General features: G+C 67.7%; 50 protein-coding genes, 1 tRNA gene and 1 riboswitch (2 of these 52 cut by a window edge). Of the genes, 18 read left to right on the top strand and 33 right to left on the bottom strand.

Translation table 11 applies throughout. From position 1 onward, the window contains the following. Window positions 1–781 carry the 5' portion of a SpoIID/LytB domain-containing protein gene (locus tag AUCHE_RS15685; RefSeq protein ID WP_006503086.1) on the bottom strand. 1,064 nt of this gene lie to the left of the window's left edge, so 781 of the gene's 1,845 nt are visible here — the first part of the coding sequence; the start codon lies at window positions 779–781; its stop codon lies beyond the left edge, outside the window. 434 nt (window positions 782–1,215) lie between these two features. On the opposite strand from AUCHE_RS15685, the gene AUCHE_RS09495 reads away from it, so the two are divergent. Then, window positions 1,216–2,730: an FG-GAP repeat domain-containing protein gene (locus AUCHE_RS09495; RefSeq protein WP_006503085.1), complete on the top strand. Its 1,515-nt coding sequence runs from the start codon at window positions 1,216–1,218 to the stop codon at window positions 2,728–2,730. Window positions 2,731–2,837: 107 nt separating this feature from the next. On the opposite strand, the gene AUCHE_RS09490 is transcribed toward AUCHE_RS09495, so the two are convergent. From AUCHE_RS09490 to AUCHE_RS09470, 5 genes are all read right to left on the bottom strand, one after another. Next, window positions 2,838–3,824, bottom strand: coding sequence for a Gfo/Idh/MocA family protein (locus AUCHE_RS09490; protein WP_006503084.1), 987 nt, complete (start codon window positions 3,822–3,824; stop codon window positions 2,838–2,840). Then, a complete protein-coding gene (locus tag AUCHE_RS09485) occupies window positions 3,824–4,912 on the bottom strand; it encodes a DegT/DnrJ/EryC1/StrS family aminotransferase (protein ID WP_006503083.1) in 1,089 nt (362 codons plus the stop codon). Before AUCHE_RS09485 ends, AUCHE_RS09490 begins: the two co-directional genes overlap by 1 nt. 355 nt (window positions 4,913–5,267) lie before the next feature. After that, window positions 5,268–6,557: a nucleotide sugar dehydrogenase gene (locus AUCHE_RS09480; RefSeq protein WP_006503082.1), complete on the bottom strand. Its 1,290-nt coding sequence runs from the start codon at window positions 6,555–6,557 to the stop codon at window positions 5,268–5,270. Window positions 6,558–6,737: 180 nt separating this feature from the next. Continuing rightward, window positions 6,738–8,054: an HD-GYP domain-containing protein gene (locus tag AUCHE_RS09475; protein WP_052024854.1), complete on the bottom strand. Its 1,317-nt coding sequence runs from the start codon at window positions 8,052–8,054 to the stop codon at window positions 6,738–6,740. Next, window positions 8,051–9,715, bottom strand: coding sequence for an HD-GYP domain-containing protein (locus AUCHE_RS09470; RefSeq protein ID WP_006503080.1), 1,665 nt, complete (start codon window positions 9,713–9,715; stop codon window positions 8,051–8,053). Before AUCHE_RS09470 ends, AUCHE_RS09475 begins: the two co-directional genes overlap by 4 nt. 547 nt (window positions 9,716–10,262) lie before the next feature. Between AUCHE_RS09470 and AUCHE_RS17900 the strand changes: the two genes are divergently transcribed. Beyond that, window positions 10,263–10,337 carry a 50S ribosomal protein bL37 gene (locus AUCHE_RS17900; protein ID WP_370626381.1) on the top strand — a complete coding sequence of 25 codons (75 nt, stop codon included), beginning with the start codon at window positions 10,263–10,265 and terminating at the stop codon, window positions 10,335–10,337. A gap of 70 nt (window positions 10,338–10,407) precedes the next feature. Here AUCHE_RS17900 and rsrA read toward each other — a convergent pair whose 3' ends face one another. Then, the gene (gene rsrA, locus AUCHE_RS09465; RefSeq protein ID WP_006503079.1) at window positions 10,408–10,716 is read right to left on the bottom strand and encodes a mycothiol system anti-sigma-R factor; all 309 of its coding nucleotides are present in this window, start codon (window positions 10,714–10,716) and stop codon (window positions 10,408–10,410) included. Next, complete coding sequence (locus tag AUCHE_RS09460) at window positions 10,713–11,474, bottom strand: sigma-70 family RNA polymerase sigma factor (protein WP_006503078.1); 762 nt, start codon at window positions 11,472–11,474, stop codon at window positions 10,713–10,715. The genes rsrA and AUCHE_RS09460 overlap by 4 nt, the downstream gene beginning before the upstream one ends. 253 nt (window positions 11,475–11,727) lie before the next feature. On the opposite strand from AUCHE_RS09460, the gene AUCHE_RS09455 reads away from it, so the two are divergent. The 4 genes from AUCHE_RS09455 to ppk2 all read left to right on the top strand — a co-directional run bounded on the left by AUCHE_RS09455 (window position 11,728) and on the right by ppk2 (window position 15,715). Further along, on the top strand, window positions 11,728–12,219 hold the full coding sequence (locus tag AUCHE_RS09455) for a DoxX family protein (RefSeq protein ID WP_006503077.1): 492 nt from the start codon (window positions 11,728–11,730) through the stop codon (window positions 12,217–12,219). A 10-nt stretch (window positions 12,220–12,229) separates the two neighbouring features. Beyond that, complete coding sequence (gene aroA, locus AUCHE_RS09450; protein ID WP_006503076.1) at window positions 12,230–13,711, top strand: 3-phosphoshikimate 1-carboxyvinyltransferase; 1,482 nt, start codon at window positions 12,230–12,232, stop codon at window positions 13,709–13,711. After that, complete coding sequence (rsgA, locus tag AUCHE_RS09445) at window positions 13,711–14,745, top strand: ribosome small subunit-dependent GTPase A (protein WP_006503075.1); 1,035 nt, start codon at window positions 13,711–13,713, stop codon at window positions 14,743–14,745. Before aroA ends, rsgA begins: the two co-directional genes overlap by 1 nt. A 76-nt stretch (window positions 14,746–14,821) precedes the next feature. After that, on the top strand, window positions 14,822–15,715 hold the full coding sequence (ppk2, locus tag AUCHE_RS09440) for a polyphosphate kinase 2 (protein WP_006503074.1): 894 nt from the start codon (window positions 14,822–14,824) through the stop codon (window positions 15,713–15,715). Between the two features lie 21 nt (window positions 15,716–15,736). Here the strand turns inward: ppk2 and AUCHE_RS09435 are convergent, their stop codons facing one another. Next, a complete protein-coding gene (locus tag AUCHE_RS09435) occupies window positions 15,737–16,246 on the bottom strand; it encodes a DUF2231 domain-containing protein (protein ID WP_006503073.1) in 510 nt (169 codons plus the stop codon). 78 nt (window positions 16,247–16,324) lie between these two features. Between AUCHE_RS09435 and hisN the strand changes: the two genes are divergently transcribed. Further along, the gene (gene hisN, locus AUCHE_RS09430) at window positions 16,325–17,116 is read left to right on the top strand and encodes a histidinol-phosphatase (RefSeq protein WP_006503072.1); all 792 of its coding nucleotides are present in this window, start codon (window positions 16,325–16,327) and stop codon (window positions 17,114–17,116) included. 22 nt (window positions 17,117–17,138) lie between these two features. Here the strand turns inward: hisN and AUCHE_RS09425 are convergent, their stop codons facing one another. The 7 genes from AUCHE_RS09425 to AUCHE_RS09395 form a co-directional block, all read right to left on the bottom strand. Beyond that, entirely contained in the window at window positions 17,139–18,359 is a 1,221-nt protein-coding gene (locus tag AUCHE_RS09425) for a pyridoxal phosphate-dependent aminotransferase (RefSeq protein WP_006503071.1), read from the bottom strand. 66 nt (window positions 18,360–18,425) lie between these two features. Beyond that, window positions 18,426–19,778, bottom strand: coding sequence for a M16 family metallopeptidase (locus AUCHE_RS09420; protein ID WP_006503070.1), 1,353 nt, complete (start codon window positions 19,776–19,778; stop codon window positions 18,426–18,428). Continuing rightward, window positions 19,775–21,052 carry a M16 family metallopeptidase gene (locus AUCHE_RS09415; RefSeq protein WP_006503069.1) on the bottom strand — a complete coding sequence of 426 codons (1,278 nt, stop codon included), beginning with the start codon at window positions 21,050–21,052 and terminating at the stop codon, window positions 19,775–19,777. Before AUCHE_RS09415 ends, AUCHE_RS09420 begins: the two co-directional genes overlap by 4 nt. Window positions 21,053–21,143: 91 nt before the next feature. Beyond that, window positions 21,144–22,637, bottom strand: coding sequence for an NAD(P)/FAD-dependent oxidoreductase (locus tag AUCHE_RS09410; RefSeq protein ID WP_006503068.1), 1,494 nt, complete (start codon window positions 22,635–22,637; stop codon window positions 21,144–21,146). A gap of 243 nt (window positions 22,638–22,880) precedes the next feature. Further along, window positions 22,881–23,669 carry an FAD:protein FMN transferase gene (locus tag AUCHE_RS09405; RefSeq protein ID WP_006503067.1) on the bottom strand — a complete coding sequence of 263 codons (789 nt, stop codon included), beginning with the start codon at window positions 23,667–23,669 and terminating at the stop codon, window positions 22,881–22,883. Beyond that, entirely contained in the window at window positions 23,666–24,172 is a 507-nt protein-coding gene (locus AUCHE_RS09400) for an FMN-binding protein (protein ID WP_006503066.1), read from the bottom strand. The genes AUCHE_RS09405 and AUCHE_RS09400 overlap by 4 nt, the downstream gene beginning before the upstream one ends. A 14-nt stretch (window positions 24,173–24,186) precedes the next feature. Then, the gene (locus AUCHE_RS09395; protein ID WP_081578184.1) at window positions 24,187–25,662 is read right to left on the bottom strand and encodes a ferredoxin reductase family protein; all 1,476 of its coding nucleotides are present in this window, start codon (window positions 25,660–25,662) and stop codon (window positions 24,187–24,189) included. Window positions 25,663–25,887: 225 nt separating this feature from the next. Here AUCHE_RS09395 and AUCHE_RS15680 point away from each other — a divergent pair, with 225 nt between their 5' ends. After that, entirely contained in the window at window positions 25,888–26,337 is a 450-nt protein-coding gene (locus AUCHE_RS15680; protein ID WP_143114827.1) for a hypothetical protein, read from the top strand. A gap of 48 nt (window positions 26,338–26,385) precedes the next feature. Here AUCHE_RS15680 and AUCHE_RS09385 read toward each other — a convergent pair whose 3' ends face one another. The 3 genes from AUCHE_RS09385 to AUCHE_RS09375 all read right to left on the bottom strand — a co-directional run bounded on the left by AUCHE_RS09385 (window position 26,386) and on the right by AUCHE_RS09375 (window position 30,402). Continuing rightward, the gene (locus tag AUCHE_RS09385) at window positions 26,386–26,934 is read right to left on the bottom strand and encodes a L,D-transpeptidase (protein WP_006503063.1); all 549 of its coding nucleotides are present in this window, start codon (window positions 26,932–26,934) and stop codon (window positions 26,386–26,388) included. A gap of 305 nt (window positions 26,935–27,239) precedes the next feature. Continuing rightward, window positions 27,240–27,313, bottom strand: a tRNA-Met gene (locus AUCHE_RS09380). A 182-nt stretch (window positions 27,314–27,495) separates the two neighbouring features. Further along, window positions 27,496–30,402: a UPF0182 family membrane protein gene (locus tag AUCHE_RS09375; protein WP_245706793.1), complete on the bottom strand. Its 2,907-nt coding sequence runs from the start codon at window positions 30,400–30,402 to the stop codon at window positions 27,496–27,498. Between the two features lie 6 nt (window positions 30,403–30,408). On the opposite strand from AUCHE_RS09375, the gene AUCHE_RS17525 reads away from it, so the two are divergent. Together AUCHE_RS17525 and AUCHE_RS09370 are read left to right on the top strand one after the other, a co-directional pair. After that, on the top strand, window positions 30,409–30,591 hold the full coding sequence (locus tag AUCHE_RS17525; RefSeq protein ID WP_245706792.1) for a hypothetical protein: 183 nt from the start codon (window positions 30,409–30,411) through the stop codon (window positions 30,589–30,591). 195 nt (window positions 30,592–30,786) lie between these two features. Beyond that, window positions 30,787–31,317, top strand: a complete 531-nt coding sequence (locus tag AUCHE_RS09370) for a PPA1309 family protein (RefSeq protein ID WP_006503061.1) — start codon at window positions 30,787–30,789, stop codon at window positions 31,315–31,317. Between the two features lie 3 nt (window positions 31,318–31,320). On the opposite strand, the gene AUCHE_RS09365 is transcribed toward AUCHE_RS09370, so the two are convergent. Together AUCHE_RS09365 and AUCHE_RS09360 are read right to left on the bottom strand one after the other, a co-directional pair. Next, complete coding sequence (locus AUCHE_RS09365) at window positions 31,321–32,481, bottom strand: YlbL family protein (protein ID WP_006503060.1); 1,161 nt, start codon at window positions 32,479–32,481, stop codon at window positions 31,321–31,323. Then, the gene (locus tag AUCHE_RS09360) at window positions 32,478–32,915 is read right to left on the bottom strand and encodes a molybdenum cofactor biosynthesis protein MoaE (RefSeq protein ID WP_040321867.1); all 438 of its coding nucleotides are present in this window, start codon (window positions 32,913–32,915) and stop codon (window positions 32,478–32,480) included. The genes AUCHE_RS09365 and AUCHE_RS09360 overlap by 4 nt, the downstream gene beginning before the upstream one ends. A gap of 101 nt (window positions 32,916–33,016) precedes the next feature. Here AUCHE_RS09360 and AUCHE_RS09355 point away from each other — a divergent pair, with 101 nt between their 5' ends. From AUCHE_RS09355 to AUCHE_RS09345, 3 genes are read left to right on the top strand one after another with little or no spacing between them, the layout of a single operon-like run. Then, window positions 33,017–34,558: a zinc-dependent metalloprotease gene (locus AUCHE_RS09355; RefSeq protein ID WP_245706791.1), complete on the top strand. Its 1,542-nt coding sequence runs from the start codon at window positions 33,017–33,019 to the stop codon at window positions 34,556–34,558. Window positions 34,559–34,573: 15 nt separating this feature from the next. Continuing rightward, window positions 34,574–35,137 carry an NUDIX hydrolase gene (locus tag AUCHE_RS09350; protein WP_006503057.1) on the top strand — a complete coding sequence of 188 codons (564 nt, stop codon included), beginning with the start codon at window positions 34,574–34,576 and terminating at the stop codon, window positions 35,135–35,137. Between the two features lie 3 nt (window positions 35,138–35,140). Beyond that, window positions 35,141–35,971 carry a YwiC-like family protein gene (locus AUCHE_RS09345; RefSeq protein ID WP_006503056.1) on the top strand — a complete coding sequence of 277 codons (831 nt, stop codon included), beginning with the start codon at window positions 35,141–35,143 and terminating at the stop codon, window positions 35,969–35,971. 40 nt (window positions 35,972–36,011) lie between these two features. Here the strand turns inward: AUCHE_RS09345 and AUCHE_RS09340 are convergent, their stop codons facing one another. From AUCHE_RS09340 to AUCHE_RS09315, 5 genes are all read right to left on the bottom strand, one after another. Further along, entirely contained in the window at window positions 36,012–37,088 is a 1,077-nt protein-coding gene (locus tag AUCHE_RS09340; RefSeq protein WP_006503055.1) for an ABC transporter substrate-binding protein, read from the bottom strand. Next, entirely contained in the window at window positions 37,085–37,987 is a 903-nt protein-coding gene (locus tag AUCHE_RS09335; RefSeq protein WP_006503054.1) for an ABC transporter ATP-binding protein, read from the bottom strand. Before AUCHE_RS09335 ends, AUCHE_RS09340 begins: the two co-directional genes overlap by 4 nt. Further along, the gene (locus AUCHE_RS09330) at window positions 37,984–39,141 is read right to left on the bottom strand and encodes a FecCD family ABC transporter permease (protein WP_006503053.1); all 1,158 of its coding nucleotides are present in this window, start codon (window positions 39,139–39,141) and stop codon (window positions 37,984–37,986) included. The genes AUCHE_RS09335 and AUCHE_RS09330 overlap by 4 nt, the downstream gene beginning before the upstream one ends. After that, the gene (locus AUCHE_RS09325) at window positions 39,138–39,992 is read right to left on the bottom strand and encodes a (2Fe-2S)-binding protein (RefSeq protein WP_006503052.1); all 855 of its coding nucleotides are present in this window, start codon (window positions 39,990–39,992) and stop codon (window positions 39,138–39,140) included. The genes AUCHE_RS09330 and AUCHE_RS09325 overlap by 4 nt, the downstream gene beginning before the upstream one ends. Before the next feature lie 42 nt (window positions 39,993–40,034). Continuing rightward, a riboswitch (cobalamin riboswitch) is annotated at window positions 40,035–40,215 on the bottom strand. Window positions 40,216–40,240: 25 nt separating this feature from the next. Continuing rightward, window positions 40,241–40,801 carry a M48 metallopeptidase family protein gene (locus AUCHE_RS09315; RefSeq protein WP_006503050.1) on the bottom strand — a complete coding sequence of 187 codons (561 nt, stop codon included), beginning with the start codon at window positions 40,799–40,801 and terminating at the stop codon, window positions 40,241–40,243. Between the two features lie 171 nt (window positions 40,802–40,972). On the opposite strand from AUCHE_RS09315, the gene AUCHE_RS09310 reads away from it, so the two are divergent. Beyond that, the gene (locus AUCHE_RS09310; protein ID WP_006503049.1) at window positions 40,973–41,626 is read left to right on the top strand and encodes a hypothetical protein; all 654 of its coding nucleotides are present in this window, start codon (window positions 40,973–40,975) and stop codon (window positions 41,624–41,626) included. 14 nt (window positions 41,627–41,640) lie between these two features. After that, window positions 41,641–43,002, top strand: a complete 1,362-nt coding sequence (locus tag AUCHE_RS09305) for an ABC1 kinase family protein (RefSeq protein WP_006503048.1) — start codon at window positions 41,641–41,643, stop codon at window positions 43,000–43,002. 71 nt (window positions 43,003–43,073) lie between these two features. Here AUCHE_RS09305 and AUCHE_RS16620 read toward each other — a convergent pair whose 3' ends face one another. The 4 genes from AUCHE_RS16620 to AUCHE_RS09295 form a co-directional block, all read right to left on the bottom strand. After that, window positions 43,074–43,226 (bottom strand): hypothetical protein, encoded by a 153-nt coding sequence (locus AUCHE_RS16620; protein ID WP_006503047.1) that lies wholly within the window; start codon window positions 43,224–43,226, stop codon window positions 43,074–43,076. 255 nt (window positions 43,227–43,481) lie between these two features. Further along, on the bottom strand, window positions 43,482–43,751 hold the full coding sequence (locus AUCHE_RS16225) for a WhiB family transcriptional regulator (RefSeq protein WP_006503046.1): 270 nt from the start codon (window positions 43,749–43,751) through the stop codon (window positions 43,482–43,484). 108 nt (window positions 43,752–43,859) lie between these two features. Further along, window positions 43,860–44,036, bottom strand: coding sequence for a hypothetical protein (locus AUCHE_RS16615; RefSeq protein WP_006503045.1), 177 nt, complete (start codon window positions 44,034–44,036; stop codon window positions 43,860–43,862). Window positions 44,037–44,156: 120 nt separating this feature from the next. Then, entirely contained in the window at window positions 44,157–46,340 is a 2,184-nt protein-coding gene (locus AUCHE_RS09295; protein WP_006503044.1) for an ATP-dependent DNA helicase UvrD2, read from the bottom strand. Window positions 46,341–46,572: 232 nt separating this feature from the next. Here AUCHE_RS09295 and AUCHE_RS15675 point away from each other — a divergent pair, with 232 nt between their 5' ends. From AUCHE_RS15675 to AUCHE_RS17750, 3 genes are all read left to right on the top strand, one after another. After that, window positions 46,573–48,279 carry an amidase family protein gene (locus AUCHE_RS15675; RefSeq protein WP_006503043.1) on the top strand — a complete coding sequence of 569 codons (1,707 nt, stop codon included), beginning with the start codon at window positions 46,573–46,575 and terminating at the stop codon, window positions 48,277–48,279. A 215-nt stretch (window positions 48,280–48,494) separates the two neighbouring features. Then, window positions 48,495–48,758, top strand: coding sequence for a mycoredoxin (locus AUCHE_RS09285; RefSeq protein WP_006503042.1), 264 nt, complete (start codon window positions 48,495–48,497; stop codon window positions 48,756–48,758). A gap of 88 nt (window positions 48,759–48,846) precedes the next feature. Further along, complete coding sequence (locus tag AUCHE_RS17750) at window positions 48,847–50,508, top strand: phosphotransferase (RefSeq protein WP_143114824.1); 1,662 nt, start codon at window positions 48,847–48,849, stop codon at window positions 50,506–50,508. A 30-nt stretch (window positions 50,509–50,538) separates the two neighbouring features. On the opposite strand, the gene AUCHE_RS09275 is transcribed toward AUCHE_RS17750, so the two are convergent. The 3 genes from AUCHE_RS09275 to moeB form a co-directional block, all read right to left on the bottom strand. Then, entirely contained in the window at window positions 50,539–54,063 is a 3,525-nt protein-coding gene (locus AUCHE_RS09275) for an ATP-dependent DNA helicase (RefSeq protein WP_006503040.1), read from the bottom strand. 1 nt (window position 54,064) lies between these two features. Continuing rightward, the gene (locus AUCHE_RS09270) at window positions 54,065–57,223 is read right to left on the bottom strand and encodes an ATP-dependent helicase (RefSeq protein WP_006503039.1); all 3,159 of its coding nucleotides are present in this window, start codon (window positions 57,221–57,223) and stop codon (window positions 54,065–54,067) included. A 115-nt stretch (window positions 57,224–57,338) separates the two neighbouring features. Further along, on the bottom strand, window positions 57,339–57,436 hold the 3' portion of the coding sequence (gene moeB / locus AUCHE_RS09265) for a molybdopterin-synthase adenylyltransferase MoeB (RefSeq protein WP_006503038.1). The gene runs 1,198 nt beyond the window's last position; the window shows 98 of its 1,296 coding nt (coding positions 1,199–1,296); the start codon falls outside the window, past its right edge; the stop codon is at window positions 57,339–57,341.

Genomic DNA, 57,436 nt, shown 5'->3' with positions numbered 1-57,436 from the left:
CGCCGTTCGAGCTGGAGAACTCGGCATGGACCAGCGGGGATGTCGGGGAGCTGCCGCTGCGGAGCACACTTCCTGCGGTCTCGGCGATGGCGGCGTCGCTGCGGGCATCCTCCTTCGGGGTACGGACGCCGTTGACATAGTGGGCTGCCCCGGAGAAGACCTGGCATGTCGTGGTGTCGCAGATGTCGTACCAGGATCCAGCGGCCCGCTGCCTCTCCCGGTAGGCAGCAGCGTAGGTTCGGGCGGCCACGGCCTGTGCCGCGAGCGCCTGCCGGTGCCAGGAGGCCGGCATCTCGTTGGGTACCACGCCGCGCAGATAGGTCTCCATGGGAGTGTGCAGAACGGTGCGGGATGCGCCGTTGACAGTGGTGGCATGGACCGCTCCGCGCATTTCCTGCCAGGTCCCGGTCGGCAACAAGACCCGGATCAGTCCGGATCCGGAGGTGAAAGCGACATCTGCGCCGAAATTGATCCCACTGGTGGTGAACGGTTTCCATGTGCCGGCGGCGTCGCGATACTCCAAGGAGAGTGCAGTTGTTCCTTTGGCCCGCCAACGGGTGTGGTCCGGCCCGACCGGTAGCGTCACGCTGCCCGATGTGCCGGAGACGGTCAGTCCTTCGGTGGGCTCCACGACGGTATCACCGTCGTTGTCGTTGATCGCGACTCGGATGGTGTCCTGGGCGAGTTTCTGCAGGACGGTTCCGGGATAGTAGAAGGACAGGATCGCCCGGTGATCGAGGCCGGCGACCTGCGCAGCCCCGTAGGCCCCGTACTGGCTCATCCCTCGGCCATGGCCGAAGCCGTGCCCTTTCAGCCCCAGTTGGCCCGACGACGGTCTGCTGATGCTCTCTTCGGCGTGGGCCGACAAGGGTGGCGCAAAAACGAGGCAGAGACTGCCTGCCAGAAGTGTGGAAAATGATCGCCGCCAAGTTCTGGTCATCTGTTTCCCTCCTGGATGTCGCCCATATGTCAGCCGCTCTCCAGAGCCACCTCTACACCCTGGAATTACACATAGATTCAAGTTGACTCGCAGGTTCCCCCTTCACGGGGAGAGACTTTCCCGTCAGAGTAGGACGTACCCACATCCCTGTCGACATCAACGAGGAAAATCCATTTCCTTCCCACATCGACCACTTCTTCATGAAAGTTCGGTCATGATGAAAAACATTTCTTCATGACCTTTGTCGAAACCCATGCCGTCGAAGGAGAAAAGTCATGAGCTCCGGCTCCCGTCCGCCTCGTCGACATACTGTCAGCGCCCTCACCATGGCGCTGAGCGCCTGCCTGATCGGCAGCTCGGTCGGCGCAGCCCAAGCAGCTCCGTCGTCCACCCCGAGCACACCACAGGTCACCGTTCGAGACGAGGAGACACCCCGATTCGTCCCGGAGAGAGCGCGGACCCTCCACGAAGGACGCCGTCTGGCCACACAGAGCACGCCTGGACGTGAGGCCGCTGCCGGCCAAGGGTTCCAGCAGGTACCCACCGGGCAGGAGTGCCCGACCGGCAGCAAACGGCAGTCCACCATCTTCAGCCACGGCTTCGAGAACAACGCTCTGCCCTCCCCCTCGGACTCCGACGGCTGGTCCGTCGTGTCCGGCGCCGCCCGTACCGGATCCTTCTCCGCGCGCTCGGTGATCAAGGCGGCCGATCCCAGCACGCAGCCCACGGCTCGGCCCTACTGGCAGATGACTCTGCCCATCCTGAAAACTGCCGGCGGCCGCACCGTCGTCCGGTTCGGGGTCAAGGGCGACTACCTCCGGGAAACCGCCATGGTCGCCGTGAACGGCGCCTCCGGCTGGGCTGCTCCCGCCACCGAATGGGGCACCATCACCCTGGACGTGACCGATGCGATCGCCCCCAGCGACGCCGGAAACATGGATATCCGGTTCGGGAACTACCCCAAGGTCACCGCGACGGACTCGACCATCGACATCGACGACATCGAGGTCTACTCCTGCAGTAACGCGTCGGCGGTCCGCGGCGACTACACCGGTGACGGCGTCGCCGACCTGCTCACCGTCAATAGCTCAGGGGTCCTCCAGATCTGGCCGGGAACCGGTGATCTCCACCTGGGATCCCCCCTGACTGCGGGAAGCGGATGGGAATTGTCCAACTATCTCGGCTCGGCCGGCGACCTCAACGGGGACGGACACGCCGACATCCTCGCCCGGTTCACCAACGGTGACCTGATCGTCTATTACGGCAACGGGCAAGGGGGCTTCAACGGCAGCCAACGGGTCGGCAACGGCTGGGGCGGGATCAACAGCATCACTCCGATGGGAGATATCAACGGCGACGGCCTCCCCGACTTCCTCGCCCGGGACGTCGCCGGCAACATGCGCCGCTACTGGTTGGCCTCCATCGGGGGCGCCCTCACCGGAGGCACCGTCGTCGGTGTCGGATTCAACAATTTCACCTCGCTCTTCTCCATGGGGGACTTCGACGGCGACGGCCGGTTCGACCTCACCGGGATCCTCACCAACGGTGACATGCGGGTCTACACGACCCTGGCCACCGGCGCCTTGTGGGGCGGCGGGCAGAAGATCGGCAACGGTTGGGGCTTCCGGCAGGTCACCAGCCCCGGCGATCTGAACCGGGACGGCCGGCCAGACATCCTGGGCCTGGACTATGCCGGCAATATCCTCGGTTACCCGGTGCTCGGCGGCGGACGGTGGGGAACGACCACGCTGACCGGGAGCGGTTTCGGCGCCTTCCGCCTGATCGGTTGACCACAGGCCGGACACGCAGGATGGGCCCGCCCCCGATCAAGGGACGGGCCCATCCTGTACAACCGGCGTGCCACCGTACGACGGAGGCCGACCGGATCGCTACGTCCTCACAGCTCCACGGTCTTGGCGGTGCTCGCCGACTGGAGTACGGCCTGAGCGACCTTCACCGTGGCCAGACCCTGTGCCATGGTCACGATGTCCGACTCCTTGCCCAGGACCGCATCGCGGAAGGCTTCGTGCTCCAGCAACAAGGGCTCCTTCTTCGCGAAGCCGTAACGGATGCTGTCGCCCTCGGTGACGCCCCGGAACTGGGCGACCCCCTCCCACGGCGTCTCGACCGACCCGTTCGCGTGGAAGGTCAGGTCTGCGGTGAGGGTGTCGACCACGAAGGCGCCACGCTCACCGGTGATGACCGTGACACGCTCCTTGAACGGCGTCAGCCAGTTGACCAGGTGGCTGGTCACGGTGCCGTCCGCCAGCCGTCCGGTCACCGCGACCAGGTCCTCGTACTTGCGTCCGCTCTTGTACGCAGTGTGCGCAGCCACCTGGGAGAAGGGCTGCTGGGTGACCCAGGCGGTCAGATCGATGTCGTGCGTGGCCAGGTCCATGACCACACCCACATCCGCGATCCGGGCCGGGAAGGGACTCTGCCTGCGGGTGACCACCTGGTACACCTGACCGAGCTCACCGTCGGCCAGCCGCTTGCGTGCCTGCTGCAGAGCCGGGTTGAACCGCTCGATGTGACCGACCGCACCCACCAGCCCGGCCTTCTCGAAGGCCGCGCTCAGCCGCTCCGCGGAGGGGGTGTCCTGAGCGAGGGGCTTCTCGACCATGGCATGCACACCGGCAGCGGCCAGCTTCGTGCCGATCTCCTCGTGCAGCGCGGTAGGCACGGCCACCATGCAGTAGTCGATGCCCTGTTCGATGAGTTCCTCGACGGTGGAGAACACGGGACGGCCCTTGGCCACACCGTGCGGGTCGCCGTTGGCATCCGCGACCGCCACCAGGTCGACACCCTCAAGTCCGGCGAGCACCCGGCCGTGGTGGCGGCCCATCATGCCCAGACCGATCAGACCTGCGCGCAGGTTCGCCATCACGCACCTGCCTTCGCGAGAGTGTTGACGGCGGAGACGATGCGCTCGAGGTCACCCTGGGACAGGCTCGGGTGCACCGGCAACGACAGACATTCCCGCGCGGCCAGCTCGGTCTCAGGCAGATCGACCTCGACCTGGAAGGGCTTCAACCGGTGGTTGGGCACCGGGTAGAACATCCCCGATCCGATGTTGAACTCCTCACGCAGGGCCTTGGACAACCCGTCACGGTCCTGCGGGACCCGCACGGTGTACTGGTGGTACACGTGCACGGCGCCCTCGGCGACCGGCGGCGGAGTGACACCCTCGAGGTTGGCCGACAGGAAAGCGGCATTCTCCTGGCGCTTGGCCGTCCAGGCGTCGACCTTGGTCAGCTGCACGCGACCGATGGCGGCGTGGATGTCGGTCATCCGGTTGTTCAGGCCGACGACCTCGTTGTGGTACTGCATCTCCATGCCCTGGTTGCGGTACAGCTTGACCAGGCGTGCCACCTCGTCGTCCGCGCAGGAGACCATGCCGCCCTCACCGGAGGTCATGTTCTTCGTCGGGTAGAGGGAGAACATCGCGAACGTGCCGAAAGCACCCACCGGGGTGCCGTTCAGACTCGCTCCGTGGGCCTGGGCGGCGTCTTCGAAGAGCTTGATGCCCTTGTCAGCGCAGACCTTCGCCAGCTCCGGCATATTGGCCGGGTGCCCGTACAGGTGGACGGGGAGGACCCCGACGGTCTTGTCGGTGACGGCGGCGGCGACGGCTTGCGGGTCCAGGCAGAAGGTGTCCCGCTCGATGTCGACGAACACCGGGGTCGCGCCGGTCAACGCGACCGAGTTCGCGGTGGCGGCGAAGGTGAACGAAGGCACGATGACCTCGGTGCCCGGACCCACACCCGCGGCGAGCAGGCCCAGGTGGAGACCGGAGGTGCCGGAGTTCACGGCCACACACGGCCGGCCGAGGCTGAAGTGCGCCGAGAACTCCTCCTCGAAAGCTTTGACCTCCGGACCCTGCGCCAGCATGCCGCTACGCATGACGCGGGTCACGGCTTCGATCTCTTCCTCACCTATCAGCGGCTTCGCGGGTGGGATGAAGTCATTCATGTCGGCAGGTGCCCCTTTCGGCGATCGACGCGTCGAGCTCGGCAGAGGGGCTGAACCGCCACCGAAGGCTCAAGCCCGGAGCCGCCGAGACCGGCGTTCCGGACGGTGTCGCGCATCTGCGCGCGGCGTTCCGTACCGACTCTATCGAAACAGGACCGGCATAGCGGAACCGCCCATGGCCATCGCACCCGGAGGCCCGACGACCGGACTTTCCTGCGCCAGCCCGGTCTGAGCCCTCCCGCTACCTGCACCCGGACGTGTCAAAGGGGTGGGAACATCCGCAGAACAAACGGATGTTCCCACCCCTTCGAGGAATTCGCCTACCGGGCTTTCTCCGCCAGGAAGAGAGGGACGGTCAGCCCTTGCCGACGACGAGGAAGGTGACCCCCGCGAAACGGGACGGATCCAACGCACGTCGCCCGTCGACCACCACCCGCACCCCGGGAAGGTCTTCGGCACCGAACCCGCGGTAGAGAGCGTGGTCGGCCTGCAGGACGGCCACGTCGACCTGCTCGCCCTCCACCCACGGGGTGAATCCCAATGCGGTGAGCTCCTCGGCGGAGAACATCGGGTCGTGCACCAACACCTGGGCGCCACGGGAGCGCAAGGCCTCGACGGTCGGGAAAACCCCGGAGAAGGCCGTCTCCTTGACCCCGCCCCGGTAGGACGCTCCCAGGACCAGGACCCGTGCACCGGACAGGTCGCCATAGGCCGCAGCGGCCAACCCGACGGTGTAGTCCGGCATCTGCACATTGGCCTCACGGGCAGCACGCACCACCGTCGCCGAAGGGTCGGTGTGCAGGTAGAGCCGCGGGTAGATCGGGATGCAGTGCCCGCCCACCGCGATACCAGGACGGTGGATGTGGCTGTACGGCTGGGAATTAGAGGCCTCGATCACCTGGTAGATGTCAATACCACGGCTGGCCGCGAAACGTCCGAACTGGTTCGCCAAACCGATGTTGACATCGCGATAGGTCGTCTCGGCGAGCTTGGCCATCTCCGCGGCCTCGGCCGTGCCCAGACCCCAGACGCCGTTGCCCCGCTCCAGGTCGGGACGCTCGTCGAAGTCGAGCACCTCTTCGTAGAAGGCCGTCGCCCTGGCCTCGCCCTCCTCGGAGAGCCCACCGACGAGCTTGGGGTACTTGCGCAGGTCCGCGAACACCCGGCCGGTGAGAACCCGTTCCGGGGAGAAGACCAGATGGAAGTCCACGCCTTCGGTCAACCCGGACCGTGCCTCGAGCAGCGGCTTCCAACGGTCCCGTGTCGTGCCGACCGGCAGTGTCGTCTCGTAGGCGACCAAGGTTCCCGGCTTCAACCCACGACCGATGTCCTGCGTCGCCGATTCCATCGCCCGGAAGTCGGGGACGCCGTCGGCGTCGACGAAGAGCGGGACCACCACGACGACCGCATCGCTCTGCGCGACCGCATCAGCCGTGTCGGTGGATGCGCGTAGACGACCCGAGGGCACCAGCTCGGCCAGGTACTCGCCGAGGTGGGCTTCGCCCGGGAAGGGTTCCCGTCCCTCGTTGACCGTCCGGACCAAGTCGGCGTTGACATCGGCGCCGATCACGTCATGCCCCTTCGAGGCAAACTGTGCGGCCAGGGGAAGACCGATCTTGCCCAAGCCGACGACGGTGATCTTCACAGTACTTTCCTCGTTCTTCCGATCGAGGGGCGCGGCGATCGCACCCCGTCTCCGCGGCAAGCAGCACCTACCGGCGCCAGCTTCCTCGGCGATCTTAGAGGTTCCCCGGCCCCTCCCCGGACGCAGCTCCCGCCGCAGCACCGGCCCCGTCCCCATCGGGAGGACGAATCGCCGAACGGCTCAGATCTGCACGTCGGTCGCCGGATGGAACTCCCGGAGCACCCCGGTCAGGGCGTCCACCACCCGGGGATCGTACTCGTACCCCAACCCCAGGTAGATCCGTTCCAGTCCCACCCGGCACTCCTCGGAACGAGACGGGTCGAGCCGCCCCCCGTAATCGTCGAAAGCATTCGCGACCTTGATGATCCGCGCCTCCAGAGGAGCATCGTGCTGACCCGACATGACCCGGTGGTAAGGCACCGCCTGATGCCGGACGAGCTCCGCCAAGGGCATCGGCGGACCGCCCACCCGCAGCACCTCCGCACCGCCGTCGGCGATACGTTGCTGGTCGTTCGTCGCCGCCTGCACGGTGGCGCCACGCGGCAACGGACGCCGCAAACCCAGCTGTCCGACATCATGCACCAAAGCGGCTTCACCCAGCAGGTCGACATCGTGCTCGGGCAGACGCATCCGGCGCCCGATGGCCCGCGACAACTCACTGACCCGGATGCCGTGCCCAGCCGCCACGAAACCCAGCTCCTCCGGCATCCGGGACAACGCCCGAATCGACTGGGCATAGGTTTCCTGGACCTGCACATACCGGCTGACCCCGAAATCGGTCAGGGCGAGCACCGCCAGCACCAGCGGTATCCCGACGAGTCCACAGACCGACACGGTCAGGGCGACCAGCGCCCCGGTCGCCGTCAGCGCAGCCCCCATGGGCACCGCCGAACGCATCTCCGCCGAGACGAACCTGCGCCAGCTCACGCCCGCACCGTCGATCGAACGACCGGCCGAACGCAGCGGAGCCTCGAAGACGCCGGTGAGCGCACCGATCGCCACCAGAACCGCGGCAAGCAACCAACCAGGCCAGGTATAACTGGCGATCTCCAGGGTGCGCCCACCGAAGAGCGGCATCTCCCGGGCGAGAGTCGCCGCCAAGGCGACGGAGAACAGACGCGTCGCGCCGTCGAAGGCCACCGCGCTGTCCCCCAAGGACGCACGCCCACGCCACACCCTGACGAGCAGGCCGAACAGCTGCCCGGTAGCTACCGTGATCAGCACCTCGGCACTCGAACACAGGAAGAGTTCGTCGGGCAGCCTCGTGGTCACCGCCAAGGCCATCCCGGCGGCCGCCGACATCGCCGAGGTCGGCAGACGGCCCGGGATCTCCAGACGGAACTGCTCGGCGATCATGATGACCACCAGGAAGGTCAACAGAACCGGCGCGCCTCCCGACTCGACCCCCCGGAAGACATTTCCCGGCATCAGGACGCACAGTCCCACCACCGCGGCCACGAAGAAGGCCACGATCAACCGGGTCCGCCGGGCGCTCACCGGTGCCCCTTCCCGTACCCGGGCACGACGCTGAACGGGCCGTCGGTCCGGCTCAGGGCCCCCGGCTTCTGCGCATTCGCCGACCGGCCAATCCCCCGGCGGCGGCTCATCGCACCGGGCAGATCGACCCGGTCCGCTCCCGCCACCTCGGGATCCGGTGTCTCGGGGGACGGCCGAGACGCCCCGAGTGCGGTGCCACTCCTCCAGGGTGCCGGGGGAGAACCGTCGGTCGTACTCGACAGCGAGACCTCGTTGACGTCGACCGGGCCGGGCGCACGGTCGACCAGCTCGTCGGCGATGACATCGGACATGGCCGGCAAGGTGTGCTGGTCCCACAACCAGGCGCCCTCGTCGGCCGGATCGACGTAGAGCGACCAGCTACGGCCACGCATGACCTGCGCGAGGATCTCGACGATCTCCGGGTCCAGATGGGCCCCCGCGGACAGTCTCAGCTCGGCGATGGCGTCGGCAGCGCCGATCGCCTCCCGGACGCCTTTCGTGGTGGTCAGGGCGTCGAAAGCATCAGCCACCGCCAAGATCCTTGCCAGCAAAGGAATCTCTTCACCTCGAAGGCCGTCCGGGTAGCCGCGTCCGTCCATCCGTTCGTGGTGGGCACGGATGATCGGCGCCGCATCCGCCAGGAAGTCGACCTCCCGGACGATCTCGGACGCGGTCACCGGATGCGGGATCAGCGCACGTACGTTGGTGTACGGACCGGACCCGCCCCGCCTGGTGTCGGTCGCGCAGAGCACCCCCTTCATCCCCAGGTCGTGCAATTTGGCGGCATAGGTCAACACCTGGCGTTCGTTCTCCCCCAGGGCCAGATGGGCGGCGATCAGCTGACAGACCCGGTCCACCCGGCGCGCGTGCACGGCGAGCCGCCCGTCATGACTGTCCGCCGATGCGGTGAGCAAGGTCAGCACCCGGGCGTGCGCCCGCACCTCGTCGCCGTACTGGACGTACACGAAGCGGACGATCGCCAGCGGGGCCGCCATCAACACCGCGCTCAACGGTCCGACCCCGGCCGCGCCCCAGAGCAGCACGAAGACGAAAGCGATGACCCCGTATCCCAGGTAGAGCGGGACGAGTCCGCGGACGCTGCCCAGCAGCATCGACCGCCAGGAACCCCCGGTGATGACGACCATCCCCCCCAGGACGAGCACGTTCAACAGGCACATCACCAGGTCGGCCATGAACAACGGCAGAGCGACCTGCCAGCCGAGCAGGTCCGGGGCCATCCCCGGCCCCAGATCGTGGACGCCCCCGACCGTCAGATAGGTGATCCCGCCGGCCAAGGACATCAGACCCATCATCAGGCCGTTGAAGGCCGAGACGATAGAAAACCCGTAGGTCCGGTCGGCGAAAGCGGTGACCACCCCGAGCACCCCGGCCGCGATAGGACCGTAGAGCACCAGACAGGCCAACAGGATCGCGGTCGTGAAGGAATTGGCAGCTGCTCCCGTGGGCGTGTCCCGGGTGAGCGCGCTGATCAACGCCATCAGTGCCAGGACGAGCAGGCCTGGAAGCTCTTCGAGGCGGACCGCGCCCCGGGTCCCGACGTACAGGGCCAGAGCCCACCAGACCAGCGCCAGCAGGAGAACATACGCAAAAGGTCCCCGCGACGGACGCGGGGACCTCCCAGTGGGGGCGGGTTCTGACACGAACGACCTCCCTGGGGCGTATATCGGTCGGTTACATCAACGAGCGACGGGGGTCCACCACCAGGTGCGGCGACCGCTGTGCGATGTGTGTGTCATGGATCTATCTCCTTGCCCCCGGGGCTGACGGGGTCGAGTGAAGGGGATTGTTCATGCTTCCGTATGGCTCAGGGACTGTGCGACCGCAACACAAAGTTCTTCATGTGAAAGAACTTCCAGGAGCCGACGCCTCCTTCTTGCCACATCTCAATATTGACACTCTTCCGTGCCCGAGTCGACCACATATTCGAATTCGCCCATAAATCAGACTAAAGATCCAATCATGACTACCGAAGAGATTTATTCTCTCGACAATTGTCCAGAACGTTTGTCCAAGAAATACCTCCCAGATGATTCGCGTTACGAAGGCCCGTTCCGGGCACGCCCCGCCCCGAGCCGACTGCCGCGTCCAGGCCATATGCGACACTAGGTCGACGTATGTCCCCCGCCCGGCCGTCCTGAGCCGGACCCGGAGGACGACGAGCACCACCACGACGAGGAGACGAGCACCATGAGCAAGCGCGCCCGCAAACGTCGCGACCGCAAGAAGAACAAGGCGAACCACGGCCGCAAGCCCAACGCCTGAACCGTTCTTGCACACAAGGAGGGGCTCCACCCGGATCCGGGTGGAGCCCCTCCTTGTTCCTGGCAACGCCTCAGCGATCCCCTCGCTCCACGCGGACGCTCGTGATCCTCGTCATGATCGACCGCCGCAAGGTCGACGGCGCCTCCTCCCCCCGGCAGGACCGGCGGATCAACGCCTTCAACAAGACATCCCGCTGGTAAGCGCTCATGCACTCGCCGCAATCGTCCAAGTGCGCCTGAACCCGTTCGCAGTCCTCCGGGGTCATCTCCTTGTCGATGTACTCGAACACCCGCAACAGCACCTCCGAACAGTCGACATGCCCACGGTGCGTCTCCCCCCGCTCCCGGGAGGGCTCCGGGCCCTGCGCGAACACGCTCATGCCTCGCTCCCCAAGAAACCCCGCTCACGGGCGTAGTCCGTGAGCAGTTCCCGCAGCTGGCGTCGTCCCCGGTGCAGGCGCGACATCACCGTCCCGATCGGGGTCTCCATGATGTCCGCGATCTCCTTGTAGGAGAACCCCTCCACATCGGCCAGATAGACCGCAAGCCGGAAGTCCTCACCGATCGTGGCCAGAGCCCGCTTCACATCGGTGTCCGGCAGATGGTCCAAGGCCTCCATCTCCGCACTCCGCAGCCCTCTCGAGGTGTGCGACTCGGCGCGGGCCAACTGGTAGTCCTGCACCTCGGCCGCATCGGACTCCAGCGGCTGGCGCTGCTTCTTCCGATAGGTGTTGATGTAGGTGTTCGTGAGGATGCGGTACAACCAGGCCTTCACATTGGTGCCCGGCTTGTACTGGTGGAAGGCCGCGAAAGCCTTCGCGTAGGTCTCCTGGACGAGGTCTTCGGCATCGGTCGGATTTCGGGTGGTCCGCAAAGCGGCCGAGTACAACTGGTCGAGATAAGGCATGGCCTCCTGCTCGAACCGTTGCGCGCGCTCGGCGGCGGTCTCGTTCGCCACGTCCACGGCATCAGGTGCCGTGCCGGAGCTGCCGGGACCCGTCACCGTCGACGCCGGACCACCGGCGACATGTGTCGTGTCATTCATCGTTGTCCAGCGTAACGGGGTATTCGCCGGGCCACTCCCCGACCCGGACAGCAAAGCGGGGGAATCGGGAAGACCCGCATGCGAAAGAAACACCGGTGCTCCTCACCAGATCGGCCGTCGGACTGGGAAGGAGAACACCGACCGGGCGGCCGACATTCCCGCGGCACAGCCGACGCGGAACTCCCGACACCCCCCGCAGAGGGCACCAGACCTCCACCGACCTCCTCTGTCCGAGGCCCCGGACACGGTTGCAGCTCGCCCTCCGGCCGATACGGTAGGTGGCAGACCGGCACCCGCATCGTCGCGGTGACGCCGTCCGCACCATCCGACATCGTCAGGAGGAGCCATGACACTGGTACGCCGCGTCGCACGGCCTGCATTGGCCGCGATCTTCGTCACAGGCGGTATCGACGCTCTGCGGAACCCCGGAGGACGTAGCGAACTCGCCCGTCCAGTGGTCGAGACCCTGTCCGGTCTCACCGGCCTGCCCAACGACCCCGCGCTGATGGTACGGGTCAACGGAGCGACCATGGCCCTCGCCGGGCTCGCCCTCGCCACCGGCCGTATGCCCCGGGCAGCCGGCGGCCTGCTCGCCGCCTCGCTCGTCCCGACGACCTACGCAGCCCACGCCTTCTGGAAAGAAGAGGACCCGACCCAGCGCAAACAACAGCTCCTACATTTCCAGAAGAACCTCGGCCTGCTCGGCGGTGTCCTCCTGGCCGCCGTCGACACCTCGGGCAAACCCGGCCTGGCCTGGCGTGCCCGATACGCCGCGCGGTCCGCGAAACGAGAAGCCCGGCTGGCCGCCGCCGAAGCCAAACTCAAAGTCACCCATTGAGGAACCCGTCGTGACAGACCCTTCTTCCAGACCCTCGTCCTGTGACGCCGACATCCTGGCCCGCCAGGTCGGCGTCACAGGCGCCTTCAACCCCGCCGACGCAGAAAGCGAGCGGCGCTCTGCGGACATCCCCGCCGAATGGCCGGCCCCGCACTCCCCCACCCCGGTCGACGCCCAGGTGAACCTGCCCGGCAGCAAATCCCTGACCAACCGGTACCTCGTGCTGGCTGCGCTGGCCGGTACGGAATCCCGGCTACGCCGCCCCCTCCGCAGCCGGGACACCCTGCTCATGGCCGAGGCCCTGCGATCACTCGGCGCCCGGATCGACGACCTGAGCTGCGACGACGGTGAGAGCGCAGACTGGTTGATCACCCCGGGACCTCTCCGCGGCAACGCCCACATCGACTGCGGACTCGCCGGCACCATCATGCGTTTCCTGCCCCCCGTGGCCGCACTCGCCGACGGCCCGGTGCGCTTCGACGGCGATGCCCAGGCGCACGGACGACCCATGGGGCCGGGGCTTCGGGCGTTGCTCGACCTCGGGGTGCCCGTCGAGGGCGACCGGCTCCCGTTCACCATCGGCGGCACCGGACGGGTCGGCGGCGGGCAGGTCGTATTGGACGCCTCCAGCAGTTCCCAGTTCGTCTCCGGGCTGCTCCTCGCCGGAGCCTGCTTCGACGACGGCCTCACCGTCGTCCACGAGGGTCCGTCGCTGCCCTCGGCGCCGCACATCTCGATGACCGTCGAGGTCCTGCGGGATGCCGGGGTGGACGTCGACGACTCGACCCCGCACCGGTGGCGCGTCGAACCCACGGAGATCCACGCCCTGGATGTCCAGGTCGAACCGGACCTGTCCAATGCTGCCGCCTTCCTCGCCGCGGCGATGGTCACCGGGGGCCGGATCGAAGTGCCCGGGTGGCCACGACACACCACGCAGGCGGGTGACGCCGTCCGCGAGATCTTCACCGCCATGGGCGGGCAGGTCGATCTCGGCCGGGATTCGTTGGTCGTCACCGGACCGGAACGCCCGCTCGGGGTCGACCTGGACCTGCACGACGTCGGTGAGCTGACCCCGGTGGTGGCGGCGGTCGCCGCGCTCGCCCAGACACCCTCGACCCTGCGCGGCATCGCTCATCTCCGGGGGCACGAGACCGACCGGTTGGCGGCACTCGCCGCGGAGATCGGCGCTCTGGGCGGCCAGGTCGACGTCCTCCACGACGGCCTGCGCATCACTCCCCGGCCACTGCACGGAGCCCGGCTGCGTACCTATGCCGACCACCGTATGGTCATGGCCGGTGCCGTGTTGGGACTGGCGGTGCCCGGGGTGACCCTCGACGATGTCGCAACCGTGGCGAAGACCTTGCCGGACTTCCCGCAGCGGTGGACCGAGATGGTCGGTCGCAGATATCAGGACGCCGGTGATCGTGCCGGGCAGGACCCCGACGTCCGTCGCCCTTCTCTTGCCGTTCCCGGCAGCGGACAGGAGCTTTGATGGCGCGCGGCGCCGATCGCTACGAACACTACGAGGACCGGATCCGCTCCCGCCCGAACCGTCGCGGATCGCGCCCCCGGACCAAGGACCGTCCCCGTCACGAGGACGCCGTCGTGGGGCGGGTCGTCGCCATCGACCGCGGCCGGTACACCGCTTTGGTCGAGGACCGCTCGGTCATCGCGATGAAGGCCCGTGAACTGGGTCGCAAGAGTGTCGTCGTCGGTGACGAGGTCGGACTGGTCGGTGACATCTCCGGCTCACCGGACGCCCTGGCCCGGATCGTGCGGGTCCAGGAACGACGCAGCGTCCTCAGGCGCACCGCGGACGACACCGACCCGGTCGAACGGGTGATCGTGGCCAATGCGGACCAGCTGGCGATCGTGACCGCGCTGGCCGAGCCGGAGCCTCGACCGCGGATGATCGACCGCTGTCTGGTAGCGGCCTATGCCGCGGGACTGGATCCTCTGCTGGTCCTCACCAAGTCGGATCTGGCCGATCCTGCGGATTTCCTGGCCCGGTACTCCGAATTGGGGGTGAGGGCGGTGGTGACCTGCCTCGACGGCGGTGACTCAACGGAATCGGTGAAGGGCGTCGACGGCGTACTCACCCATCTGAGGGGCCGGGTGACGGTGATGGTCGGGCATTCCGGCGTCGGCAAGTCGACACTGGTGAACGCCCTCGTGCCGGGGGCGCGTCGGACCACCGGCCAGGTCAACGATGTCACCGGCCGGGGACGACACACGTCCACATCGGCGGTGGCGCTGGCCCTTCCCGACGGCGGCTGGGTGATCGACACCCCCGGGGTGCGTTCGTTCGGTCTGGCTCATGTGCCGCTCGACGAGATCGTCGGTTTCTTCGACGACCTGGCCCCGGGCACCCAGGAGTGTCCTCGTGGTTGTTCACACGACGAGGAGGAGTGCGGCCTGGACGTCTTCGTCGCCACCGGCGGTGCCGGAACGGGCGGCGCCGCCCGGCTGGATTCCCTGCGCCGTCTGCTGCGGGCGCGTTCCGGCGCGACCGACCGGGACGACTGACAGCCCACGTCGACCTTTCCCGGACGGCTCCGCTCTTTGCCCCTCCTGAGCGGAGCCGTCGGTCTACCCTGAGCCGATGACGAAGAGCCGGAAGAAATCTGCCGCTGACAGCCCGTCACGGCCGCCCAAACTCGACAAACGGGTCTACGAAGCGGAGCTGCTGCGTCTGCAGGAACAGCTCGTCGACATGCAGGAATGGGTGCGTTCTTCCGGACAACGGCTCGTGGTGATCTTCGAGGGCCGGGACGCCGCAGGAAAAGGCGGCGCGATCAAACGGGTGACCGAGTTCCTGAACCCGCGGGTGGCCCAGGTGGTGGCCTTGCCGGCGCCGACGGAAAGGCAATGCACCCAGTGGTACTTCCAACGCTACGTGGAGCATCTGCCCGCGGCCGGCGAGATCCGCCTGTTCGACCGGTCCTGGTACAACCGGGGCGGAGTGGAACGGGTGATGGGTTATTGCACCGCCGACGAACATCAACGCTTCCTACGGCAGTGCCCGATCTTCGAGCGGATGCTCATCGAGGACGGCATCATCCTACGTAAGTACTGGTTCAGCGTGTCGGACGCCGAGCAGGAACGACGTTTCCGCAGCAGGCTGACCGACCCGATGCGCCGGTGGAAACTCTCCCCCACCGATCTGGAGTCGTTGACCCGCTGGGAGGCGTACAGCCGCGCCAAGGACGAGATGTTCGTCCACACCGATATCCCCGAGGCCCGGTGGCGGGTCGTCGAGTCGGAGGACAAACGTCGGGCACGGATCAACATGATCGCCGATCTGCTCTCCTCGGTGCCCTACGAACAGGTGGAACGCGCCGAGTTGGTCCTCCCGGACCGGCCGGCCTCGACCGGTTACCAGCGCACCGATCGCAGCCTGCAGTGGGAGGTTCCGGACCACGCGGCGACGATCACCCGAGGCGATGACGCCGAGCGCAGCTCCAGCTCTGTCTACCAGGATCCCGAGGAGAGCTGACTGCCGCGGTCTGGGGGCGGTTCATCCGGACAGTTTGTGCCATACCGCGAAGGCACCGCTGTGCCCGACCTCGACGGTCATCCAGATCGCCCCCACCGCGATCAGCGTGGCGAAGACGGCAGTGACCAGGCGGGCCGCCGCCGGTAGCAGCGGCGCGGCGGCGCGAGCCTCGTCCAGGTCGGCCGGCCGGAGCCGGGCCGTCCGCCGGGTCCAGAGCACCGCCGCGGCGGGGACCAGTGCACAGACCAGGACGACCAGGGCGACGAAGGGGAGGAGCTCTCCGGTCTCGGCGTGTTCGTGGACCAGGTCGCTGCGAGGCACCCGGTGCTCGAGTTTCTCCCCGCTCTCCTTGGCCGCCACGGCCAGTCCCACGACCAGCAGGTCGAGGAGGACCACCGGGAAGGACCAGGAATGCCAACGCGCCGGGCGCCACAGCAGGAGAGCCGTGGCCACGGCAGCGACCGGGAGCAGCACGACGACCCCGTGTACCAGCAACGGATGTGCGGGTAATCCTGCGATCGAATCGAACATGACACTCATCCTGCTCAAAATCCGCACACGACCACCCGAATCACGGCGCAACACGCCGAACGGGATACGTTGGTGGACATGCCGACGTACGACGACGACCTGCGCCTCGCCCATGTTCTGGCCGACGCCGCCGAACGGGTCACCATGGAACGCTTCAAGGCCGCCGACCTCCACGTCGACACCAAACCGGATCTCACCCCGGTCAGCGACGCCGACCGGGCAGCAGAAGAGCTCATCCGAAACCAGCTCGGACGCACTCGTCCCCGGGACAGCGTCCTCGGCGAAGAATTCGGCGAGACCGGGAATTCACCTCGCCGTTGGATCATCGACCCCATCGACGGCACCAAGAACTTCGTCCGCGGGGTGCCGGTCTGGGCGACCCTGATCGCCCTCGTCGACGGCGACGATCCCGTCGTCGGACTCGTCGCGGCACCTGCGCTCAACCGCAGGTGGTGGGCCGCGAAAGGTACCGGCGCCCGCACCGGTCGGAGCCTGTTCAGTTCCACGCCTCTCGCGGTGAGCGGGGTCCAACGGGTCGAGGACGCCTCGTTGTCGTACTCCAGCCTCACCGGGTGGCGGACGAGCGGACGCCAGGAAGGTTTCCTCGGTCTGGCCGAGGACTGCTGGCGGACCCGGGCCTACGGCGACTTCTGGTCGTACATGCTCGTCGCCGAAGGAGCTTGCGATATCGCCTGCGAGCCCGAGCTCGAGCTGTACGACATGGCGGCACTCGCGCCCATCGTGACCGAGGCCGGTGGCCTGTTCACCTCCCTCGAAGGCATTCCCGGCCCGTGGGGGCCCGGCGCGGTCGCCAGCAACGGGCCCCTGCACGACGAGGTCCTCGCCCGGTTGTCCGTCCCGGCCAGCTGACCGGGACGGACAACCGGCCGGGTCAGGACCGTTTCGTCTCCAGGAATTCGCCGATGCGTTCGATGGCTTCGGTGAGCATCTTCACATCGGGCAGGGTCACCAGACGGAAGTGATCGGGGGTGAACCAGTTGAACCCGGTGCCGTGGGTCACCAGGATCTTCTTGGCCCGCAGCATCTCGATCACGAAGGCTTCGTCGTCGTCGATCCGGTAGACCTGCGGGTCCAGCCGGGGGAAGCAGTACAGCGCGCCGCGCGGTTCCACGCAGGAGACGCCGGGGATCTCGTTCAGCATCCGCGAGGCCAATTTCGCCTGTTCGTAGAACCGCCCGCCGGGGATGATCAGTTCGTTGATCGACTGGTAGCCCCCCAACGCGGTCTGGATGGCGTGTTGCGCGGGGACATTCGCGCACATGCGCATATTGGCCAGGAGGTTCAGTCCCTCCAGGTAGTCCTCGGCGAGTTCCTTCGGCCCGGTCACGACGACCCAACCCGAGCGGTAACCGCATACCCGGTAGGCCTTCGAGAGCCCGCTGAAGGTCAGACAGAGCACGTCCTCACCGGCGTACGCGGCGGTGTGATGATGCACGGCGTCGTCGAAGATGATCTTCTCGTAGATCTCGTCGCTCAGTACGACCAGGTCGTGCCGCCGGGCGATGTCGACCAGCCCTTTGACGGTCTCCTCGCTGTACACCGCCCCGGTCGGGTTGTTCGGATTGATGATGACCAGGGCGTGGGTGTTCTCGGTGATCTTCGCCTCGATGTCGGCCAGGTCCGGATTCCACCCGTTGGCCTCGTCGCACCGGTAGTGCACCGGGGTCCCTCCGGACAGACTCACCGCCGCCGTCCACAGCGGATAGTCCGGTGCCGGGACGAGGATCTCGTTGCCATTGTCGACGAAGGCCTGCAGGACCATCGTGATCAATTCGGACACACCGTTCCCGATGAAGACGTCGTCGACGCCGACCGTGGTGAGCCCCTTGTCCTGGTAGTACTGGGCCACCGCGGTACGGGCCGAGTAGATGCCACGGCCGTCGCTGTACCCCTGAGCCTGGGGCAGGTGATGGATCATGTCGGCCAGGACGGCGTCCGGCGCCTCGAAGCCGAAAGGAGCCGGGTTGCCGATGTTCAACTTCAGGATGGTGTGGCCTTCGGCCTCGAGTCGCTGCGCCTCGGTGAGGATCGGGCCCCTCACGTCATAACGGACATGCTGCAGCTTCTTGCTCTGGCGGATCCGACGCGTCATACCGGGCAGTCTTTCATCCCCGGGCTCGGTCGACTCACCCGAGCTCCACCCGGGAACCGGGTCGACTCACCCGGCCAGAACAGTCACCTCACCCAGGCCCAGTTCCCTCAGAGGACCGGTCAGGACGGAGGCGTCCCCGACGACCACCGCCGTCCAGATCCCGTCGACGTGCGCACGATAGGCCTCGGTCAGCCGCTCCGGGGTCAACGTCCGCATGTCCTGCAACACCTCGGTGGTGTGCTCGGTGGTCAGACCCTCCATCGCCCGGGACGCAGCCTCGTCCGCGACGGCATCGGCGGTGGCATAACGACCCGGTGCCGTCCGGCACAGATAGTCGACCCCCGCCTGCACCTCGTCGGAGCGGAAACCTTCTCGGGCGTCGTCGAGGACGCCGGTGAGCAGGCCCAGGGCGTCGGCGGTCACCTCGGTGCGCACCGAGCCGCTGGCGACGAAGAGCCCCGATCCCCGACGCGGGCGGAAGGCGCATCTCATCCCGTAGGTGTACCCCTTCTCCTCCCGCAGGAGCGCATCGATCCTGGCGTGAGGGCTTCCCCCGAGCACATAGCTCAACACCGGGTAGGGGGCCCAGCCACCGGATACCGTGCGGGTCGGCCCGCAACAGCCGACGTACAGTTCGCTCTGCACGCTCCCGGGCCGGTCCACCAGGACGATCCGGCTGTGCTCCGGCCGAGGAGCCGGGAACGCCGGCGACGGCACAGCCGCATCGCCCGTCCATCCGGCCAAGGCCGATCGGACCTCGTCCTCGATCGCGAAATCTGTCATGTCACCGGCGACGACGACCACCGCTCCGGCGGGGCGGACGGTCGCGGCGTGATAGGCGACGACGTCCTCCCGGGTGATCCGGGCGACGCTCTGCGCGGTGCCACCGGTCGGACGGGAGAGGCGGTCTCCCTCGGCGTAGAACGAACCCGCGAAGGCGATCGCGGCCCGCTGCCCCGGATGGTTCATCTCCTGCTCGATCTCCGCGAGCCGGGTGCGCACGTGCCGACGAACCTGCTGTTCGGGGAAGTTCGGCGAGGTCAACACCTCGGCGAGCAGTTCCAGCGCAGGTCGGGCGTGCCGCCGGGTGACATCCATCTCGACGATCAGGCCGCGCTCGCCCACGCCGGCGGCCAGGGCGATGCCGTGTCGCTCCAGGAGCTCGGCCAGCTGCTCGGCGTCGTGGATGTGGGTGCCTTCGTCGAGCACCCGGGCCATGACGGTGCCGACGCCCTCCAGGTGGCGCGGCTCGCTGGTGAGGGGGGCGGGCACGGTGACCCGGATCGACCAGACATGCTGCCCGGGGGTGTCGTAGACCAGGAGCCGGGCGCCGTTGTCGAGGTCGGTGCTCTGCGGGACCGGGAAGGACCAGGCGGGGGCGGGGGCGACAGACGGGCGGGGTGGTCCTTGGACGGTCATGCGTCTTCTCCCTGGGGTCGGACGGCCACGACGGCGCGGTGTCCGGAGCGTAGCCAGGTCCTGGCGGCTTCGCGGACCTGGTCGGCGGTCACGGCCGAGAGCCGGTCGAGGTAGGTGTTCACGGCGTGGGGGTCGTCGTGGAGGCAGGTGTACTGGCCGATGGTGTCGGCCCGTTCCTCCAAGGAGGCCAGACCGGACAGCCAGCTGCGTTCGCTCTGCGCGAGGACGGCCTCCATGTCGACTGAGGTGGGTCCCTGTTCGGCGAAGTCGTCGACGAGTTCGCACAGGCGTGTCTCGAGCCGGTCGAGATCGACGCCGTCGGCGGCCTGGACGACCAGGTACCCCAGGGAGACTCCGTCGAAGAGCCCGAGGCTGCCCGCGGAGACGAAATCGGCGAGTTCCTCGTCGCGGACGAGTGCACGTTCCAGTCTGGAGATGCTCAATCCGCCCAGGCAGTCCACGGCACACGAGGCGGCGAGGTAGTCGGCGGTGTGATCGGGGGGGAGCCTGAATCCGATGTACAGCCGGTCGGAGGGGACGGCTTCGGTCCATTCCCCCCGCACCGGCGCGGGCAGCGGGCGGAGCGGCGCGGAGACGGGCTGTTCGGGGAGTTCACCGGCGGGGATCACCCCGAAGTAGCGTTCTGCGGCTCGGAAGGCTTCTTCGGCGGTGATGTCACCGGCGACGGTGAGGACGGTGTTGCCCGGGACGTACCAGTGCCGGTAGAAGGCGTGGACGTCCTCCAGGGTGGCCGCGTCCAGATCGGCCATCGAACCGATCGTGGGATGCTGGTAGGGGTGGCCGTCGGGGAAGATCAGGCCGTAGAGATGGTTCAGCGCATTGCCGTAGGGGGCGTTGTCGTACCGCTGGCGTTTCTCCTCTTTGACGACATCTCGCTGGTTGTCCAGGTTCTCCTGGTTCACCGCGTCGAGCAGCCATCCGTGACGGTCGGCTTCCATCCACAGGGCCAGTTCGAAGGCCCCGCTGGGGACGGTGTCGAAATAGTTCGTCCGGTCGAACCAGGTGGTGGCGTTGAGGCGGGCGCCGTGCGCCATGAGGGTGGCGAAGTGCTCACCGCAGGCGATCTGACGGGATCCCTGGAACATGAGATGTTCGAAGAGGTGGGCGAAACCGGTTTTACCCGGTGGTTCGTGGCGTGACCCCACTCTCACCCAGATGTTCACCGCCACGGTGGGGACGCTGTGATCCTCGTTGACGACGACGCGGAGCCCGTTCGGGAGTGTCCGGTCGACGATGTCATAGGCGAGCGGCATTCCCTCACCCTAACGTCAGGAGGTGGGTGACTCGTCACCCGGCAGGTCGGCGGGGCCGCCGTGGTCGCGCGGCCCCACCGACCTACGACGGTCAGGGACGGTCGGTCCTCTGCTGAGGTGCCGTAGCCGGTGTCTCTCCGGGGTCCGTGGTCGTCAGGGGTTTCGTCCCGGTGATCCCTATCTCGGTGGTCGATGCCGTCGGCGCGGGGATCTCCTCGCCGCGGATGAGTCGTCCACTGGTCCTGGAGCCCAGGCGGCCCATCGCGAGTCGTCCCACCATCTGCTGGTTGGTGGTGGCCCGTTCGGCACGGCCGCTGCCGATGAAGGTGATGAACCAGCGCAGCAGGGTCGCGAGTTGCTGTTTGAAGCCGGTGATGTACAGCAGGTGCAGTACCAGCCAAGCCACCCAGGCCGGGAAACCCGACAGTCGGAAGCGTCCGACGGAGACCACGGCCTTGTACTTGCTGATCGTGGCCATGGAGCCTTTGTCGTGATAGGAGAAGGTCGCCGGACGGGGGTCCCGTCCCGCTCCGGCCGCAGCGAGATATTCGCGGATGCGGTCGGCCGCGAAACGTCCGGACTGGATGGCTCCTTGGGCGACACCGGGCACCCCGGGGACGGACATCAGGTCGCCGACGACGAAGATCTCGGGATGGCCCGGCAGGGTGAGGTCGCCTTGGACGAGGACCCGTCCGGACCGGTCGGTCTGCGCCCCTGTCTGGTCGGCGACATGTCGACCCAGCGGATTTCCCTGGACGCCGGCCGCCCACACCTTGCAGGTGCTCTCGATACGCTCGAGCCGGCCGTCCTGGTGCTTGACGACGACGCCGGTGGCGTCGACATCGGTGACCATGACACCGAGTTGCACCTGGACCCCCAGTTTCTCCAGTTCCTTCCGGGTGACCTGGCCGAGCCGGTCACCGAAGGTGGGCAGCACCTGGGCTGCGCCGTCGACCAGGAGGACCCGGGCATCGGAGGGGTTGATGCGGCGGAAGTTCCCGGCGAGGGTCGTGCTGGCCAGTTCTCGGATCTGTCCGGCCATCTCGACGCCGGTGGGCCCGGCTCCCACGACGACGAAGGTCATCAGGCGTTCGCGGGTCTGCGGGTCCTCCTCCAGTTCGGCCTGTTCGAAAGCGCCGAAGATCCTGCTGCGCAGTTCGAGCGCGTCGTCGAGCGTCTTCATGCCGGGCGCATAGGTGGCGAAGTGGTCGTTGCCGAAGTAGCTCTGTCCGGCGCCGGCGGCGAGGATCAGGATGTCGTAGGGGGTGCGGGTCTCCTTGTCGTGGAAGCGCGAGGAGACGACCCGGTTCTCGACGTCGATCTCGGTGACCAACCCGTGCAGCACGGTCGCATTGGGCTGACGGCGCAGGATCGCCCGGGTGGGCGGTGCGATCTGACCTTCGGAGAGGATTCCGGTGGCCACCTGGTAAAGGAGCGGCTGGAAGAGGTGCTGGCCGGTGTCCGCGATCATCGTGATCTCGACGTCCGCAGTCTTCAGGGCTTTGGTCGAGAACAGCCCGGCAAAGCCTGAGCCGATGACGACAACCCTCTGCTTGGCAGTGGTGCGGTCACGTCCGTCGCGCATGGTTCTCCTCGTCGGGAAAATCTGGGTATGCCGCTCTCACCAGAGCAGTTTCGGAGGAGAAGAGTGCAGCCGCAGCGTTCCACACGGCCCTGTGCGCTCTGCGGTCGGCTTCGTCTCCGTGTGGAGGTGTCGTCCTCCACCTCGGTGAGCGCGACAAGAGGCAAGGTCCAGTCTATGCGTGCGATTCAGGAGGCTTTACCCCTGGTACCGCTTCATGTCCAGGGACCTTGGGCGCGGGTTCCCTCAGTATCGGATCACCTGCCGGTCCGGTGTGGCGAGGAAACTCGTTTCCAGGCCGGCCGGTCCGACGAAGAGCGCCGTGGCCCAGGCGTCGGCCTCGACGATATCCGGCGCGATCACGCTCACCGATCCCCTGCGCCGTTCCCGACGTCCGGTGGCCGGGTCCACCAGATGTGCACCCCTTGCGGAACATCCCGATGTGGCCAGGGCTCCGGCGTGGAGTTCGACGACTCCGGCAACTCGCCCGGGAATGTCCGGATCGTCGATGCCGAGGCGCCACGGACGTCCGCCCCCGGGCGATTCGTCGATCCCACCGACCAGGAGGTCCCCGCCGGCGTTGAGACAGTAAGCGTGTCCGCCCACCGCCGCCAGATGTCCCGCGGCCCGGGCCACCGCCCACCCTTTGACCAGACCGGTCGGGTCGTAGGACGGTTCCCCGGTCGTCTCGTCGGGCAGGACCGCCGTGAAAGAGCCACCGGTGACCTGCTGGTAGTGCGCGCACAAGGCCGCGACCTCACGCATCTGCGGGCCGCACGCGGTCAGTGTCAGCTCGCCGCGCCGGAGGCGGGACAGTTCGCTGTGCGGCTGCCATCTGCTGAAGATCTCCTCGGCCCGGGCCAGTTCGTCGTAGGCCTTCCCGACGGCCTCCACTGCTCGAGGGGAGCGCGGGTCGGGCCCGCGCAGGTGGATACTCACCGGCATCCCCATCAGTCGGCGGACATACGCGGCGACATACGGTGGCGGCGGGCAGGCCGGGGGCGGATCGGGCAGATCCGCGGGACCGCGGCTCATGCCCTGGCCTGGTCGATGGCCGACTGGAGGGACCCGGTGTAGCCAGCCCAGGTGACGGTCGCCCCGGACACCGCGTCGATCTGCGCACTCTGGACCCGGACCGCTGCGGCATCGTACTGCGGGACGGCTCGGGAATTGATCCGTTGATCCTTGGAACTGCTGTTCGGGTAGGTCAGGGCCCGCGAACTGGTGATCTTCCCGGCCGAGACGACGATCTGCACCTGGACGTCCCCGTACGTGGTCCCGGTGGCATTTCCCGTGTAGGTGCCGTCCTTCAAAGGCGCTCCCGGAGCAGCTACGGGCCCACCGCCGGGCGGCCGTGGACGATCGGCTATCCCACCGGGGGTGGCTGTTCCTGGGCCACGGACCCCCAGACTGGTGTGATACCCCAGGGCCAGGAGCACCACGGACACGGTGCTCGCACCGACGATCACATTGCGGCGCAGTCGGCCCGGTTCGGCCACCGCGGCAGGATTCGACAGCTTCGGCTCACGACCGGTCATGGCAGCTTTCCTCGTCAGTCGGTGAAACGTTCGGTGTGGACGCAGGAGGACGGGACGCCGGCACGGATCGCGGCCGCCTCCACGGCATCCATCCAGGCCGTCGCCCCACAGACGAAGACGTCGTGCCCGGCGACCTGCGGGACCAGACAGGTCAGCGCCTCCGCGTCGGAGAGATGGCACCAGCTCTCCGGGAGCCACGACCTGCGCGCGCTGATCCGGGGTCCGTCGAGGATGTACAGGTGTGCTCCGAGCTCGTCGGTGACCGCCTGCACCCGGGGTAGGAGCGCAGCGGACGCCGGTTCGCGGACCCGGTAGATCACTGTGGCCTCCCCCGGTTGCACGGACAGGGATTCCAGGAGGGAGAGCATCGGAGCGATGCCGATCCCGGAGGCCATCAGCAGCACCGGGCGTCGAGTGCGAACGCCTTCGTGAAGTCGACCGTACGGTCCTTCGATCAGCACTCTGGTGCCCGGCTGCATCGTGGCCAGCCGTCGGCTGCCGTCGCCGACCCCCGCGACGCTGATCCGCAGGGATCGTCCGTCGGGGGCGGCGGACAGCGAATAGGGGTGCGCCCGGGTCCATCCTGGTCCGTCGAGGAAACGCCACAGGAAGAACTGTCCGCCGATGACCGGCAGCCGGTCCAGGTGGCGGCCGGTGACGGTCACCGTGGTGACATCGCGGCCTTCGGCACGTACGTCGGTGACCACCAGGCGGTGGCGCAGGTTACGTCGGATGGGCAGACCCACCCGGAAGAGGAGCACCGAGGCGGCTGCGCCCGTCCAGAGGGTCCACCAGTAGACGGTCGCGATCGGTGAGGACAGGAAGTCCGCCCCGGTCCACAGCTGGTGCGGTAGCGCCAGGAAACATCCCAGGTAGGCGTACAGGTGGATCAGATGCCAGGTTTCGTAACGCAGCCGGCGTCGGGCGGATCGGACCGAGGAGAGGACCACCGCGCACAGGGCGAGGGTTCCGAGCACGGCCAGCAGCATCGCCGGCATGTCGAGAGTGACGTCCAGGGTGGTGGTCCACAGTTGTGTCCAGGAGGCTCCGGCGTAGCCGAAGAGGGTCATCCCGAGGTGGGCCAGCATCAGGACGAATGAGCCGAAGCCGGCGAGCCGGTGGGTCCCGGTCAGGGCGTCCTGGCCGAAGGCTTTCTCCACGAATGGGATCCGGGCCATCATCAGCACCTGCAGGAGCAGGAGGTCCGAGGAGAGCAACCCGGTGAGCCGTCCCATGGAGGTCCATCCCTCGGCTGTCGATGTCGCTCTGCTCACCCCGCCGTTCGCCCACCACAGCCATAGGACGAACAGCAGACTCATCCAGACCGTCGCCACGGCGACGACCGACCACCATCGGGGCACCGAGAGCGCGGAGGAGACTGTAGACCCGGCTCTCGGAGCATCTGTGATGCCCGAGTGGCCTTCCCGCCCATGGACCTTCAGCGCAGTGGGGGTGTTCGCATTCGCGAGCGGGGGCGCGGTGGAGGTCATGCATCATGTTTCGCCCACGCCGCCGTCAGGAAGGCCTGCCCTGGCTGTGGGCCACCTGTGAATGAGTGGTCACCGCATAGACGGAGCGACCTGCGAACCTGTCGTCCGACCGCCGCCAGACATATCGCCGGCCTCGCCACCACTTCGAAAATAGTTACTTAGACTCGTGATTCGCCGGTCTGATGAAGACCGGACCCGATGCTCCCGTCCCGGGGAGCCCCCTTCATGAGCCGGTTCCCGGAAAGGCCTCAGATGCAGAAGAAACAGATCGTCGGCCGCGCTGTGACCACCGCGGTCGTCGTCCTCCTCGGGATGCACCTGACCGGGTGCGGTGAGAAGAAGTCATCGGAGAACTCCGCTCCCAGCAGCACATCGGCCAGTTCCTCGCCCACCACATCGTCGACGCCGTCCACCTCGACCACCAGCAAACCGTCGATCGAACCGGGGACCATCCCCGGGACCGGCCGTTTCCAGGTGGGAGTCGACATCCAGCCCGGAACATATGTCTCGGAGACCGATCCGGGAACGATGTGTTACGCCGCCCGGCTCACCGCGAAGGACTCACCGGACCCACTCATCACCAACCATGTGACGAAGGGGCGCACCGTGGTCACCATCCAGAAGACCGACGCCTTCTTCGAGACCCGGGACTGTGCGACCTGGAAGAAACGCTGAAGCGGGGCCTTGCGCCGGGGACGGACATCACCCGGCGCAAGGGGTCGCTCAGTAGACGTGCACCGTGGTGCCGACCGGAGCCTGCTCGTAGAGCTTCTTCGTGGCTTCCCAGTCACGGGTCTGAATGCAACCGTGGCTGCCGATGTAGGTGTCGCTGTTGAGCGCGAAACCCGAGGAGTAGTGGATGTAGAAGCCGATCTTCGGGTCGAACTTCATCCCCCAGGGCATGTAGACCTTGTACGGGTAGGACCACCACTGGTCGGGAGACTTGGCCGTGATCTGCCAGGTACCCTTCGGGGTCTCGTATCCGGGGCGGCCGTAGATCACCGGGGTGGTGAGTTTTTCCTCGCCGTTCTCGAAATAGCGCAGCGTCCGGTCGGTCAGGGACGCGCAGACGATGTTCTTCTTCTGCTTGCAGATCGCGGGGAGCTCGGCGGCCGGAGCGGCGGGCGCAGCGGCCTGGCTGCCGACGGCCGATGTGATCTCGTGTTTTCCCAGTTCGGGGGCCGCAGCCCGGGATGCGCCGGTGCCGATTCCGCCGATGACGACGGTCAGTCCGGCGACGGCGAGTGTGCGCAGCGCGGTACGAATGGTCATGACGCCCCTCATGATCGTGTGCCGTGCCGGCGGACCGGCCTCTGTAGTGGTGGAGTACTCCACGTCCTTCGACGTTAACATCCGCAGGTTGTGCGCCGGCGAGCGGCCGGGCTCCGTGTTACTTCTGAAATAACTTGCCCGACAAGGCTTGTCGATGTTCTCTATGGGGTCATGGCAAGGGCTGGAGCGGCTCGCCGTTCGGATGCGACCCGCTTGGATAGCGCCGGGCCGTCGCCGTCCAACCAGAGAAAACACGAAGGGCCCCTAGCCTGTAGGCTAGGGGCCCTTCGTAACTACTCACTGAGTAGCGGGGGCAGGATTTGAACCTGCGACCTCCGGGTTATGAGCCCGGCGAGCTACCGAGCTGCTCCACCCCGCGTCGGTATGTCCTTAGCTTAGCAAAGGTCGGGGCGGCCGTCCAAATCGAGGTAAGTCCCCAGGTCAGAAAGGTGGCCACCCCTCCGACACCCACCTGAACAAGGTGTCCACACTCCCTGCGCCAACGGAACGGGCCGGGCGGTGCGAACACCACCCGGCCCGACTCAACCTCCTACCGGATCGTCAGCGTCCCGCAGCCGGAGCCGGATCAGGCGTACCCGACGGGAGCTGCCCCGACGTCTTCGTCGCCTTCTCGATCGCCTCCTGCAACTTCTTCTGCGCCGTGCCATAGGCCGTGAAATCGCCCTTCTTCAGCGCCTCCTGGCCTTCCGAATAGGCCTTCTGCGCCTCGGCGAGCAATGCCTTCAGCTCCGCTGACGGGTTCGGCGGCGTATTCTCCGCCGGCGGCTTGCCCGGCGTCGACGGCGGCGGCTGATCCGTCTTCGCACCCGAATCACCACCGAACAACTGGTTCAACGCCGACTCCAAAGTCGCGCCCCAGGCCAGTTTGTCCCCGAAGGAGACCACGATCGCCTGGTTCAACGGATACGACGTCCCCGCCTTACCGCTGATGTAGATCGGCTGGACGTACAACAGACCCCCACCGACCGGCAAGGTCAACAGGTTGCCCTTCTGCGCCGTCGAACCACCCTGGTTCAGGTTGATGAACTGGCTCAAGGTCACCGAGAAATCCGTCGAGTTCTGATTGCTCGTGGAGATCTGGTTCTGCACCTGCGCCGGCCCCATGATGTTCGTATTCGCCGGCAACTCCAACAGACGCATCTTGCCGTACCCGTCCCGACGTTTGCCCTTCTCGTCCCCGGCATCGGAATCGACCGCCAGGAAACCTGTCAGGAACTGGCGGTTCTCCCCCGCAGGAGTGAACGAGGTCGTCAACGAGAACGCCGGATCCTTCTGCCCCGGCATCCCGATCGACAGGTAGTACGGCGGTTGGCCGGCCTTCTGATCCGCAGCGGTCGGGTCCGTGGGCACCTTCCAGTAATCACTGCCCGAGTAGAACGCCGAAGCATCGGTCACGTGGTACCGGGCCAACAACTCACGCTGGACCTTGAACATGTCCTCCGGGTAGCGCAGATGGCTCATCAACGCGCCCGAGATCTCGTTCATCGGTTTGACCGTCCCACCGAAAGCCGACGACCACGCCTTCAACATCGGGTCCTGATCGTCCCAGGTGTACAACTTCACCGAACCGTCGTAGGCGTCGACCGTGGCCTTCACCGAGTTACGGATGTAGTTCACCTGACCGGCCCGGATCTCCTGCACCGACTGCCGCGAACGGGTCACCGCGTCCGAGGTGGCCGTGTCGATCGACTGCAACTGGCTGTACGGATAGTGTGCGCTGGTCGTGTACCCGTCCACGATCCACTGCACACGACCGTCGACCACCGCCGGATAGGGGTTCCCGTCCAAGGTCAGCCACGGGGCGACCCGCTCGATACGTTCTTTCGGCGTGCGATGGTCCAGCATCACCGAATGGTCACCCACCTGCTCGGACAACAGAATGTTGTACTCGCGGTACTTCACCGCATAGGCCAGGCGCTTGAAGATGTTGTCCATCTTCACCCCGCCCTCACCGGAGAAAGTCGTCCGTGACTCCCCCTGGTCCGACTGGTAGTCCAGCTCCCGAGGATGCGCGCCCGGAGCCTCGCCCACGATCGAGTACGTGTGGGTCTTCTCGCCGAAATAGATCCTCGGCTCGAACTCGCCCAACTTGCCGACCATCGGGATGTCCTTGGCGAAGAAGACCGGCTCCCCCCGGGCGTCCCGCTGCGTGCCGTAGGCGGCGACCAACCCGTAACCGTGGGTGTACACCGTGTGGTCGTTCACCCAGCTGCGGGAAGGAGCACTCGCCAGGTCCAACTCGCGAGCCGCGATCACCGTGTCCTGACGTTTACCGTCGATCGTGTACCGGTCGACGTCCAGGACGTCCGGGAACTGGTAGTACCGACGCAGACCCTGCAACTGCATGAAGGTCGAGCTGACCACCATCGGGTCGACCACCCGGACACCAGGGATCGTCGCGGCATCACCGGAGAGCCCGCCCTTGTCCGGAACCTTCTTCGCCTCGTAGGGCTTCCGGTCGATCTGGTCCAACCCGTAGGCCGACCGGGTCGCATTGATGTTGTGCTGAAGATAAGGAGCTTCCAGGGACTGCTCGCTCGGCTTGACCTTGAACGCCTGGATCGCCGCAGGATAGGCGGTACCCGCCGCCAGGGAGACCACGACCAGGATCCCCAGACCCGTCATCGGGAAGGTCCACGACCGTGTCCAGATCGACGACAGGAAGAACAGCGCACAGAGCACCGCGGCCCCCGCCAGGATGCCCTTCGCCCACAGCACCGCATTCGCCTCGGTGTACTGCAGACCGGTGATCCGGCTCGAAGAGGTCACCGACAGCTGGTAACGATCCAGCCAGTAACCGACCGCCCGCACCAGCACGAACGAAGCCGCCAGGATCGCGAGGTGGATGCGCGCCGACTTCGAGGTGTGCACCCCGTTGGCGCCGACCGCCAGGCCCCCGTACACATAGTGCGTCACCACGGCGGCCATCACCGCCAGCACCAAGGACATCGTGAAGAAGGACTCCAGGAAGATGTACCAAGGCAGGTCGAAGACGAAGAAACCCACGTCCTTGCCGAAGGTCGGATCGGTCTTCCCGAAGGACTGCCCGTTCAGGTACAACAACAGGACCTTCCACTGACTGGCCGCGGCCAGACCACCGAAAGCACCCAGTACCAGAGGAACCGCCACGATGGCCACCTTGCGCACCGGGTCGAGCATCTCCCGGTAACGGTCCAGCACCTGTTCACGCTGAGAGGCCGGCGCGTAGATCGGACGCGTGCGGTACCCCAGCACCAGACTGGAGGCCACCACGGCCCCGGCGAGCACCATTCCGCCCACGAAGAGTCCCACCTGGGAACCCAGCTGGGTCCAGAACACGCTGCTGTAACCCAGGCCTTGGAACCACATCAACTGTGTCCACACGAACGAACCGAAGACCGCCAATGCCACCACGGCGGCCAGGACCAGAAGAGTCACCACCAGCGGAGAAGGCCGCCACGGTTTCATCGGCGGATGGGGCATCCGCGGACCGCCCGCCCCCGGCCTGCGCGGACCACCTGCGCCGGCTCCTCCACCGCCCGGACCTGCGGCGAAGCCGCCGAAACCGAAACGGAAGCCACCGCCTCCGCTGCTCTTACCACCATCACCCGGACGCCCCGAGCCGCCCTGGTCACCACCCGGCGGTCCACCGGGTGAAGCCGACCCGCTCGCACGCGGCTCCATGCCGCGTTCGCCGTCGAAACCCTGCTGACTCACGCCCACCGCCATCCTGATCAGTCAAATGTGCACAAAACGGGCACGCAACCCCGACCTTACGGGGCCCACGTGCTCAACGTACCTATACGACAGCGAGTTTCCCATCAGACTGTGATCATCCGGCACGATGAAGGGGTGAGCCCCTCTCTACAGCACATGCACCCACCCCTCGTCCAATGCGCCATCGAGACCGAGCGCTATGTCGCCGGAGCCGGATGGGACCAACCCGTCCGCCTCTTCGCCCTCGTCGACACCGCCAAACTCGTCGCGGCCGAGCCCGCCCTCGCCCACCAGCTCAAGAACCTGGACGACCAAGCCCTGTCCGCCATCGAACAAGAGGACCTCCCCCCGGCCGACCCGCTGGAGGACTTCCTCGCCATGCTCGCCTGGCCCGCCGACGTCGACGGAGTCGCCATGGCCGTCGAACGCCTCGTCGTCCCGCCTGACGCCGAGGCGGACCTTCCGGAGGACCCCGACGAGGCCGCCCAGATCCTCGCCGAACACCCCGACCGGGTCGACGTACGACTCCTGGTCGCCGTCACCCGCGACGGCGAATCGACCTGCCTCCTCCGGCAACGTCCCCACGACAGCGACGACAAGGTCGCCATCGGCCAGGACATCGCCCCCGAACTCGTCGCAGCCCTCGCCGCGACCCTGCAGGTCTGAACCTCAACAACCGGGGAGAGCATCGCCGCGGCCTGCGGCGATCTCTTCCACGGCATGCTTGGCCGCCTCGAAGGTCGCCACCTTCACCACCCGCAGCCCGTCCGGAATATTTCCCTGCACCGCAGAACAGTTCGCCTCCGGGGACAGGAACCACTCCGCATCCTTGGTCTCGCGCGCACCCCGCATCTTGTGCTGGATGCCGCCGATCGCGCCGACCGCCCCGTTCCCCGCGATCGTGCCGGTCCCGGCGATCCTCCGCCCCCCGGTGAGCTCACCCGGGGTCAACCGGTCGTACAGACCCAAACTGAACATCAACCCGGCCGAGGAACCACCTACGTCACCCGCATGGATCGACACCTCCACCGGGAAGTCGAAAGCGGAGGACAAAACCACCCCGATCAACCGACGCCCGTCCTTCGCCGTCGAGGACACCGACACCGGCACTTCCTTACCCGCTCTGAGGACCACCAAGGAAAGCGTCTCGTCGTCCTTCAACTCCTGGATCCGAGCCCGTAGAGGCGCCCCTCCAGGCAGTGCTTTCCCCTCCATAGAGACAATCTGGTCTCCCTTGACCAGAGTCTTCGCCGACGGCCCGTCCTCCAGGACAGCCGCAACCGTGACCTTCTCCGGCACCTGCAGGCCGGCCGCCCGCATCGCCACCACCTTCGCCTCGGCCTGGGCATCAGCCATCTGAGCCTGCGTCTGTTGACGGATCTGCTGTCGCGTCACATTCCGGGGGTAGACCTCCGCCACCGGGCGGATCTCCGTTCCCGGCTGCAGCCGTGCCACCAGGTACTCCCACAAGGTGATCTCGCGATCACGCCCCCCGTAGAGAGCCACCGTGGTGAACGAGAGCTCACCCGAGGCCCCGTAGGTCTGCCTACCCTTGACCTCGATCACCGGCTTACCGTTGATCTCCCCCAGGGTGTCGTACACCGGCCCCGGCCGGAACAGGATGTACGGCGGATGGATCAAGTTCCCCCCGGCCACCACCACCGTCGCCGTCAACGCCGCAGCCAGGAAGGTCCACGTCCGGGAGGACAGACCCGCGACCCGCCGCTCCTCGACCCCGCGAACCGTCCCGTCAGGGATCTCGTGCGGAGCCCCCGACGGGCACGGAACCGGCGGATCCTCCGCCGCCCCGGACCGACGCCACCACCTCATGGAATGCCCACCCACTCGTCGTCACCGTCGGTGAACACCTGATGCTTCCAGATCGGCACCTCCGCCTTCAACCGATCGACCAACAGATGACAGGCCTCGAAAGCCTGCCCGCGATGCTCCGCGGCCACCGCCGCCACCACCGCGACATCACCGATCCGCAGATCACCGGTGGCATGCTGCACCGAGATCGCGACCAGACCAGGGCCCGAGGCCACCTCGGCCGCGAGATCGGCCAAGCGCGCCGACGCCGACGGATGCGCCGAATACTCCAGACGCTCCACCGACCGACCATGATCATGGTCACGGACCCAGCCGACAAAAGTCGCCACACACCCGGCCCGAGGATCGGCGACCTCAGCGACGAGCTCGGCCAACGACGGTTCCGGGCCCACGGATGCACGCACCACACGGGCGGACGAGGACGAACTGCTCACGGATGAAGTATTCCTTCCGGGCGGACGCCCCACGGGAACGTCACGAGGCCGAACGTGGTTATCTGGAGACAACCATCTTCTCAGGTGCGTCAGGAGACATCGTGTCCGATACCCCCCGCCGCCCGGGCGGCGACGACCAGCCGGACTTCGCTCAACTGTTCCAACAGTTCCTCGGCGACCCCAACAACCCCGCCATGTCCGAGGCGATGCGCTCCATGGGGATGGACCAGTCCAATCCCGCCATGATGGGCGCCCTCGCCGCACAACTACGGTCCTTCTTCGAAGCCGCTCCCACCGACGGGATCAACACCCAGCTGTGCAGCGACACAGCCCGCCAGACCGCCACCGCCGACGGCGACCCCGCCGTCGGCGACATCGAACGACGAGAGGTGGTCGAAGCCGTCCGGATCGCCGAACTCTGGCTCTCCCAGGCCACCACCCTCGACTCCCCCGGAGCACCCGCCCAGGCCTGGAGCCGCAGCGAATGGGTCTCCCGAACACTCGACCTGTGGATCAAGATCGTCTCCCCCGTCGCCCAAGGGGTCAACGCTGCCGTCGTCACCGCCACCCGGGGCCAACTCGAACAGTTCTCCGGGGAGAACCCCCCGGCCATCCCCGGCATGCCCCCCGGACTCGACCTGAACGCCATGATCGCCCAGTTCGAACCGATGCTGACCCGGATGAGCAGCTCGATGTTCGGCGTCCAGACCGGCCAGGCCATCGGAACCCTCGCCACCGACGTCGTCTCCGCCACCGAAGTGGGCCTGCCCCTGCTGAGCACGCCGACGGTGGCGCTCATCCCCGCCAACGTGACCGCCCTCGCCGAAGGACTGGAGGTCGACATCGCCCAGGTGCGCCTCTACCTGGCCCTGCGCGAAAGCGCCCGCACCCGCCTGTTCAGCGGCGTCCCCTGGCTGGGGTCGCAACTCCTGGCCGCGGTGGAGGCCTACGCCAGGGACATCACCATCGACACCGAGGGCATCGAACGCAAACTCGCCGAGATCGACCCCCGCGACCCCCAGGCCATGCAACAGGCGCTCTCCAAGACGCTCTTCTCCCCCGAGCCCAGCGACGCCCAGAAAGCAGCCCTGACCCGCCTGGAAACCCTGCTTGCCCTCACCGAGGGCTGGGTCGACGTCGTCACCGGGAAAGCCTGCGAAGGACGGCTGCCCCAAGCCGCGGCCCTCTCCGAATCCATCCGTCGACGTCGGGCCACCGGCGGACCGGCCGAGGCGATCTTCGGTGAACTCGTCGGACTGCACCTGCGACCGCGCCGACTCCGCGACGCCGCGAACCTCTTCTCCGCCCTGGAGAACGCCGGCGGACAAAGCGTCCGCGACAGCGTCTGGGCCCATCCCGACGTGGCACCGACCGCCGCCGACCTCGACGACATCCTCGGCTTCGTGGAACGGACCTGCGGCGACGGACACAGCGAAGGCGACGACGGCCTGGGCGGCCTCGGCGGAGAGATCGACGCCGCGCTCGCCCAGATCCTCGGCACCGCCGACACCGAGAAGTCACCCGACCCGGAAGGGAAAACCCCCCCGGGGAGCCACCCGAACCGGGAAGGAAACCCCCGGAAGGACGACCCGCCGTCCCCGGGCGAGAGCCGCGACGGCGGAAACACCCCGCCACTCGCCTGACCCGCCCCCGCTCCGATGGACGCGCTCCCCGCGCACGACGACGCCCTACGGGTGCTCCGTTCCTGGTCGGCCCCCGACGCCGACCAGGAACGGCTCCGTCGTCGTTTCCTCGACCATCTCCACCGGAACCCCGAGGCGACGGCCAAGGACGGGCCGCCGGTCCACCTCACCGTCGGATGCCTCGTGCTCGACCCCACCGGACGACGGGTCCTGCTCACCCACCATCGCAAGGCCGACGCCTGGTTCCAGTTCGGTGGGCACATCGACAGCGACGACCCCGACCTGCGCACCGCAGCCCGACGGGAACTACTCGAAGAATCCGGGATCCCCGATCTCGTCGTATCCGACTGGCCCTGCCATCTCGACGCGCACACCCTCCCCGCCGCCTTCGGACGGTGCCGCGAACATCTCGACGTCCGCTATGCCGCCGTGGCTCCCGCCGAAGCCCGGCCGCTCACCAGCAGCGAATCGCACGACGTGCGCTGGTTCGACGTCGACCGTCTCCCACCCGCGGCCGCCGCCGACCTGGCCGGGCTCATCCGGGCCGGGCGGCAGGAGCTGCCCTACCTGGATCGATGACCCATGAGCTCTCCCACCGGCGACGACACCACAGCACGGAAGAAAAAGAGCACCACGCCGCAGAAGAAGAAACGGAAAAACATCCCCGCCCACTGGCTGCCCCGTCAACACGGTGCCTGGGCGATGCTCGCCGTACCGGCCCTCGTCGGTGGTCTACGCAACGGTTGGGGCCTGACCCAGACCCTGCTGCTCCTCCTGCTCCTCAGCGGATACTTCCTGTTCAACGCGGCCGGGCTGGCCCTGCGCAGCCGAAGATGGCACCGGCAGCGCCCCGCGCTGTTGACCTATGCCGCGGTCAGCGCCCCCTTCGCCGTCGCCCTGCTCATCCTCGACCCGTCCCTGCTGCGCTGGCTGCCGGTCTACCTTCCACTGGCGTTGACCAGTCTGTTCTTCTCCTGGAAGAGACAGGACCGTGCCCTGGCCAATGACGCCGTCACCATCCTCGCCGCCTGCCTGTTCGCGGCGGTGATGGCGTCCGCGCATCCGCATCCCGGCGATCCGATCCAGATCACCGCCGGAGTCGTCGCCGTTCTCTTCGCCTACTTCTTCGGCACCGCCCTGTACGTGAAAACCCTGATCCGCGAGCGCACCAACCCGGTCTTCCACCGGGTCTCCATCGGCTACCACCTGTTGTGTCCGCTGCTGTTCTGGACGGTCTCCCAGGCCGTGGCCGTCCCGGATTCGGTCGTCCTGCGCTGGCTCACCACGGTCTTCTTCATCGGATTGGCCGTACGCGCCTGGGCTATGGCCGGTCGGCGGGTGCGTCCGATGTCCGTGGGGCTCGGAGAGATCGGAGCCTCCACGGTTCTTCTGGCCCTGCTGCTCTGCTGGTGAGGAGGAACCGGCGGGCCAGGGATCGCGGTGCCGGTCAGAGTCACTCCATCCAGGTGTTCCCGGCGAGTTTCAGCGGACGGATATCCAGTGCGGGGGTGATCCCGCTGGCCGGTTGGAGGCCCCATTTCTCCATCGCGGCCCTGACCGATTCGGCGGCGTCGATGTTCATCGGTCCCGAGGTCCACATCGCATAGGGCAGGTTGATGAAGCGTCCTTCCTTGACGGCCTTGAGCTGTGCGCTGGCCGGGTTCGACTTGAGAGCTTCGACCTTCGCGGCGAAATCCTGGGCGGGATAGTCCACGAAGGCGATGAAGTCGGGGTCGGCGGTGGTGATGCGTTCCCAGCTGACCCGGGTCCAGGTGTTCTTCACGTCGGACAGGGCGTAGTCGGCCCCGGCGGTGTCGAAGACGGCCTGAGGTGCCCCAAAGCTCCCGCTGGAGAGGATCTGGTCGCTGGAGCTGTCGAAGAGGAAGGCCATGGGTTTCTTCGCGGCCGTCGGGGCTTTCTCCAAGGCTTCCCGACGACGGGCGATGTCCTCGACGACGCCTCGAGCGGTGTCGTCGTGCCCGGTGATCTTGCCGATGTTGAGCAGGTCCTGGCGCAGGGCCTCCCAGGGTGGGATGGTTCCTCGGGTCTTCTTGTCGCCCTGGAGACAGGTCTCACTGAGAAGGTACGAAGCGATGCCCCTTTCCTTCAGGGTGTCCGGGGTGAGGTTCTTCGCCTCGCTGAAACCGTAGTTCCACCCGGCGAAGGCCACCTGGGGTCTGGCCGCCACGATGTTCTCCATCGTCGGCCCTTTGGGGGAGACCTGTTTCAGGCTGTCGACCTGGTCACCGTATTTCAGTCGCAGCAGGTCCTGGTGGTTCTTCAGGCCACTGACCGCGACGAGTTCGGGGTGGGCGCCGACGGCGAGAGCGATGGAGATGATGCTCCCGTCGTAGGCGAAGAGTCGTTTCACCGGGGCGTCGTAGGTGATGTCGCGGCCGCAGTTGTTCACCGTCACCTTGGCCTGGTCGTTGTTCGCGGCGGAGGTGCTCTTCTGCGGCCCGCAGGCGGTGCAGACGGTCAGCGCGCCCACGGCGAGGAGCGAGGTGGCCAGTCGGGTGAGGGGTCTCATGATTCCTTCCCAGATGCGTCGAGCGATGTCGAGGCGGTCGAACGGGTCAGCACGTCGTCGATGAGCAGACGGAGGCCTTGGGTGTGCGGGTCGTAGAGGGTGTGTGCGCGGACGCCGAAGGCTTCGGCGACCACCTCGGGGGTCAGGGCGTCCTGGGGATTCCCCGCGGCGACGACTCGCCCTGCGGCCAGGACGACCACGGCGTCGAAATGTCGCAGGACGATGTCGATGTCGTGCACGGCGGCGACGACTGCCCCCGGCAGATCGGCCAGAAGGTGCCACAGTCTCAGCTGCCAGGCGATGTCCAGGTGGTTGGTGGGTTCGTCGAGGACGAGGATCCCGGCCTTCTGTACCAGTCCGCGGGCGAGGACCAGTCGGCGTCGTTCTCCACCGGAGAGCCGGTCGCAGGGGTCGTCGATGCGGTGCGACATGCCCACGGCTTCGAGTGCCTCGGTGACGAGCCTGCGTTCACCGGCGCCGCCCCCTTGCCAGGGGCGTCGGTGCGGGGTCCGTCCCAGGGAGACGGCTTCTCCGACGCACAGGTCGGCCGCGGGGACGTCCTCCTGTCCCACGAAGGCGATCTGCCGGGCTCGCGCAGCGGAGGACATGGCCCGCAGGTCGACCCCGTCGAGGCGGACCTCGCCGCTGGTGGGTGGGCGCAGCCCCGCGAGGATCTTGAGCAGGGTCGACTTGCCTGCGCCATTGGTGCCGACGACGGCCGTCCGGCCTTGGCGGGGGATGTGCAGGTCGACGCCGTCGAGGAGCTGGGCCTGTCCGACCCGGAAGCCGACCTGGTGCAGGTGGATCCCGGTGGTCGGGTCCGTCCGCGAGGGCGCGGTCGTGCCCGGGGCCTCAGCCGGGCGGGAGGGGGCTGCCGCGACCTGGGCGTCCGTGTTCACGACTGTTCTCCGAACCGGTATCCGCGTCGGCCCATCAACAGCAGGAAGAGCGGTGCCCCGATGGCTCCGGTGACCACGCCGAGGGGGACTTCCTGGGGTGGGGCGACCATCCGGGCCAGGACGTCCACCCAGAGCAGGAAGAAGGCACCGGCGAGCGCGGCGACCGGGACCAGGCGCCGGTGGGTCGCGCCGACGAGGATCCGGGCCAGGTGGGGCAGGATCAGACCGACGAAACCGATGCCGCCGCTGACGGACACCAGGACCCCGACCAGGATGCTCAGGACGAGGAAGACCGCGGTACGCAGCCCGCCCACCAGGACGCCCAAGGCACAGGCGGTCTCCTCACCGGCGGCCAGGGCGTCCAACCAACCGTGGACGGCGACCGCGGCGGCCAGGACGAGCAGGACGACCACGGTCGGCGGTGCGAGGATCGCCCATTTGGCGCCGCCGAGGCTGCCCAGCAGCCAGAAGAGCACCGAAGTGGTGGCGCGGCTGTCGTCGCTGAGGAAGACGAGGAAGGAGGCGATCGCGGAGAACGCCGAGGAGAGCACCACTCCGGAGAGCACCAGTCGTAGGGGGGTGAGTCCGCCTTGGCCGAGGGCGACGAGGTAGACTGAGATCGATGCGCCGAGCGCGCCCAGGAGCGCTCCGACCGTCAAGGCGTTGCTCCCCCAAGAGGACAGGACGCCCAGGGTGATCACCATGGTGGCACCGACGGACGCCCCCGAGGAGATTCCCAGCAGGTAGGGGTCGGCGAGGGGGTTGCGGACGAGGGTCTGCATCCCGCATCCGGCGACGGCCAGTCCTGCGCCGACGACGAGGGCGAGGAGCGCCCGGGGCATCCGCAGCTCCCAGACGATGGTGTCGGCCACCGTGTCTGTGGAGCTCTGCCCGTGCAGGTGGGCGAGGACGACCTCCCAGACCCGGTCGACGCCGATGTGTTCTGAGCCGAAAGCCAGCGAGAGGACGACGCTGCCCGCGGTGAGCAGGGTCAGTACCAGCAGTGTCGGGAGCAGCGGGATACGTCCTCGCCGCCCGGTTCGACGCACCGTGGTGGTGCGGCTCGCCGCGGTGGATGCACCTACGCTCCGGTCTTCCGTCGGTCTTGCCGGCGGGGGCGTGGGTGGGTGCGCGGTGGCGCGCAGGTCGGTCATGGTTCTTCCGTCCGATCAGGTGTGCAGCCGGTGGGCCAGGTCAGGCCTGGGATCGTCGTGGTGGGCGGGTCCTGTTGGCGGTGCCGCCATTCCTCGTCCGACAGGCGGGGGCAGCTGCCGCAGTGGCCGTGTCCTCGCCCGGTGTGGATGAGACAGCAGGTGTGTCTGCGCTGTCGGAGCGGTCCTTCGGGGTTGTCGACGCCGACGGTGACGAGGGGGCGTCCGGTGTGTCGGGTGATCTCGTCCAGGCTTTCCTGTGCTCGGGCGGCGACGGACGGGCGGGCGCTGGCCTCGACCGAACGGTGGATGAGCGCGAAGACGGCGGCGCACGAGGCGGCGAGGCTGCCCCAGCCGAGCCGTCGGGGGAGGCCGTTGCCGTGTTCGCAGGCGTGGATCAACGGTGCGCAGTGGTCGATGAGGCTTCGGGTCACCTGGGTGATCTCGGAGGCGCCGAGGGTGGCCCGGGCGGGTGTGCAGACGGCGGTGGTGGCGTACCGGGTGTCGGTGCGGGCCCACCAGGCCTTGTGGTCGAGGTCGAGCAGGAGCCCGGAGTGTGCCCAGGCGATGAGTACGGCTCCGGTGAGTCGGCCGGTGTAATGCTGGAGGGCGCAGGCGGCTCCGGCTCGGGTGCGGGTGCTGTCGATGCCGCGGGCGTAGGCGGGGGCTGCTGCGGACCACCAGTCCGGTTCGGTGAGGGCCGTGGTCTGGGTCCAGTGTTCGTCCGGCCCGGTGAGGTCGGTGTCCTCCGCCCAGAGCAGCGGTGAGTCGGCCAGGACCTGGAGGGTGGCTTCGGGGAGCGTGCCGGTTCTCTCCGGTACGGCGGAAGGACGGTGCTCGCCGGCGACCGACATGAATCACATCCGTGGATCCGGGGCCCTGTGCGCGAGGACCACATGTCGTGGAACGAATCAGCAGGTCTTCGGGCTGGGGTTCACCTGACGTACGGCACCTTCCCGGGTCGTCCCCAGTGGTTCGTCGCCGTCGTCATCACCCTCACCGCTGCGCGCCAGCTCCGGATTCGCACCGGATTCCCTGGCACCCGAGGTGGGTGCGACTGATTCTTCGCGAATCTATCACGGGGCCGGTCAGGCCGGTTCTCCTACCGTGGCAGGTCGTTTCCTGTCGGCGGCACGGGTTGGTCGTGTGCCGCCGCACGCCCTGCGGTGTATCCGTCGAGATAACCGCGGGCCCGCTCCACGAAGGGAACCTGGCTGAGCAGGGCCCAGAAGGCCGGGCCGTGGTCGGCTTCGATGAGGTGGGCGAGTTCGTGCAGGAGGACGTAGTCGACGACGTAGTCGGGCATGCCCACCAGGGTTCGGCTCAGCCGGATGCTGCCTCGGGAGGGTGTCGCCGACCCCCACCGACTGTGTTGGTTGTCCACCCATCGCACCGAGGTCGGCACGGCGCGCCCGCCCAGGTAGCGGGTCGACAGGGCGTGTGCTCTGGCTTGCAGGGCCTCGTCTCCGCTGCCGGGTCCGCGTCGGTGTCGGGCGGACAATCGGTGGCGCATCGTCGCAACCCATTCGGTTTCCTGCCGGTCGGTGAAGGAATCCGGGATCAGGACGATCAGTCGGCCGGCTTCCACCCGGGCGGAGACGGTCCGCCTGCGACGTGCGGATCGGCGCACATCGACGGGCATCTGTTCCCAGGGATCGGTCATCCCCCGAGCATAGGGAACAGGTCGGAGCGCGCCTCCGCGCTTCCGGGCAGTTCCCAGTCCGACACGGCGACAGCCTTGCTCCCGGGAGCTGTGGACAACTCCCGGTCGGCTTCCCGGGCAGGTCGCAGACTGTGTGCACGTGATGGCACCCGGTACGGAAGGACGCTCGAGATGACAGCGACAGCGGAGCGGCTCGTGCAGTTCCTCCCCGCGCAGGAGAGGGATCTGTCGGATCTTCGGGGAGGTACCGACGCAGGCAGGGCGGCACCGCGGATCCTGTTCGACGGGGAGGGTGAGATCGCCGTCCAGCTGGCGGGGCTCCTGCGACGCGAGATCGCCGGGGACGTCCTGATCGGTCGCGGTGCGGCGGACGCCCTCGACCTGGAGTTGCGCAGCGGCGAGCTGGCGGGGGCGCCGAGTCTGGTGGTCATGGTCGCCCCGGTGGCGGCGTCGTCGATGCGTGCCGGGTTGTGGCGTAACGCGGGTGTTCCGCATCTACCGGTCGTCTACGACACCGGTCGGGTCATGGTGGGGCCGGTCGTCGTTCCCGGCGCGCCGTGTCTGCGTTGTCTGGATCTGCATCGGTGCGACAAGGACCCGTCGTGGCCGCTGTTCCTGGCCAGACTCGACCGTGGGCTTCCTCCGCCCGCGGTGGAACCGACCGCGTGCGCTCTCGGAGCCGGGCTGGCTGCCTTGATGATTCGTAACCTTTGGCAGGAGGAGCGGCATCTACCCGGGGTCAGTTTGGAGGTCGCTCTGCCGGAACCAACCGTGATCCAACGTCGTTGGTCGTTTCATGCACGATGTGACTGTGTGCAGGACTGACCGACAATAGTGTTGTGAGCGAGCTCCCCAGACGGGCGATGGCCCGCACCGCCAAACTCGCCGGGCTGCCGCTCAGCCTGGCCGGTCGCGCAGCTGTGGGTGGGGTGAAGAGACTCGGCGGGAAACCGGCCGAGGAGATCGCCTTGGAACTTCAGCAACGCACTGCCGAACACATCTTCCAGGTGTTGGGAGAGCTCAAGGGCGGGGCGATGAAGGTCGGTCAGGCCTTGTCCGTGTTGGAGCCGGCGCTGCCCGACGAGCTCGTCGCGCCCTATCGGGCTGCTTTCACGCGCTTGCAGGAGGGCGCCCCGCCGATGCCGCCGCAGTCCGTGCACCGGATCCTGGTGCGGGAGCTCGGGGCGGACTGGCGTGATCTGTTCGCCGAGTTCGAGGAGCGCCCCCGGGCGGCTGCTTCTATCGGTCAGGTGCATCATGCGCGCTTGGCCGCGGGTGACGAGGTCGCGGTGAAGGTGCAGTATCCGGGGGCCGGGGCTGCGCTGCTGGGCGACTTCCGCCGTCTGGGGCGTGTGACGAAGGTGACCACGGGTTGGATCCCCGGGATGGACCTGGGACCGTTGTTGGCGGAGTTCGAACATCGGCTGGCCGAGGAACTCGACTATTCCTTGGAAGCCGAGCGGCAGCGGGTTTTCGCGGAGGTCTTCGACCAGGACGAGTCGGTGTTCGCACCGAGGGTGCATCTTCAGCAGGGCACGGTTCTCGTCAGCGACTGGGTGGAGGGGCGCCCGTTGGCCGATGTCATCACCGGGGGGACCTCGCGGGAACGGGATCACGCTGCTGACCGCTATCTCGAGTTCCTTTTCTCCGGACCGCAGTTGGCACGTCTGCTTCATGCGGATCCTCACCCGGGTAATTTCCGTGTCCTCCCGGACGGCCGTCTGGGAGTGTTGGACTTCGGAGCAGTGGGGGTGCTCCCCGAGGGGATGCCTCCGGCGATGGGGCGGGCCTTGCGTTCGGCCTTGGAAGGCGATTCGGGTGGGGTCCTGCGGGTACTGGCCGAGGAGGGTTTCGTCCAGCCCGGGGCCGAGGTGGACGCGGACCAGTTGCTGAACTATCTGGCGCCGTTCACCGAGCCGATCGCGGTGGAGCGGTTCACCTTCACCAGGGAGTGGATGTCAGGCCAGGCGGAGCGGCTACGGGATCCCCGGCAGGACGATTTCGGTTTGGGTCTCCGGTTGAACCTGCCACCTGAGTATCTGTTGATCCACCGGGTGTGGGCGGGCGGTCTGGGGGTGCTCTGCCAGCTGGGTGGGACGGTAGCGGCGGCGGAGATCGCTTACAGCTGGCTCCCGGAGTTGGACCCGGAGTGGTCTTCCCGGGTCGCACGGGACGACGGCGGGGAGCCCGTGGAGGGGTGATCCTGGTGGGGACGAGTTGGGGGGGCGACGGACCTGGTCCGTCGCCCCCCCCAACTCGTCTCGGCCGTCCGTCAGCGGAGGCCGACCACGTCCCGCAGGATCGTGGTGTTGTACGCGTAGCTGACGCTGTCCTCTTCCTGGCCTTCGCGCTTCTTGGTCATCTCGTTACGAGTGACGGCCAAGCGCAGCCGGTCGAGAGTCAACAGGGCACCGTTCGGCTTCATGAATTTTCCCCCTCCATGGGCATCACATGTGCTTGAGACGCGGGCATGAATCCCACCTACCCGGGGATTAACTTTACCTTCACAGTAAAAAGATGGCAAATTAGCAGGTCGAAATCCTTGACGTCAAACAAATCGAGAGCAATAATTCGCCCCTCTTGGACGACCGTCCTTTTTGTCGAAAAGAGCACAAGGCCTGCACGTTCACCACCGAACGCATGCCGGAAAAGTCCGACAAAAGGCGGAACGCCACCCCACTCAGGCGGCAATCTCCACCTTCCGCGGCCGGCCACGCGGACGCTTACGGGCGACAACCTTTCCGTAGAGCACCAATTCGCCACCCCACACACCCCAGGGCTCAGCCCGGTCCAAGGCGCCCCGCAAACATTCCACCCGCAACGGACATCCCCGGCACAGCGCTTTGGCGGACTCGACATCCAACGGGCTCTCGGCAAACCACAATTCACCGTTCCCCTCCTGGCAGGGCAAAGCCTCAGGAGAGGGAAAACAACTGTCGACAACACTCATCAGTACGTTCTTCCTGCTAGCAAAGGAAACAGCCCCGCGGCGACACCGCCGATGAAAAAAGCCGCAGGACCCCGTAAGGGTTCTGCGGCCGGAAAGGCGGTCCGATGCTCAGATCATCGGAGCCCCCATGCGGGCGAACCACGGACGGAAGAAGGGATTGACAGCCGACGCCAGGAGACGCACCGGCACCGGAGAAGGCACGACTACCGCTGAGAGGCCGGTGGTATCGCCGAACACACCGAGGCCAGCGTCGTAGCACACCGGTTTCGTCGTCAGCATGATCATCGTCGCCACCTCCTGTCGGGCTCACAGAGTCGTCCACGGCATGAAGAGCCACCGCTCGACCGCCGATCCAAGGGTATGAACCCCGACTACCTGAACGCAATCATTTTTTGACCTGCATATTCACTCAGTTCGACTGCCGTCCGTATTTTTCCCCCGGGGCCCCGTATCGACCAGTGCCACCGCCCGGTCCACGTCACCACCGGCAACCACCGTCAACACGGCCAGTCCGTAACGCCCCACCTTCCGGGCCCCCACCCCCGGCACCTGGGACAAGGCCGCCAGATCGCGCGGCTCCCGTTCGGCGATCACCGTCAACGTCGCGTCCGTGAACACCACGAAGGGCGGTACCCGATCACGCCCGGCCACCGCCGACCGCCATCGCTGCAACTGCTCGAAGATCTCCGGATCGTAGGACGGCGGACAACCGACGCAACGCCCCATCTTCCGTTCCGCCGCCGACTCCAAGGGACCCCCGCAGGACCGGCAGGTCGACGGCAACGGAGCCCTCCGCACCCGACCCCCGTCTCCAGCGCTGCCACCGGCCGGACGGCCCCCCGCGCCCGGCGCGCTCTGCGAACCCACCAAGGTCGAGACCTCCGCCAGGAAACGCGACGGCCGACGAGTCTGCCGTCCACCCGGCGCCCGGGCACCGGCCCACGACAGGCGGAGCTCACGACGGGCCCGGGTCAACCCCACGTACATGAGACGACGCTCCTCCTCCACCGCGTCCGGCCCGTCGGCCATCATGATCGGCATATACCCGTCGCTGCAGCCGGCGAGGAAGACCACATCCCATTCCAGACCCTTCGCCGCGTGCAAGGACGCCAGAGTCACCCCCTGCATCGACGGCGGATGCTGAGCCGCGCTCCTCTCGTCCAGTTCTCCCACCAGGTCACGCAACCGTGCCCCGGGCGAAACCGCCACCAGATCCTCCGCGACCTGCACGAGCGCCGCCAAGGACTCCCAACGCTCCCGCACCGCGCCTCCGCCCGACGGAGCCTGCGGGCTCCATCCCACCCCTGCCAGCACATCGCCCACCAGCCCGGGCAGGGCGGACGAACCGTCATCGGAAACCGCCGCGCCCCGCAGCAGCACCAGCGCCCGCCTGACCTCGTCACGACGGAAGAAACGCTCACCCCCCTTCACCAGATAAGGAACCTCCGCCGCCGCCAGCGCCTGTTCGAAGACCACCGACTGGGCATTGGTCCGGAAGAGAATCGCCATCTCCCCCGGCGGGGTACCTGCCGCGATCCGCGACCGGATCTGCGCCACCACCCCGGCCGCCTCGCTCTCCTCATCGGGAAAAGCCGTCAGCACCGGAGGCGGGCCCGACGCGCCCTGCGCCTCCAGGCGCAGCGGAGCCGACATCCCTCCGGAACGCGCACGATCTCCCCACACCGCATTCGCCAAGGAGACGATCTGCGGGGAGGAACGGTAATTACGGACCAGGCGAACCAGCGCGGCCTGCGGGCGACGGCGGGTGAACTCCAACAGATGACGAGGATCGGCTCCGGTGAAGCTGTAGATCGTCTGCTGCGGGTCGCCGACCACGCACAGGTCCTCCCGCTCGCCCACCCACAGGTCGAGCAGCCGCTGCTGCACGGCGTTGACATCCTGGTACTCGTCCACCACGAAGTGTCGGTACTGGGTACGCACCTCACGGGCGATGTCCGGTCGATCGGCGAGGATCCCGCACAGGATCAACAGGACGTCCTCGAAATCGATGACCGCCCGCCCCGTCTTCACCGTCTCGTAGGCGTCCAACAGCCTGGCCACGGTGGTGAGATCCACCCCGGCCGGGTCACGACGCGCCCTGCCGGCCGCCGCGGCATAGGTCTCCGCCGTCACCCCGGAGACCTTCGCCCACTCGATCTCGGCCGACAGATCCCGGATCGTCGCCCGGTCCGCCTGGATACCCAGATGATGGCAGGCCTCGGAGACCGCCCCCGACTTCTGCGGCAACAGCTGCGGGGGCGCGCCGCCGATCGCCTTCGGCCAGAAATAGGCCAGTTGGCGCAAGGCTGCGGCGTGGAAGGTCCTGGCCTGCACCCCGCCCACCCCGAGGGCACGCAACCGGGTGCGCATCTCCCCCGCGGCCCGCGAAGTGAAGGTCACGGCCAACACCCGCCCGGGCACATAGGCTCCCGCATGCACCCCGTAGGCGATCCGATGGGTGATCGCCCGGGTCTTGCCCGTCCCGGCGCCCGCCAGGACACACATCGCCCCCAGCGGTTGAGAGGCCACCTCCCGCTGCTGCGGATCCAGGTTGGACAGCACCGCATCGGCGTCCGCTACAGGTCTCATCCCTGGCATCCTCCCAAGAAGAACCCGTCATCGCGCAAAATGTTCCAGCCCAGATCTCGTCGAGGTCGTCCTCGGCAGCTCGCCCCGCACGTCTCATCGATGCCACGCGACCTGCCCACGGGGGACTGGTTCCTCAGGCTGAGCGGTCAGACCACCGACGAGGGGACCTGGCCCATCGCTCGCTGTGTTTTCACGTAGTTCTCCCAGCTACCTTCTAACCAACGATGTTTGAATGACCCCCGTGGGCGCATTAACACTTATTATGGAAGCATATGGGGCATCTTTTGCCACGGTGGCCATTCTGGTCTCCGCCATCACCGCCGCCGTCTTTTTAGGCCTTTACGCTCTAAATCAGAAACGGCGCGGCCGCACGTGGGGCAAGGGAATACCTGCCCTACTCGTCGGCACAGCCGTAATCGTCGGAATTGTCAGCAGTGGGGCGCGGGTTCTGCAGCAACTCACCGGGCTCCAGCGGCAAGAGGGCAAGGTCCTCACACTGGACGAGGACACCAACCATTTCCCCCGGCAGACCGAAGTCAACATGGCCCCCTTCGACCGCCTCATCGACCGCGTAGGCGAAAGCCGCCTGAAAGAGATGAAGACGCGGTTCGCCGACGCCGACATGACGGCCCGCCATCAGCTGCGCCTCAAACACGGTTACACCTCGTCCGACATGCTCGCTTACTACGCTTGGCGGATGAAGGGCCAGGATGCAAAGGGAAATACCTACTACCGCGCCGTGATGGAACTTGATCAGCGCGCCATCGACGCCGCCGAAAAAGCCGGCAAAGCGGATCCGAACAACCCGATGCACGGCGCAATCGTCCTGGTGAAAGGCAATATCGCCGTCAACGGATTGGTCAACGACTCCGGAAGCTGGGCACTGGCCGACTCCACCGCGACGTCCGATGCCGATATCGTCCGACGCCTCCGCGACGGCGGCGCCATCATCGCCGGGCGGGCGAACCTGTCTGAGTTCGCGAACTACCTCACCTTCGGAGGCCCCAACGGCTTCACCGGCAGGTCAGGTCAGACACTGAGCCCGCAAGGACCGCTGACCGTCGATCCGCTGGGTTCGTCGACAGGCTCTGCCACCGCCGTCGCACTGGACTACGCCGACTTCACCGTCGGCACCGAGACCTCCGGCTCCGTCCTCGCACCCGCCGGAGCCGCCGGCGTGGTGGGCCTCAAGTCATCGCATGACGGCTGCTCGATTTCCGGGATCGTTCCCATCGACGACCGCGTCGACTCCGTCGGCTTCCTCGGCCGCAGCACCCGCGACGTGCAGCTCGCCCACAGCATCGGATGCCAGCCCGCGAAGGACTCGGGCTCCGCATCGCCCGCCAACGCTGCCGCACCCACCAAGATCATGGTGCTCGGCGAGGTCCCCCAGTCACTGAAGGACCTCGCCAAGAAGGGCAATATCAACATCGTCGAGGCACCGGCGAAAATCACCGAACTGGTTTCGAAAGTGGACGAAGCGAACCCGGAAACCATTTTTAAGGCCGGATTCGGACCCTCGCTGGAAAAGCACTTGCGAAGCTCCACAGGGAAAGCGAAAAAAGCGGCCGACGTCACAAAGTATTACGAAGACAACCCCGACACCGCACCCTACGGTTACACCATGCTGGGCAAAACCGTCGACGTCGACGACGAAGGACGCGCCGAAGGCCAGAAGGAGTTGGAGAAGGTAAAGCAGATCGTGGCCAAGGTAGACGCCGAACTGCGCGCAGCCAATGTCGATGCGCTCGTGACATCGACGTCCAACCTGGCAGCGTTCTCACTGGCCGGTGTGCCGCGAATCACGGTGCCGCTGGAGAAGCAGGCCGATCCCGTCGGCAAGGAATCACCGGAGGTCTCCTTCCAGGTCACCGCCGCCAGGCAGGACGCCGTACCCCAGGTGATCGCCATCGCGGCAGCGCTCAAGCCCTCGAAGTAGCGCGCGCTGCGGCGAAGGACGACCGACCCGAGCTTCGCCGCCGATCATTTCCACGACCCGTGCCCGACCTCGACACCGAGGCCGGGCACGGTTTTCTTCCTCACCGTCAGACATCGATCCGCACTGGACGCTGTGCACGCATACGACCCGATATGCCCTCGACGCCCCCTTTGCGGCACACTCGGCTGACACCGATCGCCGTTTGAGGAGAATTCATGACCAAGGGGCACCTGCCCACCCCCGGGGCCGTCACCGTCTATGCCACCGGTTGGTGCCCCTTCTGCACCAGGCTGCGCCAGAACCTGGACGACCTGGGCATGGACTACGACCTCATCGACATCGACACCGATACCCAGGCAGCCGCTTTCGTCGAGCACGTCAATGGCGGCAACCGGACGGTGCCCACAGTGCTCTTCGCCGACGGCGGAACCCTGACCAATCCGATCGCCGAGGCCGTTCAGGCCCGCGCCACCCGCTAACCCACTGAGCCGCAAGGGCCAAGCCTCGCCGCTGCGCCCGGCGCTGCGGAACACGACCTCGGCGACGCGCCGTCGTACCGTGTCTGTCGTGACCTCCGAAGCGCTCGTCCTCGCCGCCATGGCCAGTGCCGCCATGCCCGGGTTGCGTCCCGTCAAAGCCGAGGCCGTCCTCGGTCGGATCGGGGAGCGTTTCCAGGTGGCTTTCGTCGAGGACGTCGAACACCGGCGCTGGGTGATCAGGCTTCCCGTTGACGCGGTCGCTGCTGCCCAGCAGGACGCCTCGGTGGCCCTCCTGGGGATGCTGGCGCGCAGGCTGCCCTTCGCCGTGCCTGCGCCGAAGGGCTTCGCCGAACTGGACGACGGACGACGCGCGATGGTGTATCCGATGATCAGTGGGCAGCCGTTGTCCTTCTACTCCTTGCCGCCGGGCCGCGGCCTGGCTGCCGAGCTGGGACGGGCCATCGCTTCCCTGCACAATGTGGATCGCGGGCTCTTCGACGAGGCGTCGGTGCCGGTATACGACGCGGAGGACTGCCGTCGTCGTCATTTCGCGACCCTCGACCGGGCGGCCCAGACCGGGCGGGTCCCCTCGGGTCTGCTCTCGCGCTGGGAGAATTTCCTGGACACCATCAATCTGTGGCGGTTCGCCCCGACCCCGGTGCACGGACGGCTGGACGGAACACACATCCTGGCCTCCTTCTCCAGCACGGAAGATGTCACCAGCGGGCGTATCCGGGCGGTGGTCGGCTGGGAGGACGCCCGGATCGGGGACCCGGCGGAGGACTTCGCCGCGCTGGTGGCCTCGGCCGCTCCGGACGCGATCGAGACCGCTTTCGACGCCTACACGATGAGCCGGATCGAACATCCGGACGCCCATCTGGAGCAACGTGCCCGGCTGCTCGCAGAACTGCGTCTGGTGGAGGACCTGCTGGCGGCGTTGAGCGCCAAGGACCGTCAGGAGGTCGCTGCCACGATGCTGGCCCTGCAGCGATTGGACGAGGAGGTCGGTGAGCCCGGAACTCCACTGGCTCCTCTGCGAGCCGGATCCGCCACCGAGGATGAGGAGAAGCGGACGGCTCCCGTGGAAGGCATGGGCGGCGCCGGCACGACACCGTCTCCCCCGCCCGTGGCGTCGGCAGCGGTGCCGCCGGAACCTGCGGCAGCGGCGGCCGGAGAAGGAACCGTCCGGCAGGAGGGCGGACGTACGCCTCGGGTGGCCACTCCCGACCGGATCTACCGCGCCGGTCAGATCGACGACGCCGGAATGGGCTCATGGATGAGCGATGCCCGCATGGTAGACGCCGGAGAGACCATATATCGAGCTTCTTCGGGAAATCCCACCGCCGAGGAGCCGCAGCCCCTTCCCCGGACGAGCCCACGAGACAGCACGGCCCGCACGCCCCGCACCGAAGAGATCCCCCTGGACGAGAACACCCGCGACACCACGCCCATCGCCTATCCGAGAACACCCCCGGCCCGGCAAGAGCCCACCGGCCCGGCCACCGCCCCCCGCACCGAGGAACTCCCCCTCCACACCGCGGCCCCCGCCCCTGCCGAACCGGAGGCCACGTCCACCGCCCGGACCGACACCCCAGCCACACCTGACCCGACCCGGAAAGAGACCACCGCGGCAACGGACCAGACCGGCCCCGACGCTGCCACCCAGCCCCCCACAGCAGAAGAACACCAGACCATCACCGCCTCCCTGCGCGGCCTCGGACGGCGCCTCTTCGGCCACGGCAAACGCTGACCGACCTCCAGCCCGGACCACCGGCCACCCTCAGGGCAGCGTCCCACCCCGGACGATCTGCGCCAACTCCGCAGGGCCCGGCAACGGCGGGAAAACAGTCTCCCCCGACGACACGTAATAGAAAGCGCCCCGCACCGACTCCAGATCCAGCCCCCGCAGACGGGCATAGGCCAAGCGGTACACCGCCAGCTGCACCGCCGCAGCCCTCGCCCGGTGCCCCGTCGGACGACGCCCCGTCTTCCAATCCACCACCACCGCGCCCGGACGTGGACCATCGGGCCCGGCGCCGGTCTCCGGGAAGACCGCATCGATCCGGCCCCGCACCGCCACCCCCTCGATATAGGTCTCCACCGCCAACTCGATCTCCGAGGGAATCCTCCCGGCCCACTCACTCGCCAGGAAACGTTCCTTCGCCGCGCCGATGTCCACCACCTCGTCGTCGACGTCGACCCCTGGCCAGATCTCGTCGATATCGACCATCGCCGGATGCCGGAAGAACTCCTCCACCCAGGTATGGAACGCCGTCCCCGCCCGCGCCTGCACCGCCGGAGGCATCGGCATCGGCCGCCGCAGTCGCGCCGTGAACTCCTCCTCGTCGACGAACCAGGACACCAGAGACGACGTCGACACATGATCGGGAAGAGCCACCACCGACGGCGCCGTCACCGACGCGAGCCGTTCCCTCCTCTCCCGCACCACCGCCAACAGCTCGGCATCCGACGAGAATCCATCCGCCGCCGAAGAAGCCACCTCCGCCTCCACCACGGCCACTGCCTCCTGCGGATGCACCGGCAAAGCCGCCACCTGATCCCGCCAGACCGCCACCCCCGAGGACACCAGGGCCCGGCGAGCCGCCAGGAGATCCACCGGCCACAGCACCTCCTCGGCCTGGTCACCCCCCGGCCGGGCCACCTTCTCCCCCGGCTCCGGAACCGGCATCCCCGCCCACGGCCCCACCCGGACCGGTTCCCCGTCCGCACCGGAGACGACCGTCCCACCCTGGGACGGCTCCACCCCGCCGACCAGCTCCATCAGGAACCGGGAAGTCACCCGCGGCGACACCCCCTGCGTCCACACCGAGGCGCTGGCCACGACCAGATGACGTGCCCGGGTGAAAGCGACATACGCCAGACGCCGTTCCTCCTCGACCACACGCACCCCGCCAGCGACGAAAAAATCCTCGACAGCATCCTTCAACCCGGTCAGGTCCTCCGCACCCCGCCAAGGAAGCTCCGGCAACCCGTCGGCATCACCCCGCAACTCGTACGGAAGCCGTTCCACCCCCACGCACCAGCCCTTGTCCCGCACCACCGGCAGACACCAATCGCCCCCACGCCAGGTCGGAGAAGACGCCGACGTGCTCGGGAAGGCTCCTTCCACCAGTCCAGGAACCGCGACCACATCCCACTCCAACCCCTTGGCCGCATGCACCGTCAACACCTGGACCGCTGCATCCGAGACCTCGGCCACCGGCATGTCCAGACCCCGCTCCTCGTCCACCGCCACCTCCAGCCAGGCGAGGAAGGCACCCAAGGTCGGACGGTCCGTCGCGGACTGGAAGGACGCCGCCGCATCGGTGAAGGCGTCCAGATGGACGCGCGCACCCTCCACCGGCCGATCCGGACGGGACAGGACCTCCACGTCGACCCGCAGCAGTCGAGCCGCCTCCATGACCGTCTCCGCCAGACCCGCACCCGTCATCGACCGCAACCGGGCGACGATCTCCGCCAGCTGAGCCACCCGCAAGCGGGCGACGTCCCCGACGGTCTCCCCCTCCGGACCCACCCACCCCGGCGGAGGAGGCACCGCCAAGGCCTCGGCCAACCCCGGACGGTCCTCCGGCCCCACGGGCACCCCCCGGGGCTCACCCGAGGGGACGGAGGTTCCGACCGACCCCTGACCGGCGGGCCCGCCGTCCGCCCCACCGTCACCCGCCTCCGGCGACTCAGGTCCCGCCAACGGCCTGATCCGCTCCCGGCGCCACAACTGTCTCGACCAGGCCGCCAGCCCGTCCAGGTCCGCCGCCCCCAACCGGAAGGCCGGACCGGTCAACAGGCGCATCAACCGGTCGCCCCGGGCAGGGTCGGCCACCACCGACAGCACCGCCACGACATCCATCACCTCCGGCATCGACAGCAGACCCCCCAGGCCCACCACCTCCACCGGCACCCCCCGGGCACGCAAGGCCTCGACCATCGGCACGAACTGTGCCCGGCGACGGCACAGCACGGCAGCGCTGACCCCCGAGTGCGCGCCATCGGCATCGAACCAGTAGCCGGCGATCCGACCGGCCACATAAGCGGCCTCCTCGTCATCGGTGACGAACCTGGCCACCTCGACCTCACCGGGTCCGGCACCGGGGGCAGCCACCAGACGCCGCACCGGCACCGGAGACGCCGCGGTGAGCGGCTCCGCGGCGCAGTTCGCGACCGACAGAATGCGTTGGTCGTTGCGCCAGCTGACCGACAGATGACGCACCTGTGTCGGAGCACCGTCTGGGTCGGCGAACTGCTGCGGGAAATGGGCCAGGGTCGTGGCGCTCGCCCCCCGCCACCCGTAGATCGACTGATGCGGATCACCCACCGCCATCACCGGAACCGGCGCCCCGACACCCGGCCGGTCCACGGCGAAGAGCTCACGCAAAAGCACCATCTGCGCCTCGCTGGTGTCCTGGAACTCGTCCAGGAGGACCACCCGGTAGCGAGAACGTTCCTGCCGGGCCACTTCGGCGAACTCACGGGCCAGCCTGGCTGCCAAGGCGACCTGGTCGGAGAAGTCCAGACAGTCGCGCTCCCGCTTGGCCGACGCGTAGGCCGTGACCAACGGGAGGAGCTGCCGACGAGCGGCGACCACCTCCAACAGATCCCGCACCGGCTTCGGCGCACCCCGGGCCCGGGTGCTCCCCAACGGGAGCGCCGTCACCCGGTCGACGAATCCGGCGTAGAAAGCCTCGACCTCCTCCACGGTACGCAGATGCTCCGCGAGCTCACCGGAGAGCAGGACCACGGCCTTGGTCACGGTCGACTCCGCCTGGGTGACCGCATCCATCGGCCCGTCGTAGGCGGTGACGACCTCGTGGGCGAGCTGCCAGGCCGCCGCTTCGGTCAACAGACGGGCATCCGGCTCGACCCCCAACCGAAGTCCGTGCTCCTCGACCATCCGCCCGGCGTAGGCGTGATAGGTGGACACCGTGGTCGCCTTCTCGTCGACGAACCAGGCAGCGTCGCTCCCGGGGGCGTCCGCATCCCCACCGGCGCCCCCCGGCGCCCACAGTCCGGCCTCGTGCAGCGCACGCAACCGGGAGGAGATCCGGGCGGCGAGCTCCCCGGCAGCCTTGCGGGTGAAGGTCAGCCCCAGCACCTCCTCGGGCGCAACCAGGTCATTCGCCACCAACCAGACCACCCGGGCAGCCATCGTCTCGGTCTTGCCCGATCCTGCCCCGGCAACGACCAGCATCGACTCCAACGGCGCCTCGACGACCTCACGCTGCTCAGGCGTCGGACACGGCCGTCCCAGGGCCACCGCGATCTGATCGGCGCTGAACCGTACTGTCATCTCAGACGACCTCCCCGTCGCCGCTCACCGGGCAACTCCCCCGCACCGGGCAGGACCGACACCAACTACCCACGCAGGCACGATAGTGGGCCGCTGCCATCCCCTGCGCGCTCTCGTCGAGCAGGCGATGCGCCCACGAAGGATCCTCGTCCTCCTGCAGCGGAGGCTGCTCCTGCAGGACGGCCCGGGCCCCGCTGCCGATCTGCAGGAGCGCAGCCCCCGCCGAACGGCTCGGCCCCTCGCCCTCCGCGACGCCCACCGCCTCGTCGAAAGCGCCTTCCTCGACCAACACCTGATAAACCCCCAGCTGAGGCAGCCTCGGCAGATCGTCCTGGCGTCTCTTCGCCGCCCCGGTCTTCAGATCGACGATGCGCAATCCGCCGTCCGGGGAACATTCGATCCGATCGACCCTGCCACGGACCTCGGCCCGTCCCACCGTGATCCGACCGGCCAACTCGCATCCGGCGATATGCCAGCCTGCTTTCTCCGCAGCGACCTGGTAGCCCGCCAGACGCCCGAGCATGTCCCGCGCCTGCACCCGTCGACGCTCGCTGATCCACCCCGGAGGCAGGCCCAGCTCAGGCCAACGCCGGTCCAACTCGGCCTGCATCGCCGCGGCGTCGGTGTTGTCCGACTCGGCGGCGATGTCATGGACGAGCGAACCGACCGCATCGGCACCGCCGGTCCGGGGGCGATCTCCCCCGGCCGTGGTCAACAGCCAGCGCAGCCCACACTCCCCGAAGGCCTCCACCCGGGAGGGCGATACCTGGACCGTGGCCTCCGGAGGGCGCCGCTCCCGGTCGTCGCTCAGCTCGGTCAACGCCCACCACTGCGCCGGGTCGGCGCCCTGGAAACCTTCCGCAGCCAGCAGGATCAACCGCCGGGCGACCGCAGCCGCCTCCTCCGGCGCCGTCGCCCGAGCCAGTTCCCTGCGCAACCGGGCCACCACGCCGGCCGGAGTGGTGCTCTCCCGGACCGCGGTGACCTCCCGCCCCCGCAGGTCACCGGCCGGAACCGGATCGACCAGGTCCACGAATCCCGACGGCTGCTCCTCCTCATTGCTCACCGCAGTGACCAGCAGGCGGCGGCGCGCGCGGCTGACCGCCACGTGGAAGAGCCGGGTCTCGTCGTATCTAACTGCGGCCAGGGCCTGGCGGTGCCCTGTCGGTCGCCCGGAGAGGAGGTCGGAAAGCTGTTGGGATCCCAGGACGGAGCCGCGGATCCGCAGGTCGGGCCAGACCCCTTCCTGGACTCCGCAGATCGCGACGAGGTCCCATTCCTGGCCGGCGGCCCCGGCGGGGGTGGTCAGGTGGACGGCGTCGTCACTGGGCGCCCGGTCGGTGAGCATGTCCCCGGCGACGTCCTGACCGGTGATGTGTTCGAGGAAACCGTCCGGTCCTCGACCCGGGAGTCGGTCCACGTAGGTGGCTGCGGAGCCGAACAAGGCGACCATGGCGTCGAGGTCGCGGTCGGCGCGGGCTCCGGCGGGGCCGCCGTCCAAGGCTGTCGAACGCCAGGTGTCGGCCAGGTCGAGGCCCTGCCAGAGTGCCCAGAGAACGGTTTCGGCGGTGACCCCCGGCGCCCAGCCGTCGGAGGTGCGTGCGGCAGCTTCCCGTCCGGCGGCGAGGGCTCGGGCGAGGCGGCGTGCCGATTCCCCGTCTGGGCCGGCTCCGTCCAGGGTTCCGTCGCCGAGGATTCCCCGGACGAGGGCTTCGTCGGTGGGGCGGCCTCGGCCGGTGCGGATTTCCTGGGAGCGGAGGCGGCGGCGCAATCGTCTGAGGGCGACGGCGTCCATCCCGCCCAGGGGCGAGGAGAGCAGGTCGACGACCTGTTGGGCGCGGTAGCCGTCGTCGCCCTGGGCCTCGGCCAGGCAGATCCGCAGCAGGGTCAGTATCGCGGCGACCGGTGCTTCTTCGGCCAGGGGGATGTGGGCGCCGGGGACGACGACGGGGATCCGTGTGGAGGTCAGGACTCGGCGTAGTGTGGCGGTGCGTCCCGAGCCACGGACCAGGACGGCCATCTGTGACCAGGGCACACCGTCCAGGAGGTGCGCCCGGCGGAGTTCTTCGGCGACGAGTCTGGCCTCCTGGGCTGCCGAATGGGCCAGGAGGACCTCGGCGCGCCCGTGTTCCGGGGTGTGGTGGGGGCTGGTGGGGCGGCGGTGCGCGGTGCCACCGACCGCTCCGATCCGGGTGGTGACCCGGTGGGTGATCGTGGCGAGTTCGGAGGTCTGGCGCCAGCGGCAGCCCAGGATGTAGCGGGGGCCGTCGCCGACGAGGTCGAGGAACAGTCGTGGGTCGCCGCCGCGGAAGCCTTCGGTCCCGGCGTCGGGGTCGCCGATCAGGAGCAGGTCGACGCCTCTGCGGGTCAGGGTGGTCAGGAGTCGGGCGCCGGGCGGGGTGAGTTCGTGGGCGTCGTCGACGATGACGGCACGGAGGCCGGGCAGGAGGGTGTCGATGAGTGCCGGGTCGTGGTCGAGGACGTCCACGGCGGTGGTCAGGAGTGCTGCGGGGTCGAAGGCCCCGGCTTGGGAGAGTGCGGTGACGTGGTCGTATTCGTCGGCGACCCGGGCAGCGGCGACCCATTCTGGGCGGTGGTGGCGTCGGCCGAGTTCGGCGAGACCGTCGGGTCCGAGGCCTCCTTCGGCGGCGCGCATGAGCAGGTCGCGCAGTTCGGTGCGGAAGCCGCGGGTGGTGAGTGCTTCGGTGAGTTCGGTGGGCCAGCCCGGGTCGGTGCCGATCCCTTGGGCGTGGCCGGCGAGGAGTTCGCGGAGGACGGCGTCCTGTTCGGGTCCGCTGAGCAGGCGGGGAGGTGGTGCGCCGTGGGCGACGGCGTGGGCGCGCAGTACGGCGAAGGCCAGGGAGGCGATGGTCCGTGCGGTGGGTGTGGTGGAGGTGAGCCCGGCTGCGGCGGAGATACGTTCGCGCAGCTGTGCGGCCGCGGTGCGTGAGTGGGCGAGGACGAGGCAGTGGTCGGCCGAGTGCCCTTCGTCGATCCGGGAGAGGACGGCGGCTTCTGCGGTGGTGGTCTTGCCGGTTCCGGCGGCGCCCAGGACGGCGGCGGTGCCGCCGCGGTGTGCGGCGGCGGCCTGCTGGGAAGGATCTGTCGCAGGTCGGATGCGGGTGTGTCCGGGGTGCGCGGGGCGGTGCAGCTGGACCATGTCCTGATTTCACCATCTGCCGGGGACAGCGGTCGCGGCCGTCGCCGGGCGGTTGCGCCAGGGCGTCGGTCGGCGTGGACGGTACGGGCTCGCTGTCGACGGTTCGGTTGGCGGGTCAGTAGCCTGGCAGGCCCGGGTCGATCTGTGCGCGCCAGCGCAGGATTCCTCCGGACAGGTGGGTCGCGCGGTGGTAGCCGGCGTCCCGGAGCAGGG

The organism is Austwickia chelonae NBRC 105200 (genome assembly GCF_000298175.1).
Classification (GTDB): domain Bacteria; phylum Actinomycetota; class Actinomycetes; order Actinomycetales; family Dermatophilaceae; genus Austwickia; species Austwickia chelonae.
The sequence above is the reverse complement of the archived record's forward strand: the minus strand, read 5'-3'. Positions and strand labels throughout refer to the sequence as shown.

Bases quoted from the DNA above. Each gene is read 5' to 3' on its own strand.
- AUCHE_RS09400 (WP_006503066.1), bottom strand. From the start codon at position 24,172: ATGACCGGTCGTGAGCCGAAGCTGTCGAATCCTGCCGCGGTGGCCGAA.
- AUCHE_RS09410 (WP_006503068.1), bottom strand. From the start codon at position 22,637: ATGCGCGACGGACGTGACCGCACCACTGCCAAGCAGAGGGTTGTCGTC.
- AUCHE_RS09405 (WP_006503067.1), bottom strand. From the start codon at position 23,669: ATGAGCCGCGGTCCCGCGGATCTGCCCGATCCGCCCCCGGCCTGCCCG.
- AUCHE_RS09415 (WP_006503069.1), bottom strand. From the start codon at position 21,052: ATGCCGCTCGCCTATGACATCGTCGACCGGACACTCCCGAACGGGCTC.
- AUCHE_RS16225 (WP_006503046.1), bottom strand. From the start codon at position 43,751: ATGAGTGTTGTCGACAGTTGTTTTCCCTCTCCTGAGGCTTTGCCCTGC.
- AUCHE_RS15680 (WP_143114827.1), top strand. From the start codon at position 25,888: ATGAGCCGGTTCCCGGAAAGGCCTCAGATGCAGAAGAAACAGATCGTC.
- AUCHE_RS09420 (WP_006503070.1), bottom strand. From the start codon at position 19,778: ATGACCGTCCAAGGACCACCCCGCCCGTCTGTCGCCCCCGCCCCCGCC.
- hisN (WP_006503072.1), top strand. From the start codon at position 16,325: ATGCCGACGTACGACGACGACCTGCGCCTCGCCCATGTTCTGGCCGAC.
- AUCHE_RS09330 (WP_006503053.1), bottom strand. From the start codon at position 39,141: ATGACCGACCTGCGCGCCACCGCGCACCCACCCACGCCCCCGCCGGCA.
- AUCHE_RS09485 (WP_006503083.1), bottom strand. From the start codon at position 4,912: ATGAATGACTTCATCCCACCCGCGAAGCCGCTGATAGGTGAGGAAGAG.
- AUCHE_RS09315 (WP_006503050.1), bottom strand. From the start codon at position 40,801: ATGACCGATCCCTGGGAACAGATGCCCGTCGATGTGCGCCGATCCGCA.
- AUCHE_RS09385 (WP_006503063.1), bottom strand. From the start codon at position 26,934: ATGACCATTCGTACCGCGCTGCGCACACTCGCCGTCGCCGGACTGACC.
- AUCHE_RS09285 (WP_006503042.1), top strand. From the start codon at position 48,495: ATGACCAAGGGGCACCTGCCCACCCCCGGGGCCGTCACCGTCTATGCC.
- AUCHE_RS15675 (WP_006503043.1), top strand. From the start codon at position 46,573: ATGACCCCCGTGGGCGCATTAACACTTATTATGGAAGCATATGGGGCA.
- AUCHE_RS09365 (WP_006503060.1), bottom strand. From the start codon at position 32,481: ATGAGGTGGTGGCGTCGGTCCGGGGCGGCGGAGGATCCGCCGGTTCCG.
- AUCHE_RS09345 (WP_006503056.1), top strand. From the start codon at position 35,141: ATGAGCTCTCCCACCGGCGACGACACCACAGCACGGAAGAAAAAGAGC.
- AUCHE_RS09310 (WP_006503049.1), top strand. From the start codon at position 40,973: ATGACAGCGACAGCGGAGCGGCTCGTGCAGTTCCTCCCCGCGCAGGAG.
- AUCHE_RS09425 (WP_006503071.1), bottom strand. From the start codon at position 18,359: ATGACGCGTCGGATCCGCCAGAGCAAGAAGCTGCAGCATGTCCGTTAT.
- AUCHE_RS17525 (WP_245706792.1), top strand. From the start codon at position 30,409: ATGGGGCATCCGCGGACCGCCCGCCCCCGGCCTGCGCGGACCACCTGC.
- rsgA (WP_006503075.1), top strand. From the start codon at position 13,711: ATGGCGCGCGGCGCCGATCGCTACGAACACTACGAGGACCGGATCCGC.
- ppk2 (WP_006503074.1), top strand. From the start codon at position 14,822: ATGACGAAGAGCCGGAAGAAATCTGCCGCTGACAGCCCGTCACGGCCG.
- AUCHE_RS09295 (WP_006503044.1), bottom strand. From the start codon at position 46,340: ATGAGACCTGTAGCGGACGCCGATGCGGTGCTGTCCAACCTGGATCCG.
- AUCHE_RS16620 (WP_006503047.1), bottom strand. From the start codon at position 43,226: ATGAAGCCGAACGGTGCCCTGTTGACTCTCGACCGGCTGCGCTTGGCC.
- AUCHE_RS09435 (WP_006503073.1), bottom strand. From the start codon at position 16,246: ATGTTCGATTCGATCGCAGGATTACCCGCACATCCGTTGCTGGTACAC.
- AUCHE_RS09395 (WP_081578184.1), bottom strand. From the start codon at position 25,662: ATGACCTCCACCGCGCCCCCGCTCGCGAATGCGAACACCCCCACTGCG.
- rsrA (WP_006503079.1), bottom strand. From the start codon at position 10,716: ATGAGCGTGTTCGCGCAGGGCCCGGAGCCCTCCCGGGAGCGGGGGGAG.
- AUCHE_RS09350 (WP_006503057.1), top strand. From the start codon at position 34,574: ATGGACGCGCTCCCCGCGCACGACGACGCCCTACGGGTGCTCCGTTCC.
- AUCHE_RS09325 (WP_006503052.1), bottom strand. From the start codon at position 39,992: ATGTCGGTCGCCGGCGAGCACCGTCCTTCCGCCGTACCGGAGAGAACC.
- AUCHE_RS09490 (WP_006503084.1), bottom strand. From the start codon at position 3,824: ATGGCGAACCTGCGCGCAGGTCTGATCGGTCTGGGCATGATGGGCCGC.
- AUCHE_RS16615 (WP_006503045.1), bottom strand. From the start codon at position 44,036: ATGATCATGCTGACGACGAAACCGGTGTGCTACGACGCTGGCCTCGGT.
- AUCHE_RS09340 (WP_006503055.1), bottom strand. From the start codon at position 37,088: ATGAGACCCCTCACCCGACTGGCCACCTCGCTCCTCGCCGTGGGCGCG.
- AUCHE_RS09275 (WP_006503040.1), bottom strand. From the start codon at position 54,063: ATGACAGTACGGTTCAGCGCCGATCAGATCGCGGTGGCCCTGGGACGG.
- AUCHE_RS09270 (WP_006503039.1), bottom strand. From the start codon at position 57,223: ATGGTCCAGCTGCACCGCCCCGCGCACCCCGGACACACCCGCATCCGA.
- AUCHE_RS09495 (WP_006503085.1), top strand. From the start codon at position 1,216: ATGAGCTCCGGCTCCCGTCCGCCTCGTCGACATACTGTCAGCGCCCTC.
- AUCHE_RS09375 (WP_245706793.1), bottom strand. From the start codon at position 30,402: ATGAAACCGTGGCGGCCTTCTCCGCTGGTGGTGACTCTTCTGGTCCTG.
- AUCHE_RS09455 (WP_006503077.1), top strand. From the start codon at position 11,728: ATGACACTGGTACGCCGCGTCGCACGGCCTGCATTGGCCGCGATCTTC.